This is a genomic window from Streptomyces sp. NPDC048018, from assembly GCF_043202995.1.
Taxonomy (GTDB): Bacteria; Actinomycetota; Actinomycetes; order Streptomycetales; family Streptomycetaceae; genus Streptomyces.
Genome location: NZ_JBIDBK010000004.1, coordinates 600,822 through 656,291, shown reverse-complemented (window position 1 = coordinate 656,291; position 55,470 = coordinate 600,822). Strand labels below are relative to the sequence as shown.

General features: G+C 74.0%; 51 protein-coding genes (2 of these 51 running past the window's edge). 25 read left to right on the top strand and 26 right to left on the bottom strand.

What is annotated here, in order from left to right; all coding sequences use genetic code 11:
• Positions 1 to 1,126, bottom strand: partial view of a helicase-associated domain-containing protein gene (locus tag ACGF1Z_RS18985; RefSeq protein ID WP_393005307.1) — the 5' portion only. 1,538 nt of this gene lie to the left of the window's left edge; only the first 1,126 of its 2,664 coding nucleotides appear in the window; its start codon is at positions 1,124 to 1,126; its stop codon lies beyond the left edge, outside the window.
• Between the two features lie 41 nt (positions 1,127 to 1,167).
• Here ACGF1Z_RS18985 and ACGF1Z_RS18980 point away from each other — a divergent pair, with 41 nt between their 5' ends.
• On the top strand, positions 1,168 to 2,037 hold the full coding sequence (locus ACGF1Z_RS18980; protein ID WP_393005305.1) for a hypothetical protein: 870 nt from the start codon (positions 1,168 to 1,170) through the stop codon (positions 2,035 to 2,037).
• Between the two features lie 693 nt (positions 2,038 to 2,730).
• Here ACGF1Z_RS18980 and ACGF1Z_RS18975 read toward each other — a convergent pair.
• The 3 genes from ACGF1Z_RS18975 to ACGF1Z_RS18965 are packed head-to-tail and all read right to left on the bottom strand — an operon-like array spanning position 2,731 to position 5,626.
• The gene (locus tag ACGF1Z_RS18975; protein WP_393005303.1) at positions 2,731 to 3,570 is read right to left on the bottom strand and encodes an ABC transporter ATP-binding protein; all 840 of its coding nucleotides are present in this window, start codon (positions 3,568 to 3,570) and stop codon (positions 2,731 to 2,733) included.
• Positions 3,567 to 4,616 carry a FecCD family ABC transporter permease gene (locus ACGF1Z_RS18970; RefSeq protein ID WP_393005301.1) on the bottom strand — a complete coding sequence of 350 codons (1,050 nt, stop codon included), beginning with the start codon at positions 4,614 to 4,616 and terminating at the stop codon, positions 3,567 to 3,569. The genes ACGF1Z_RS18975 and ACGF1Z_RS18970 overlap by 4 nt, the downstream gene beginning before the upstream one ends.
• A complete protein-coding gene (locus tag ACGF1Z_RS18965) occupies positions 4,613 to 5,626 on the bottom strand; it encodes a FecCD family ABC transporter permease (RefSeq protein WP_393005299.1) in 1,014 nt (337 codons plus the stop codon). The genes ACGF1Z_RS18970 and ACGF1Z_RS18965 overlap by 4 nt, the downstream gene beginning before the upstream one ends.
• Before the next feature lie 101 nt (positions 5,627 to 5,727).
• Here ACGF1Z_RS18965 and ACGF1Z_RS18960 point away from each other — a divergent pair, with 101 nt between their 5' ends.
• Complete coding sequence (locus ACGF1Z_RS18960; protein ID WP_393005297.1) at positions 5,728 to 6,357, top strand: HAD family hydrolase; 630 nt, start codon at positions 5,728 to 5,730, stop codon at positions 6,355 to 6,357.
• Here the strand turns inward: ACGF1Z_RS18960 and ACGF1Z_RS18955 are convergent.
• Positions 6,345 to 6,623: a hypothetical protein gene (locus tag ACGF1Z_RS18955; protein WP_393005295.1), complete on the bottom strand. Its 279-nt coding sequence runs from the start codon at positions 6,621 to 6,623 to the stop codon at positions 6,345 to 6,347. The genes ACGF1Z_RS18960 and ACGF1Z_RS18955 overlap by 13 nt on opposite strands.
• A 200-nt stretch (positions 6,624 to 6,823) precedes the next feature.
• Here ACGF1Z_RS18955 and ACGF1Z_RS18950 point away from each other — a divergent pair, with 200 nt between their 5' ends.
• The gene (locus ACGF1Z_RS18950; RefSeq protein ID WP_046507938.1) at positions 6,824 to 7,207 is read left to right on the top strand and encodes a cold-shock protein; all 384 of its coding nucleotides are present in this window, start codon (positions 6,824 to 6,826) and stop codon (positions 7,205 to 7,207) included.
• Positions 7,208 to 7,233: 26 nt separating this feature from the next.
• Here ACGF1Z_RS18950 and ACGF1Z_RS18945 read toward each other — a convergent pair whose 3' ends face one another.
• The 4 genes from ACGF1Z_RS18945 to ACGF1Z_RS18930 all read right to left on the bottom strand — a co-directional run bounded on the left by ACGF1Z_RS18945 (position 7,234) and on the right by ACGF1Z_RS18930 (position 10,983).
• Entirely contained in the window at positions 7,234 to 8,082 is an 849-nt protein-coding gene (locus ACGF1Z_RS18945; protein WP_393005292.1) for a 1,4-dihydroxy-6-naphthoate synthase, read from the bottom strand.
• A complete protein-coding gene (locus ACGF1Z_RS18940; protein WP_393005290.1) occupies positions 8,079 to 8,843 on the bottom strand; it encodes a futalosine hydrolase in 765 nt (254 codons plus the stop codon). The genes ACGF1Z_RS18945 and ACGF1Z_RS18940 overlap by 4 nt, the downstream gene beginning before the upstream one ends.
• A gap of 23 nt (positions 8,844 to 8,866) precedes the next feature.
• The gene (locus ACGF1Z_RS18935; protein WP_393005288.1) at positions 8,867 to 9,346 is read right to left on the bottom strand and encodes a DUF2771 domain-containing protein; all 480 of its coding nucleotides are present in this window, start codon (positions 9,344 to 9,346) and stop codon (positions 8,867 to 8,869) included.
• A gap of 257 nt (positions 9,347 to 9,603) precedes the next feature.
• Positions 9,604 to 10,983: an MFS transporter gene (locus tag ACGF1Z_RS18930; RefSeq protein WP_393005286.1), complete on the bottom strand. Its 1,380-nt coding sequence runs from the start codon at positions 10,981 to 10,983 to the stop codon at positions 9,604 to 9,606.
• 355 nt (positions 10,984 to 11,338) lie between these two features.
• On the opposite strand from ACGF1Z_RS18930, the gene ACGF1Z_RS18925 reads away from it, so the two are divergent.
• Positions 11,339 to 12,259 carry a DUF3027 domain-containing protein gene (locus tag ACGF1Z_RS18925; RefSeq protein ID WP_393005284.1) on the top strand — a complete coding sequence of 307 codons (921 nt, stop codon included), beginning with the start codon at positions 11,339 to 11,341 and terminating at the stop codon, positions 12,257 to 12,259.
• Between the two features lie 231 nt (positions 12,260 to 12,490).
• A complete protein-coding gene (locus ACGF1Z_RS18920; protein ID WP_393005282.1) occupies positions 12,491 to 15,703 on the top strand; it encodes a sacsin N-terminal ATP-binding-like domain-containing protein in 3,213 nt (1,070 codons plus the stop codon).
• 223 nt (positions 15,704 to 15,926) lie between these two features.
• Here the strand turns inward: ACGF1Z_RS18920 and ACGF1Z_RS18915 are convergent, their stop codons facing one another.
• From ACGF1Z_RS18915 to ACGF1Z_RS18905, 3 genes are all read right to left on the bottom strand, one after another.
• Positions 15,927 to 18,410 carry a hypothetical protein gene (locus ACGF1Z_RS18915; RefSeq protein ID WP_393005280.1) on the bottom strand — a complete coding sequence of 828 codons (2,484 nt, stop codon included), beginning with the start codon at positions 18,408 to 18,410 and terminating at the stop codon, positions 15,927 to 15,929.
• 144 nt (positions 18,411 to 18,554) lie between these two features.
• The gene (locus ACGF1Z_RS18910; RefSeq protein ID WP_393005278.1) at positions 18,555 to 20,978 is read right to left on the bottom strand and encodes a cation-translocating P-type ATPase; all 2,424 of its coding nucleotides are present in this window, start codon (positions 20,976 to 20,978) and stop codon (positions 18,555 to 18,557) included.
• 170 nt (positions 20,979 to 21,148) lie between these two features.
• Positions 21,149 to 21,421 (bottom strand): DUF2530 domain-containing protein, encoded by a 273-nt coding sequence (locus ACGF1Z_RS18905; protein ID WP_393005276.1) that lies wholly within the window; start codon positions 21,419 to 21,421, stop codon positions 21,149 to 21,151.
• A gap of 152 nt (positions 21,422 to 21,573) precedes the next feature.
• On the opposite strand from ACGF1Z_RS18905, the gene ACGF1Z_RS18900 reads away from it, so the two are divergent.
• A complete protein-coding gene (locus ACGF1Z_RS18900; protein ID WP_393005274.1) occupies positions 21,574 to 23,031 on the top strand; it encodes an NCS2 family permease in 1,458 nt (485 codons plus the stop codon).
• On the opposite strand, the gene ACGF1Z_RS18895 is transcribed toward ACGF1Z_RS18900, so the two are convergent.
• Positions 23,001 to 23,225: a ribbon-helix-helix protein, CopG family gene (locus tag ACGF1Z_RS18895; RefSeq protein WP_393005272.1), complete on the bottom strand. Its 225-nt coding sequence runs from the start codon at positions 23,223 to 23,225 to the stop codon at positions 23,001 to 23,003. The two genes, ACGF1Z_RS18900 and ACGF1Z_RS18895, sit on opposite strands and share 31 nt — an antisense overlap.
• 168 nt (positions 23,226 to 23,393) lie before the next feature.
• Between ACGF1Z_RS18895 and ACGF1Z_RS18890 the strand changes: the two genes are divergently transcribed.
• From ACGF1Z_RS18890 to ACGF1Z_RS18880, 3 genes are all read left to right on the top strand, one after another.
• Positions 23,394 to 23,837 carry a MarR family winged helix-turn-helix transcriptional regulator gene (locus tag ACGF1Z_RS18890; protein ID WP_393005270.1) on the top strand — a complete coding sequence of 148 codons (444 nt, stop codon included), beginning with the start codon at positions 23,394 to 23,396 and terminating at the stop codon, positions 23,835 to 23,837.
• A gap of 26 nt (positions 23,838 to 23,863) precedes the next feature.
• Entirely contained in the window at positions 23,864 to 25,228 is a 1,365-nt protein-coding gene (locus tag ACGF1Z_RS18885; RefSeq protein ID WP_393005268.1) for an MFS transporter, read from the top strand.
• A 143-nt stretch (positions 25,229 to 25,371) separates the two neighbouring features.
• Positions 25,372 to 25,866 carry a lamin tail domain-containing protein gene (locus tag ACGF1Z_RS18880; protein WP_393005266.1) on the top strand — a complete coding sequence of 165 codons (495 nt, stop codon included), beginning with the start codon at positions 25,372 to 25,374 and terminating at the stop codon, positions 25,864 to 25,866.
• A 36-nt stretch (positions 25,867 to 25,902) separates the two neighbouring features.
• On the opposite strand, the gene ACGF1Z_RS18875 is transcribed toward ACGF1Z_RS18880, so the two are convergent.
• On the bottom strand, positions 25,903 to 26,415 hold the full coding sequence (locus ACGF1Z_RS18875) for a GNAT family N-acetyltransferase (RefSeq protein WP_393005264.1): 513 nt from the start codon (positions 26,413 to 26,415) through the stop codon (positions 25,903 to 25,905).
• 32 nt (positions 26,416 to 26,447) lie between these two features.
• Here ACGF1Z_RS18875 and thpR point away from each other — a divergent pair, with 32 nt between their 5' ends.
• The gene (thpR, locus tag ACGF1Z_RS18870) at positions 26,448 to 27,020 is read left to right on the top strand and encodes an RNA 2',3'-cyclic phosphodiesterase (protein WP_393005262.1); all 573 of its coding nucleotides are present in this window, start codon (positions 26,448 to 26,450) and stop codon (positions 27,018 to 27,020) included.
• A 181-nt stretch (positions 27,021 to 27,201) separates the two neighbouring features.
• Positions 27,202 to 28,191, top strand: coding sequence for an aldo/keto reductase (locus ACGF1Z_RS18865; protein WP_393005260.1), 990 nt, complete (start codon positions 27,202 to 27,204; stop codon positions 28,189 to 28,191).
• A gap of 158 nt (positions 28,192 to 28,349) precedes the next feature.
• Here the strand turns inward: ACGF1Z_RS18865 and ACGF1Z_RS18860 are convergent, their stop codons facing one another.
• Positions 28,350 to 29,036, bottom strand: coding sequence for a GDSL-type esterase/lipase family protein (locus tag ACGF1Z_RS18860; protein ID WP_393005258.1), 687 nt, complete (start codon positions 29,034 to 29,036; stop codon positions 28,350 to 28,352).
• 87 nt (positions 29,037 to 29,123) lie between these two features.
• Here ACGF1Z_RS18860 and ACGF1Z_RS18855 point away from each other — a divergent pair, with 87 nt between their 5' ends.
• The gene (locus tag ACGF1Z_RS18855; RefSeq protein ID WP_393005256.1) at positions 29,124 to 30,107 is read left to right on the top strand and encodes a WD40 repeat domain-containing protein; all 984 of its coding nucleotides are present in this window, start codon (positions 29,124 to 29,126) and stop codon (positions 30,105 to 30,107) included.
• Between the two features lie 116 nt (positions 30,108 to 30,223).
• On the opposite strand, the gene serC is transcribed toward ACGF1Z_RS18855, so the two are convergent.
• The gene (gene serC, locus ACGF1Z_RS18850) at positions 30,224 to 31,342 is read right to left on the bottom strand and encodes a phosphoserine transaminase (RefSeq protein WP_393005254.1); all 1,119 of its coding nucleotides are present in this window, start codon (positions 31,340 to 31,342) and stop codon (positions 30,224 to 30,226) included.
• Positions 31,343 to 31,393: 51 nt separating this feature from the next.
• Between serC and ACGF1Z_RS18845 the strand changes: the two genes are divergently transcribed.
• Positions 31,394 to 34,159, top strand: a complete 2,766-nt coding sequence (locus ACGF1Z_RS18845; RefSeq protein WP_393005252.1) for an FAD-binding and (Fe-S)-binding domain-containing protein — start codon at positions 31,394 to 31,396, stop codon at positions 34,157 to 34,159.
• 108 nt (positions 34,160 to 34,267) lie between these two features.
• Here the strand turns inward: ACGF1Z_RS18845 and ACGF1Z_RS18840 are convergent, their stop codons facing one another.
• Entirely contained in the window at positions 34,268 to 35,233 is a 966-nt protein-coding gene (locus ACGF1Z_RS18840) for a LysR family transcriptional regulator (RefSeq protein ID WP_393005250.1), read from the bottom strand.
• 245 nt (positions 35,234 to 35,478) lie between these two features.
• On the opposite strand from ACGF1Z_RS18840, the gene ACGF1Z_RS18835 reads away from it, so the two are divergent.
• The 7 genes from ACGF1Z_RS18835 to ACGF1Z_RS18805 all read left to right on the top strand — a co-directional run bounded on the left by ACGF1Z_RS18835 (position 35,479) and on the right by ACGF1Z_RS18805 (position 44,146).
• The gene (locus tag ACGF1Z_RS18835; protein WP_393005248.1) at positions 35,479 to 36,423 is read left to right on the top strand and encodes a DMT family transporter; all 945 of its coding nucleotides are present in this window, start codon (positions 35,479 to 35,481) and stop codon (positions 36,421 to 36,423) included.
• 86 nt (positions 36,424 to 36,509) lie between these two features.
• A complete protein-coding gene (locus ACGF1Z_RS18830; protein WP_393005246.1) occupies positions 36,510 to 36,689 on the top strand; it encodes a DUF1272 domain-containing protein in 180 nt (59 codons plus the stop codon).
• Between the two features lie 273 nt (positions 36,690 to 36,962).
• The gene (locus tag ACGF1Z_RS18825) at positions 36,963 to 37,769 is read left to right on the top strand and encodes a TIGR03084 family metal-binding protein (protein WP_393005244.1); all 807 of its coding nucleotides are present in this window, start codon (positions 36,963 to 36,965) and stop codon (positions 37,767 to 37,769) included.
• Positions 37,766 to 39,481 carry an acyclic terpene utilization AtuA family protein gene (locus ACGF1Z_RS18820; RefSeq protein ID WP_393005242.1) on the top strand — a complete coding sequence of 572 codons (1,716 nt, stop codon included), beginning with the start codon at positions 37,766 to 37,768 and terminating at the stop codon, positions 39,479 to 39,481. The genes ACGF1Z_RS18825 and ACGF1Z_RS18820 overlap by 4 nt, the downstream gene beginning before the upstream one ends.
• A complete protein-coding gene (locus tag ACGF1Z_RS18815) occupies positions 39,478 to 41,082 on the top strand; it encodes an acyl-CoA carboxylase subunit beta (RefSeq protein ID WP_393005240.1) in 1,605 nt (534 codons plus the stop codon). The genes ACGF1Z_RS18820 and ACGF1Z_RS18815 overlap by 4 nt, the downstream gene beginning before the upstream one ends.
• Positions 41,083 to 41,093: 11 nt before the next feature.
• Positions 41,094 to 43,016 (top strand): biotin carboxylase N-terminal domain-containing protein, encoded by a 1,923-nt coding sequence (locus ACGF1Z_RS18810; RefSeq protein WP_393005238.1) that lies wholly within the window; start codon positions 41,094 to 41,096, stop codon positions 43,014 to 43,016.
• On the top strand, positions 43,013 to 44,146 hold the full coding sequence (locus ACGF1Z_RS18805; protein ID WP_393005236.1) for an acyl-CoA dehydrogenase family protein: 1,134 nt from the start codon (positions 43,013 to 43,015) through the stop codon (positions 44,144 to 44,146). The genes ACGF1Z_RS18810 and ACGF1Z_RS18805 overlap by 4 nt, the downstream gene beginning before the upstream one ends.
• 19 nt (positions 44,147 to 44,165) lie before the next feature.
• On the opposite strand, the gene ACGF1Z_RS18800 is transcribed toward ACGF1Z_RS18805, so the two are convergent.
• Positions 44,166 to 45,110 carry a ScbA/BarX family gamma-butyrolactone biosynthesis protein gene (locus ACGF1Z_RS18800; RefSeq protein WP_393005234.1) on the bottom strand — a complete coding sequence of 315 codons (945 nt, stop codon included), beginning with the start codon at positions 45,108 to 45,110 and terminating at the stop codon, positions 44,166 to 44,168.
• Positions 45,111 to 45,244: 134 nt separating this feature from the next.
• On the opposite strand from ACGF1Z_RS18800, the gene ACGF1Z_RS18795 reads away from it, so the two are divergent.
• The 4 genes from ACGF1Z_RS18795 to ACGF1Z_RS18780 all read left to right on the top strand — a co-directional run bounded on the left by ACGF1Z_RS18795 (position 45,245) and on the right by ACGF1Z_RS18780 (position 49,131).
• Positions 45,245 to 45,841 (top strand): ScbR family autoregulator-binding transcription factor, encoded by a 597-nt coding sequence (locus ACGF1Z_RS18795; protein WP_393005232.1) that lies wholly within the window; start codon positions 45,245 to 45,247, stop codon positions 45,839 to 45,841.
• The gene (locus ACGF1Z_RS18790) at positions 45,838 to 46,797 is read left to right on the top strand and encodes an NAD-dependent epimerase/dehydratase family protein (protein ID WP_393005230.1); all 960 of its coding nucleotides are present in this window, start codon (positions 45,838 to 45,840) and stop codon (positions 46,795 to 46,797) included. Before ACGF1Z_RS18795 ends, ACGF1Z_RS18790 begins: the two co-directional genes overlap by 4 nt.
• Positions 46,798 to 46,995: 198 nt before the next feature.
• Entirely contained in the window at positions 46,996 to 47,577 is a 582-nt protein-coding gene (locus ACGF1Z_RS18785) for a TetR family transcriptional regulator (RefSeq protein ID WP_393005228.1), read from the top strand.
• 372 nt (positions 47,578 to 47,949) lie between these two features.
• Entirely contained in the window at positions 47,950 to 49,131 is a 1,182-nt protein-coding gene (locus ACGF1Z_RS18780) for an IS701 family transposase (protein ID WP_393005226.1), read from the top strand.
• A 68-nt stretch (positions 49,132 to 49,199) separates the two neighbouring features.
• Here ACGF1Z_RS18780 and ACGF1Z_RS18775 read toward each other — a convergent pair whose 3' ends face one another.
• The 8 genes from ACGF1Z_RS18775 to ACGF1Z_RS18740 form a co-directional block, all read right to left on the bottom strand.
• Entirely contained in the window at positions 49,200 to 49,460 is a 261-nt protein-coding gene (locus tag ACGF1Z_RS18775) for a DUF6253 family protein (RefSeq protein ID WP_393005224.1), read from the bottom strand.
• Positions 49,457 to 50,266, bottom strand: a complete 810-nt coding sequence (locus ACGF1Z_RS18770; protein ID WP_393005222.1) for a maleate cis-trans isomerase — start codon at positions 50,264 to 50,266, stop codon at positions 49,457 to 49,459. The genes ACGF1Z_RS18775 and ACGF1Z_RS18770 overlap by 4 nt, the downstream gene beginning before the upstream one ends.
• 11 nt (positions 50,267 to 50,277) lie before the next feature.
• Positions 50,278 to 50,955, bottom strand: coding sequence for a transglutaminase family protein (locus ACGF1Z_RS18765; protein WP_393005220.1), 678 nt, complete (start codon positions 50,953 to 50,955; stop codon positions 50,278 to 50,280).
• A 43-nt stretch (positions 50,956 to 50,998) separates the two neighbouring features.
• Positions 50,999 to 52,117, bottom strand: coding sequence for an acyl-CoA dehydrogenase family protein (locus tag ACGF1Z_RS18760; protein ID WP_393005217.1), 1,119 nt, complete (start codon positions 52,115 to 52,117; stop codon positions 50,999 to 51,001).
• 96 nt (positions 52,118 to 52,213) lie between these two features.
• A complete protein-coding gene (locus tag ACGF1Z_RS18755; protein WP_393005215.1) occupies positions 52,214 to 52,588 on the bottom strand; it encodes an ectoine synthase in 375 nt (124 codons plus the stop codon).
• A gap of 98 nt (positions 52,589 to 52,686) precedes the next feature.
• The gene (locus ACGF1Z_RS18750; RefSeq protein WP_393005213.1) at positions 52,687 to 52,953 is read right to left on the bottom strand and encodes an acyl carrier protein; all 267 of its coding nucleotides are present in this window, start codon (positions 52,951 to 52,953) and stop codon (positions 52,687 to 52,689) included.
• Entirely contained in the window at positions 52,950 to 54,440 is a 1,491-nt protein-coding gene (locus ACGF1Z_RS18745; protein ID WP_393005211.1) for an AMP-binding protein, read from the bottom strand. Before ACGF1Z_RS18745 ends, ACGF1Z_RS18750 begins: the two co-directional genes overlap by 4 nt.
• Before the next feature lie 334 nt (positions 54,441 to 54,774).
• Entirely contained in the window at positions 54,775 to 55,224 is a 450-nt protein-coding gene (locus ACGF1Z_RS18740; protein ID WP_393005209.1) for a MarR family winged helix-turn-helix transcriptional regulator, read from the bottom strand.
• A 142-nt stretch (positions 55,225 to 55,366) separates the two neighbouring features.
• On the opposite strand from ACGF1Z_RS18740, the gene ACGF1Z_RS18735 reads away from it, so the two are divergent.
• Positions 55,367 to 55,470 carry the start of a DMT family transporter gene (locus ACGF1Z_RS18735; protein WP_393005207.1) on the top strand. The gene runs 217 nt beyond the window's last position, so only the first 104 of its 321 coding nucleotides appear in the window; it begins with the start codon at positions 55,367 to 55,369; its stop codon lies off the right edge, out of view.

Genomic DNA, 55,470 nt, shown 5'->3' with positions numbered 1-55,470 from the left:
CGGGCGTCGGCGCGTAGCGCTCGTCCGCCTCGCCGTCGGAGGCCAGCAGGCCGGCTCCGTAGGCCAGCTCCAGCCAGAACGCGGCCGTCTGCTCGGGCACGTCGAGGGCGGCCGCGGTGCGCCGGAGGTCCCGTACGGACAGACCGCCCGCGCGCAGCACCGTCGGGCCGCCCTGGTCCCAGGACTTGAGCAGCTCCTCGACGGTCGCGAGCGCGGTGTACGCCTGGCCGGCCGCCGCGTTGTCCACCACCTGTGGACGGTATTCGCGCTCCACCCCGACCACGGGGGCCGTCGGCTCCGGGGCCCGGTGCGCCCGGCCGCCGCGCAGATGGAGGGCGGCCTCGCGGGGCAGCACCAGGGTGCGCGGGGAGGTGGGCAGCAGCAGGCCGCGGTCGCGCAGCCAGCGCACCGGCGGGGCGGGGTCGGCGGTCACCTCGCCGTACGGCGGGCCCCACACCAGCCGGTCGAGCACCTTGAGCGCCTCGGGCGGTGCCGTGTCGAGCAGCGCCGCCATCCGCGCCGGGTCGGTGAAGAGCTCCGCCAGGGCCGTCACCGCCGACACCGGGTCGTGCGTCGCGGGCAGCCCGGCGGCCGCGATGATCTCCTGGAGCCGGCCCGGCGACATGCCCGCCGTCGCCTCCGCGACGGTCGGGCCGAGACCGGTGGGGGAGGGGTGCTGGGGGGAGGGGGCGAGGAGCTCCCGGGCGGTCCGCACGAGGCGCAGCCGCTCGTCGTCGCCCCAGACGAGGGCCTGCTCGCGCAGCACGGCGACGGCCCGCGGCAGCGCCGCCTCGATCTCGGCGTCGCCGTGGGCACCGGTGAGCAGGCCGAGGAGGACGGGGTACGGGGCGGGGTCCGGGGCCACGGCGAGGGCTTCGGCCGTCTGGAGGACGAAGCGGTCGAGCCGTTCCAGGGCCCGCACCACGGACGCCCGGGTGCCGGCCCGGGTGGCCAGCTGGGTCAGGTCGTTGGGGACGGGCGCCAGCAGGTCCGGGCGGGCCCGCAGCAGCGCGCCGAGCGCCTCGTCGCCGCCGGAGCGCAGCGCCTCCGCGAGGGTGCGCGGCGCCGCGCCGTTGCCTGTTGCCTCGGGCACGTGCGCCTCCCGGTCGAGCTCACCGATCCCCATCCGGACCACGTTAGCCCCTGCGCAGGCGCTAACGTCGTGCCGTGGGGAACGAGGGGAACGACAACGACCGGTTGGTCTTCGACTATCTGAGCCGGATCGGCGACCTGGCCCAGCAGCGGCAGGTGCCGGCCGCCGAGCGCCGCGAGCTCGTCACCGGCCTCCGCGACGAGATCGAACGCCGCCGCACGGTGAAGGGCGAGAGGGTGCCGGGCATCCTCGGCGCCCTGGGTACGCCGGACGAGGTCGTCGGCCGGGTCGCCCCGCAGACCCCGCCGGCGCCGGTCCCGGACGAGGCCCCGGCCGCTGCGGGGACCCGTGCCGCCGACTCCGGCGTCCCCGGCGCGCGGGCGGCGGACTGGTGGCAGGACGGCGCCACGGACACCGGGGCGGTTCCCGGCTTCGTCGGCGGGATCGAGATCCCCGAACTCCTGCGGCCGCCGCGGCCGGAGGACGATGCCGACACGGACGCCGACGCCGACGCCGGGCCCGAGCGGCGGGGTGAGGGCGCGGGCGGGGCCGGGGCCGGGGGACCCGGGGACGCGACCGGGCGGCTCCCGTCCCGTGCGGTCCGCCTGCGCGGACTGCGCCCGGGCAGCCCGCTCCTGCTGATCGCGGCGGGGCTCCTCCTGGTCGGCGCGGCCCTCGGCTCCCTCGTCCCGCTCGCCGCGGGCTGGCTCCTCGCCTACGCCTCCCGCGAGCGTCGCGGCGCCGCCCTCGTGATCCCCGGCCTGACGGCCACGGCCGGTGCGGTCTGGCTCTGGGGCCGCGTCCAGGGCCGCTGGGGCGACCCGGTCGCCCCTGGCGGCGAGGCGATGGGCGCGGCCGTCTCCGCCACCTGGCCCTGGACCCTCCGGGCGGCGGCCGTCGCCTCGGCCCTGTTCCTGCTGTGGCGCTCGCGGCGCCGGGTCTGACGGGCTGTCGCCGCGCCGCCGCACGGCCCGGCGGGCCGTGCTCGCCGCGCCGGGCTCCCGGGCGTGTCCCGCGGGTCGGGCCGCACCGGGGCGCGCTGTCCGACGCGTGCCGGAGGCCGCGAGCCGCCCGGCACCCTGCGCACCCTCGCCGAGCGGACCGTCACGAAGGCCGCCGACGGACGCGGGCGACCCCGCCCGTGACCGCCGGGCTCCCGCCGGAGCCGGCAGCCGCCGGCGGGGTGTCGGCCGGCGGCGCCCCGCCGGGCTCCCGCACCGGCCCGGCACGCTGCGGCCCGGGCCCGCCCGGGCCCGCCCGGGCCCGCCCGAGCCTGCCCGAGGCCTCCCGGGCCCGCCCGAGCGGGTCCGCGGCGGGCGCTCAGGGCAGGAGCGGCGCCCCGCCGGGCTCCCGCACCGGCCCGGCACGCTGCGGCCCGAGCCCGCCCGAGCCCGCCCGAGGCCGCCCGATCCCGCCCCCGCCCGCCCGATCCCGCCCGAGGCCGCCCGAGCCCGCCCGAGCCTGCCCGATCCCGCCCGAGCCTGCCCGATCCCGCCCGAGCCTGCCCGGGCCCGCCCGACCCCGCCCGAGCCCGCCCGCGCCCGCCCGAGCCCGCCGAGCGGGTCCGCGGCCGCCCGACCCCGCCCGACCCCGCCCGCGCCCGCCCGCGCCCGCCCGAGCGGGTCCGCGGTGGGTGCTCAGGGCAGGAGCGGGTCCGGGGCCGGGGCTCCGGTGCTCCCGGGCGTCTCCTCCGCCGCCCACGGCGCCCCCGGCACCACCAGCGGTGATCCCGTCACCGGGTCCGGGACCACCACCGACTCCAGGCCGAAGACCTCCCGGACCAGCTCCGCGGTGACGACCTCGCCCGGTGCGCCCTCCGCGACCACCCGGCCGGCCTTCATCGCGATCAGGTGGTCGGCGTAGCGGGCCGCCTGGTTGAGGTCGTGGAGGACGACGACGACCGTGCGGCCGCGGACCCGGTTGAGGCGCCGGACCAGGTCGAGGACCTCGACCTGGTGGGCGATGTCCAGGTAGGTCGTGGGCTCGTCGAGGAGCAGCAGGTCGGTCTCCTGGGCGAGGGCCATCGCGATCCAGACGCGCTGGCGCTGCCCGCCGGAGAGCTCGTCGACCGAGCGGTCGGCCAGCGTGCTCACGTCGGTGCGCTCCATGGCGTCGACGACCGCGCGCTCGTCCTCCTCCGACCACTGCCGCCACCAGGCCTGGTGCGGCTGGCGCCCGCGCGCCACCAGGTCGGCGACGGTGATGGCCTCCGGGGCGACCGGCGTCTGCGGCAGCAGGCCGATGGACTGCGCGATCCGCTTGGTGGGGATCCTCGCGAGCTCCTCGCCGTCGAGGAGGACGGCGCCGCCCTTCGGCTTGAGGAGCCGGCCGAGCGCGCGCAGCGTCGTCGACTTGCCGCACGCGTTGGGGCCGACGATCACCGTCACCTTCCCGTCGGGTACCGCCAGGTCCAGCTCGTGGACGACGGTCCGCTCCTCGTACGCGAGCGTCAGCTCCCGCGCCGTCAGCCTGCTCACGACCTACCTCCCACTCCACGGCTGCGCACGATCGGCCAGATCAGGTACGGGGCGCCGACCGCCGCCGTCAGTACGCCCACCGGCAGTTCGGTGGGGGCGAGGAGTCGCCGGCCCAGGAGGTCGGCGAGGACCACGATCAGCGCGCCCAGGAGCGCCGAGCAGAGCAGCGGGATCTGGGCCGTACGGGTGGTCCGGCGGGCGATCTGCGGGGCGAGGAGGGCGACGAAGTCGACGGGCCCGGCGACGCCCGTGGCCACGGACGCCAGGATCACGCCGACCGCCACCAGGCCGAGCCGCACCCGGCCGAGCCGTACGCCCAGCGCCGTCGCGGTGTCGTCGTCGAGCGACACCGTGCGCTGGGCCCGGGCCGCCCACAGCACCGCGGGCAGCATGACGAGGAGCGTCCACCGCAGCGGCGCCGACTCGTCCCAGCCGCGTCCGTTCAGGGAGCCGGTCATCCAGATCTGCGCCTGCTGGGCGACCAGGTAGTCGCCCTTGGTCATGAACAGGTGGGTCAGCGAGCGCAGCGCGATCGCGAAGCCGATGCCGATGAGCACGAAGCGCGTGGCGTGCAGCCCGCCGCGCCAGGCGAAGACGTACACGAGCGCGGCGGCGAGGACCCCGCCGGCGATCGACACGTAGGGCACGACGTCGTACGGGACCAGTCCGAAGGTCATCGCCGCGACGGTCACCGCCCCGGCGCCCTGGCTGATGCCGATGACGTCGGGGCTGGCCAGCGGGTTGCGGGCGACGGTCTGGACGAGGGCGCCGGCGATCCCGAAGGCGGCGCCGACCATCAGGCCGGTGCCGAGCCGCGGCAGCCGCAGGTCCTCGACGACGAAGGACCGCCCCGGGCCGAGCAGGACGTCCAGGACCTCGGACGGCGGGACGAAGCGCTCGCCGACGCACAGGTACGCGACGGAGACGGCGGCCAGCAGCAGCACGAGGAGCGCGGCGGCGAGCCCGGAGCGGCGGTGCACCAGGAACGAGGCGCGGCCGGCCCGGACGAGACCGTGGCCGTGGGGGCGGAGCGGGGTGGCGGTCATGCCGGGACCGCCTTCCGGCGCACCAGCGTCACCAGGAACGGCACGCCGATGAGCGCCGTCATCACGCCCGCGGGGACCTCGCCCGGCGGGAAGAGGATCCGGCCCAGGACGTCCGACACCAGCAGCATCACCGGTCCCACGAGCGCCGCCATCGGCAGCACCCAGCGGTGGTCGCTGCCGACCAGGGCGCGGGCGATGTGGGGGACGGCGAGGCCGACGAAGGCGATCGGCCCCGCGGCGGCGACCCCGGCGCCGGTCAGCACGGTCGCGCCGACGCCGCCCACGATCCGCACCGTCGCCACCCGCTGCCCGAGCCCCCTGGCGACGTCCTCGCCGAGCGCGAGGGCGTCCAGGCCGCGGGCGACCGCCAGGACGAGGACGGCGCCGAGCAGCAGGAAGGGCCAGATCTGGGCGACGACCTGGGTGTCGCGGCCGTCGAGCGAACCGATCTGCCAGAACCGGAACTCGTCGAGCGCGGAGGCCCTGGTCGTCAGCACCCCGGTCGTCACGGACAGCAGCAGCGCGTTGATCGCGGCGCCGCCGAGGGCGAGCTTCACGGGCGTGGCCCCGCCCCGGCCGCCGGAGGCGACGGCGTACACCGCCACGGAGGCGACCGCGGCGCCCGCGAAGGCGAACCAGACGTAGCCGGTGAGCGTGTGCACCCCGGCGAAGGCGATGGCGAGGACGACGCCGACCGAGGCGCCCTGGCTGATGCCGAGGATGCCGGGGTCGGCGATCGGGTTGCGGGTGATGCCCTGCAGGGCGGTCCCGGCGAGGGCCAGCGCGGCGCCCACCATGAGGCCGATCAGCGTGCGGGGCACCCGCAGCTGCCGGACCACCTCGGCGTCGGGGCCGGCGGCGCCGTGCACCAGGGCGTCGTACACGGTGGCGGGCGGGACGGCCCGGGCGCCCACCGCGAGGCTGAGCAGGATCGCGAGGAGCAGGGCGACGACGGCCGCCGTGGTCGCGACGACGCGCCGCGAGGCGCGCCGGGAACGTATGGCGGACATGGACACCCATCGGAGGTCGCGTCGGGCGAGGTTCGGTAAGGCTTCGCTAAGTGGAGGCCCCGCTCAGTGTAGACAGCAACGTTCTCGCGCCCACGGGCACAATGGCCCGCATGGAATCCACCAGCGGCATACCCACGGTCGGCTTCGACCTCGACCTGACCCTCCTCGACACCCGTCCGGGGATCAAGGCCGCCTTCGAGGCCTTCTCGGCCGACGTCGGCGTCCCGATCGACGCCGAGCTGGTCGTCTCGCGGCTCGGCCCGCCGCTGCGCCACGAGCTCGCCCACTGGTTCCCCGAGGAGCGGGTGCCGGAGATGGTGACGCGCTACCGCGAGTTCTACGGGCGGTACGCCATCGAGCCGACGGTCCCCATGCCCGGCGCGCGGGATGCGATTCAAGCCGTTCGCGAGGCCGGCGGCCGCACCGTCGTCGTCACCGCCAAGAACGAGCCGCACGCCAAGCGGCACCTCGTCCACCTCGGCATCGAGGCGGACGCCGTCGTCGGCGACCTGTGGGCGGAGGGCAAGGCGGAGGCGCTGCGCGCGCACGGCGCGCGGGTCTACGTCGGCGACCACGTCGGGGACGTGCGCGGGGCCCGCTCCGCCGGCGCGCTGTCGGTCGCCGTGGCGACCGGTCCGTGCCCCGCCGAGGAGCTGCGCGAGGCCGGCGCGGACGTGGTCCTCGCCGACCTGACGGACTTCCGTGCCTGGTGGGAGGGCTACCGGGGCTGAGCGGCCGCGTCCTGCACCGCGCGGGCCCGGCGCCGCTGCACGGCGATCGAGCGGAGCACGCCCGCGCCGGCGACGAGGAAGCCGACGCCCATCAGCATCGACACGAGGTAGGCGACCGTCGGGAAGGGATCGGTCCCGAGGAACAGCGGAGCCACCGTGACCAGCGTCGCGACCGCGCCGACGATGAAGACGATCGCGCCGGCGCGGACGAGGCCGTCACCCGGAGCGCTGTCGTCCGAGGGGGCCGAAGGGGTTTCACTACGCATTCGGCCAGGGTAGTTCCCAGGCCGGGGGAACGGACCGGCGACGTCTTGTCACCGGGCCTGATCCCATTAGCCTTGGTGCCCTGGGATACCACCCTGCTCGTGCGCGGGGGGAGGGTCAGGTCAGTGACCCGCCGTATCTCTTTCACAGACGCAGAGCCGGGATCCCGGCACACCCATCGAGTACGAGGACGAGGACGGACGTGCCTACCGGCAAGGTCAAATGGTTCAACAGCGAGAAGGGCTTCGGCTTTCTCTCCCGCGACGACGGCGGCGACGTCTTCGTGCACTCGTCGGTCCTCCCCGCCGGAGTCGACGCCCTGAAGCCGGGCCAGCGCGTGGAGTTCGGTGTGGTCGCAGGTCAGCGCGGCGACCAGGCGCTCTCGGTGACGGTTCTCGACCCGACCCCGTCCGTCGCCGCGGCGCAGCGCCGTAAGCCCGACGAACTGGCGTCCATCGTCCAGGACCTCACCACGCTCCTGGAGAACATCACGCCGATGCTGGAGCGCGGCCGCTACCCCGACAAGGTCCACGGCGCGAAGATCGCGGGCCTGCTGCGGGCGGTCGCGGACCAGCTCGACGTCTGAGCCCGTCCACCGGGTGGACCTCCCCGTCAGGGGAACCGCAGCGCGTCCGGGCCGAGGGGCGGTACGAGTCCCTCGGCCGCGGCGCGCGTGAGCAGCCCGCGCACCGCCGCGTAGCCGGTCTCGCCCAGGTCGGCGGTGAACTCGTTGACGTAGAGACCGATGTGCTGATCGGCCACCTTCGGGTCCATCTCCTGCGCGTGCTCGAGTACGTACGGACGCGAGACGGTCGGGTCGTCCCAGGCCATCCGGACCGAGCCGCGCGCCGCGTCGGCGAGCAGACGCAGCATGTCCGCGCCGAGCGAGCGCTTCGCGACGATCGCGCCGAGCGGGATCGGCAGTCCGGTCGTGTGCTCCCAGTGCTCGCCCATGTCGGCGAGCGCGTGCAGGCCGTAGTTCCCGTAAGTGAAGCGGGCCTCGTGGATGACGAGTCCGGCGTCGACCTTGCCGTCGCGCACCGCGGGCATGATCTCGTGGAAGGGCAGCACGACGACCTCGCCGACCCCGCCGGGGACGGTGTCGGCCGCCCACAGCCGGAACAGCAGATAGGCGGTCGAACGCTCGCTCGGCACGGCGACCGTCTTCCCGGTCAGGTCCGTGCCCGGCTCGCGGGTCAGCACCAGCGGGCCGCAGCCGCGGCCCAGGGCGCCGCCGCAGGGCAGCAGCGCGTACTCGTCGAGGATCCACGGCAGTACGGCGTACGAGACCTTCAGGACGTCGTAGGGGGCGTCGCCGCGCTCCGCCCACCCGTTGGTGAGGTCGATGTCGGCGAAGGTCACGTCGAGGCGCGGGGCGCCGGGGACGCGGCCGTGGGCCCAGGCGTCGAAGACGAAGGTGTCGTTCGGGCAGGGCGAGTAGGCGATCTTCAGCTTGGTCACGACGAAGACTCCTCCGGGTCCACGTGGACGGTCGGGAAGACGGTGCTGCCGAGCAGCCGGAAGGCGTTCCGCAGGGCGTCCAGGGCCGGTCCGATCCGCCAGGCGGCGCGGTCGCGCGGGCCGACGGCGTTGGACACCGCGCGGATCTCGACGACGGGGACGCCGTACGCGGCGGCGGCCTCGGCGACGCCGAATCCCTCCATCGCCTCGGCGGCGGCACCCGGATGACGCTCCGCCAGCTCGGCGGCGCGGCCCGCGGTGCCGGTCACCGTCGACACGGTGAGGACGGGCCCGACGACGTGCGGCTGCCCGCCGTGGGCGAGTGCGCCGGCGATCCGCTCGGTCAGGCTCCCGGCGACGCGGTGCACGGACCGGCCGAAGCCGAGTTCCTCGACGGCGAGGTAGCCGTCGCCCGTCTCGGCGCCCAGGTCGGCCCCGACGAGGGCGTCGGAGACGACGACGTGTCCGAGGGGCGCGTGCGGCGCGAAGCCGCCGGCGATCCCGGCCGAGACGACGAGGTCGTACGCCCGTACGGGGGGCTCGTGCGCGGGTGCGGGTGCGCCCAGGGTCGCGGCGGCCAGGGCCGTCGCGGTGGCCGTGGCGGCGGCCGCCGGGCCCACGCCGGCGGCGAGGACGTCGACGACGGCGGACGGGCCCGCGAGCCGGCGCAGCGTGAAGCCGCCGGGCAGCGGGACCTCGGGGTCACCGCCCGGGCCGAGGCCGGCGGCGACGGAGTCCGCCTCCGCCGCCACGGCCGTCACGACCAGGATGCGAGGGACCGGGGTCAGGACTTCTTCTTGAGCTCGAAGTGCCAGATGCCGGTCACGGTCTTGCCGGTGTTCTCGACGATCGTCACCTGCGTCCGGTTCGTCGTCTCGCCGGTCTGGCTGGAGAAGAAGGCGCTGGCCGGAATGGACCGGTAGGTCTTCTTGTACGGCTCCGGCTCGGCCGCCTGGCCGCCCAGGAAGATCGTCCAGCCGTTGTCGGCGATCTCCGGGTCGACGCCGAAGCGGACCTTGTCGTCGGTGTCGACGGTGATGCTCTTCTCGGCCTTCTTGTTGAGGCAGGCCGGGATCTGCGACTCCTTGATGGGGTCGCCGTCGTTGTAGCAGGCCGCCTCGGAGCTCACCGACTTGGACCCGACCGTCACGGTCGCGATCGGGGTCGGCTTGTCGCAGGCGGAGAGGACGAGGAGCCCCGCGGAGACGGCCCCGAGGGCCACGGCGGCCCGGCGGCGCTTACGGGTGAGGAACGCAACGGTCATGAGCCGAAGGCTATCGGGCCGTCGCGTCCGCGACACGCGGGGGTACGGCGTGCCGCCCGAGAGACCCCACCGGGGACGCGGCGGCCGGGCCGTGTCCGGCGGATCGTGCCGGGCGGGTGGCGCCCCGCACGCACGTCCGCGGCGTCGCCGTCGCTCGCCGGGGCCCCGCCACGGCCCCGCCAGGGCCCCCTCCGCCGCCCCGCGGCCGTACGCACCGGACACCGCTCCCCGAACCGGCCCCACCCGGTGAGCGCGGCCTACGCCACCCGGGTCTTGCCGGCGCTGTTGCGGCCCCCCGGCCGACGGGCCGCCGTGATCAGGCCACGGACGGCGAGGAGCCAGCCCGTGCCCAGGATCGCGGCCGCGACCACCATCCCGACGGTCCCGTTCAGCGGCAGCGAGATGCCGATCGCACCGCCGACGACCCAGGACATCTGCAGCGCCGTCTCCGAACGGGCGAACGCCGAGGTCCGCACCACCTCCGGCACGTCGCGCTGGATCAGCGCGTCCAGCGACAGCTTGGACAGGGCCTGGGTCAGGCCCGCCACCGCGCCGAGCACGGCCACCATCAGGCCGCCGAAGAAGACCGCCGCGAGCACCGCCGTGGCGAGCACGACCGACAGCATCGCCGCGATGATCACCTCGGGCCCGTGCCCCCGGTCCTTCAGCAGCGAGCCCACCGCCGTCCCGCAGGCGTTCCCGACGCCCGCCGCCACCGCCACCATGCCGAGCGACACCGCCGCGCTCTGCCCGGGCAGCGGGTGCACCCGCAGCAGGAACGCCAGGAAGAAGATCAGGAAACCCGACAGCATGCGCTGGGAGGCGTTCGCCTCCAGACCGTGCAGGACCGACGGGCCGACCGTCCGCAGGCTCGGTTTCTTCTCCCCGTGCGTCAGCAGGTGGGCGCGCCGCTCACCCTTCGCCGAGTCCACCTTGGGCGGCAGCCGCAGCGCCCAGTACGTGCCCAGCAGGAACAGCGCGCAGGCCCCGTACAGCGGCCAGCCGGGCCCGACCTGCTGCAGCCCCGCCCCGATCGGCGCGGCGATGCCGGTGGCGAGCAGGCCCGCGAGCGTGACCCGCGAATTCGCCTTCACGAGCGAGAAGTCCGGCGGCAGCAGGCGCGGCACCACGGCGCTGCGCACCACCCCGTACGCCTTCGACGCCACGAGGACGCCGAGCGCCGCGGGATACAGCTGGATGCCGCCCGTGGCGACCAGCGCGGACATCGCGACGGCCAGCACCGCGCGGGTCAGCATCGCGCCCGCCATCGCCGCGCGGCGGCCGTGCGGGAGGCGGTCGAGCAGCGGGCCGATCACGGGGGCGAGGAGGGTGAACGGCAGCATCGTGATGGCCAGGTACAGGGCCACCCTGCCGCGGGCCTCGTCGGTCGGCACCGAGAAGAACACGGTGGAGGCGAGCGCGACGGTGATCATGACGTCGCCGGCGCCGTTCACGGCGTGCAGCTCGATCAGTCTCCCGAGGCCCGACTCGCCCGCGCCGTGCGCGTGCGTGGCCTTCCGGATGCCCCGCGCCGTACCGGTGAACGGCAGGTGCAGGGCACGTCCGACCTTCCGGCCCGCTCGGCTGAGCGGCCCGGCGTGATCGTGTGATCGTGCCGAAGACCGTGCGGCTGCCACTCCGTCATAGTGCCCCACGAGCAGGCCCGACGAACCGGAGGCAGGGCCCGTCGGAGCACATCCGGGGTCCGGGATGCGAGCCACTTGGGGCGGGCAGGTGGGCGGAGAGCTGCGAACGGGGTAGCGTGCGTAGCGCGCCACCGGCGGATGTTCTCGGCCGCGCGCCTCTTCGGCATCCCGCAGAATGGATGACGATAGGTGTGCCCGAGACACGCGAGAAGACGAGAGACATGTCGGGCGTGGACGTCGATGCGGCCCTCTGGTCCGCTCCGCCCACTGCCCGGGACTTCACTTTCGCTGCTCCCGCTCCTCGGCCGGCGCACCCGTGAGACGGCGTAGGAGAGAAGCGAGACCTGTGAGTGCTGCGACGACGCGAAGCCGTACCCCGCGTACCCCGCGTACCCCGGACCGTCAGTGCGCCGAGGCGGTAGACCTCGCGCGGGAGGCCGCCGAGGAGGCGGCCGCCCCCGGTGTGGTGGGCGCCCACGTGGAGATCGTCGCCGAGGGCGACCGGGTCGTCACGCACTTCTTCGAGTCGAAGGAGCCCGGCTACCGCGGCTGGCGCTGGGCGGTGACCGTCACCCGGGCCTCCCGCGCCAAGAACGTCACCCTTGACGAAACCGTCCTGCTGCCCGGCCCGGACTCCCTCCTCGCCCCCGAGTGGGTGCCGTGGAGCGAGCGGCTGCGGCCCGGCGACATGGGGCCGGGCGACCTGCTGCCCACCGAGCAGGACGACCCCCGCCTGGAGCCCGGCTACACCGGCGAGGACGCGCCGCCGCCGAACTCCGCCGTCTCGGAGGAGATGGAGGACCACCTCGACGAGGAGGACGCGGAGCTCACCTCGCGCGCCACGTCGCGCGGTGCCATCGCCGCCGTCGCCGAGGAGCTCGGCATGCGCCGGGCCCGGGTCCTGTCCCGCTATGGGCTGCACGTCGCGGCGGACCGCTGGGACGAGGCCTTCGGCGCGAAGACCCCGATGGCCCAGGCGGCGCCCGCGACCTGCGAGTCCTGCGCCTTCCTGGTGCCGGTCGCCGGCTCCCTGAAGCAGGCCTTCGGCGTGTGCGCCAACGAGTTCTCCCCGGCGGACGGGCGCGTCGTCTCCCTCGCGTACGGCTGCGGCGGCCACTCCGAGGCCGCGATCATGCCGACGCCCCCGCGCCCGGCCCCGCCGGTGCTGGACTCCATGGCCGCGGACGAGTTCCCGATCCGTCCGGCCAAGGACTCCGGCTCGACGACGGAGCCGGACGGCGCCTCGGAGGACCTCGGCCACTCGTAGGCCGCGCCTTCCCGGCCCGGGTCGCGCCCGCCGCCGGGCGCCGCGGGCCCGGCACGGTCCGAACGGCACGGACCGGGCCCCCGGGGCCACCCGGAAGGCGGTGGCGGGGACGCGTGCGGCGCCGCGCGGGGGTGACCCCGCGCGCCCCCATCCGGGGCACGCGCCCCGGCGTCGGACGTGGTGCGGGGCACGGTACCTTCGGGCACCGGCCGCATTCCCCCGTCCCGCAGAGTGGAGTCAGACGTGAGCGTCAGCGTCAGGACGTCGACCGACGGAACCGACCCCTTCGGTACCGCACGGCTCCGCAGAGGCGTGCTCGACGCATGGGCGGCGGGCCCCGCACGCTTCCGTGAGGACGCCAACGCCGAGGAGGACCTCGTCCTCGGCGGCTACCGGGACCGACTCGTGGTCGAGCTGGCCCAGAACGCCGCGGACGCCGCCCGCCGGGCCGGCGTCGCCGGCCGGCTCCGCCTCACCCTGCACCCCGCCGATGCCGACGGCCCCGCCGTCCTGGCCGCCGCCAACACCGGGGCCGCCCTGGACGCGGCCGGTGTCGAGTCCCTGTCGACCCTCCGTGCCTCCGCCAAGCGCACCGAGCGCGACACCGGCGCCGTCGGCCGCTTCGGCGTCGGCTTCGCCGCCGTGCTGGCCGTGACCGACGAGCCCGCCGTCCTCGGCCGCCACGGCGGTGTCCGCTGGGCCCTCGCCGAGGCCCGCGAGCTGGCCGCGGACGTCGCCCGGCACAGCCCCGGCCTCGGCGACGAGCTGCGCCGCCGCGACGGCCACGTCCCGCTCCTGCGGCTCCCGCTGCCCGCCGAGGGCACCGCGCCCGAGGGCTACGACACCGTCGTCGTGCTCCCGCTGCGCGACTCCGCCGCCGTCGACCTGGCCGAGCGCCTGCTCGGCTCCGTGGACGACGCCCTGCTGCTCACCCTGCCCGGCCTCACCGAGATCGTCGTCGAGACGGAGCAGGGCCTGCGCACCCTCACCCGTACCGACGAGGGCGGGTACGTCCACATCGCCGACCGCGCCGACTCCGGCTCTGCCACCCGCCGCTGGCGGACCGTCAGCCACGGCGGCCCGCTCGACCCGGCCCTGCTCAAGGACCGGCCGGTGGAGGAGCGCCTGCGCCCGCACTGGTCCGTCACGTGGGCCGTGCCCGTGGACGCCGAGGGCGCACCCCGGCACCCCGGCACCACCCCCGTGGTGCACGCCCCCACCCCCACCGACGAGCCGCTCGGCGTCCCCGCCCTGCTCATCGCGTCCTTCCCGCTGGACACCGCCCGCCGCCACCCGGCGCCCGGCCCGCTCACCGACTTCCTGACCGACCGGGCCGGCGAGGCCTACGCGGAGCTGCTCGCCGACTGGCTGCCCGTGACCACCGGCACCCTCGACCTCGTGCCGGGCCCGCTCGGCAAGGGCGTCCTCGACGGGGCGCTGCGCGCCGCGATCCTGGAGCGGCTGCCGCGCATCGCGTTCCTGGCCCCGGCCGCCTCCTCCGAGGAGCTGCCCGCGCTGCGTCCGATCGAGGCCGAGGTCGTGGAGGGCGCCGGCGCCGAGACGGTCGCGGTCCTCGCGGAGGTCTTCCCGACCCTCCTCCCGGCGGGACTGGAGCGGCGGCCCGAACTGCGCACGCTCGGCGTCGGCCGGCTGCCGCTGACCGAGGCGATCGACCGGCTCGCGGGCGTGGACCGGGCCCCGGAGTGGTGGTGGCGGCTGTACGACTCCCTCGCCGGGGTCGACCCGGACCGCCTGACCGGTCTGCCGGTGCCGCTGATGGGCGCGGAGACCGCCGCCGGGCGCCTCGGGGCCGCCGGGGACGAGGACGCGGCCGACGGAGCGCCGCTCGCCGCCCGGGTCCGCACCACCGTCGGCCCCCGCCAGGTCCTGTTGCCGCAGGAGCACACCCCCGTCGACCTGGCCCGCCTCGGCCTGAAGGTCGCCCACCCGGACGCCGCCCACCCGATCCTGGAGAAGCTGGGCGCCGTCCCGGCCACCCCGCGCGCGGTGCTGACCACGCCCCAGGTGCGCGCGGCCGTCGCGGCCTCCCTCGACGCGGGCGAGATCTGGGACGAGGACGCCGACGCGCTGGACGCCGACGAACTGGCCGAGGCCGTTCTCGCTCTCGTCCGGGACGCGGACCTGGCCCCCGGCGACGAGCCGTGGCTGGGCGCGCTGGCCCTGCCCGACGAGGACGGCGAGCCGGCCCCGGCCGGCGAACTGGTCATGCCGGGTTCGGCCTTCGCGTCCGTCATGCGGGAGGGTGAACTCGCGCTGGTGGACGCCGAACTCGCCGAGCGCTGGGGCGAGCAGCCGCTCGCCGCCTGCGGGGTGCTGGCCGGCTTCCAGCTGGTCCGCGCCGCCGACCTGGTCCTCGACCCGGACGAACTGGAGCCGCGGGACGGCGACTTCGCCGAGCCGGACGACGCGGGGCTGCTCGACGCCGTCGACGTGTGGTGCGAGGACGTGCTCGACCGGCTGCCGGAGGCTCCGGTGCCGCCGGTGGCCACCGAGATCGTGGCCGTACGGGACCTGGACCTCGTCGACGACGACGCCTGGCCGCAGGCGCTCGCGCTGCTCGCGCAGCCGCCGCTGCGGGACGCGCTGACGCAGCCTGTGCGGGTGCTGCTCCCGGACGGCACGACCGAGACCGTCCGCTCCTACACCGCCTGGTGGCTGCGCGACCACCCGGTCCTCGACGGGCGCCGCCCCGCCGGACTGCGCGCCGCCGGCACCGACCCGCTCCTGACCGGCCTGTACGACTCCGCCGACGCGACCGGATTCGAGGACGAGCAGGTGCTGCGCGCCCTCGGCGTCCGCACCTCGGTGCCCGCCCTGCTGGACGAGCCGGGCGGGGCCGCGGAGCTGCTCGGCCGGCTCGCCGACCCGTCCCGCGAGGTGTCGGGCGCCCAGCTGCACGCCCTGTACACGGCCCTGGCCGACCTGGACCCGGAGCAGGTCACCCTCCCCGACGAGCTGCGCGCGGTCGTGGACGGTGCCCTCGTCGTCGTGGACGCGGCCGATGCCCTGGTCGCGGACGCCCCCGACCTGCTGCCGCTCGCGGGCGGCCTGCCGCTCCTGCCGGTCGCCCCGGACCGGGCGGCGGACCTGGCGGAGCTGTTCCAGGTCCGGCGGCTGAGCGAGGCGGTCGAGGCCGGGGTGACGACGGTCGGCGAGGAGCACGAGGTCCCCTCCGCGGTGCACGCCCTCCTGGGCCCGGCCACCCCCGCGACGTACGTCGAGCACGAGGAGCTCCGGGCCGCCGGCGTCGAGCTCGACTGGCGGCGCACCCCCGACGGAGTGATCCACGCCGCGACCCTGGAGGGCGTCGCCGCCGGCCTGGCCTGGGCCGCGGGCCAGTGGCCCCGCCGGTTCGAGGTGGCGGCCCTCCTGGAGGACCCGTCCCGGACGGCGGAGCTGGCCCGCGACCGCTGGTTCGACTAGGGCCTGTCGTCAGCTTCCCGCCTGCCCCGTGACGCCTGGCCAGCTCGCCCAGTCCCAGCCCTGGGCACAGGCCTGGGAGCCGTTGCAGACGTGGTGGGAAGGGGATCGTGGTGCGCCGAAGCGGGCGTCCCGTCACGGGACTTCGAGGACCCGCGCGATCCACGACCAGTCTTCCCCGGGGGTCGCGGCCTGTCGTGGGGACGCCCGCGACCCCCGGTCCACGTCAGCGCACGTCGACGTTGTCGGCCCAGGAGTACGAGCCGACCGCGCTCCCCGAGCCCACGTAGTGCAGCCGCCACGCGCCGTCGCTCCAGGCGGTGCGCCTGACCGTCACGACGCCGGTCGAGCCGGTCCAGCCGGTGGCGACGGTCGACCAGGTGGTGCCGGTGCCCGCCTTCCTGAACTGCAGCTCCACCTTCTGCCCCGCGAGGCCGGTGGGGGCGCCGTACTCCCAGGCCGCGCCGGAGAGCCTGCCGGTGACGGTGAGGGTGCCGCCGCGGGTGACGGGCTGGGGGGTGGCGGTGATGGTGAGGGAGGTGGAGCGCTTGAACGTCACCTGGCCGCCGACCGGCCCCTGGTGGAGGTCGCCGTTCGCGGAGTGGGCCCAGGCGTCGACGGACCAGGTGCCGGCGAGCTTGTTCAGGCCGAGGTGTTCGGCGGCGATCTCGAACGTGGCCACGCAGTCGTGGACGGTGCCGGTGGCCCGCTCGGTGCAGGTGGCCTCGCCGGTCTCCAGCAGGCCGTCGGGCGCGGTGTACGTGCCGTGGCGGAAGGCCAGCCCCGCCTTGAAGGCGCTCGTGGGGCCGGAGACGGTGAACCGCGCCTCGTACGGCACCGGGTCGAGGAGCCGCGGGGTGATCGGGCGGGCGTTGTTCACGACGACGGTGCCCACCGTGAGGGCGCCCGCCTTCAGGGTGGTCTGAGCACCCGGGCCGGCGAAGGCGCGGGTGACCGTCCGGACCATCGTGCCGCCCGCGTCGTCCTTGCCGCCGACCCGCAGCGAGACGAAGCCGGCAGCGGCCGGGACGTCGAGCGTGGCCGTGCCGGTGGCGCCGTCGGCGGTCAGCGGGGCGGTCTGCCAGCTCGCGCCGTCGTCGAAGGAGTACTCGACGGAGGTGAGCGTCGGGGCCGCGCCGACCCGGGAGGTCAGCGTGGTCCGGACGGTGGCCGGGCCGGCCGCGGCGCGGTTGCGCGCGTCCAGGCCGGGCACCGAGAACCCGGCGTCCAGGACGGGCAGCGCGCTCGTGCGCGACGTCGGCAGCGTGCTGCGCGGGAAGGTCCACTCGGTCTCGACACGCGGTGAGAGGCGGTTGGTCGTGCCCCGCTGGGTGACGGTGTGCCGGATCGTGTAGCTCTGGTACGAGCCCGCCGGGACCCGCAGGTCCGAGTCCCAGCCGGTGCGCAGCCCGGAGTCGACGAGCAGCGTCCCGTCGGCGCTGACCCGGTAGACGCTGGAGGCGTTCAGGTCCGTACCGCGGCGCCCGGCCGCGTCGGCCAGCGGGCTGGTCTCGTTCAGGTAGAACGTGCCCGAGCGGTACGAGGAGGAGCCCCAGCCCGGCTGCCCGGCGTACGGGGCCTGGCCGAGCGTCTCGTCGGGGTTCGCGCCCTTGGGCAGGGCCACGTCCGGCAGGCTGAACACCAGGGAGCCCTGGTGGAAGTCGCGGCCGAAGGGCTGGCCGGGCGTCAGGTAGTGCCGGAAGGTGGCGGCGGCGGGCACGGTGGTCGGCAGGTACACGGCCGACGAGTCGTTGTTCCGCGGGACCACGGACAGGGTCGCGCTGAGCCCCGCGCCCGGTGCCTTCACCCAGGGTCGGGTCAGCGCCAGGTCGGCGGTGCGCGCCTGGACGACCGGGGTGGCGGGGACGCCGTCGGCGAAGGTGTGCACCAGGTCGTACCGGTAGGGGCTGGGCCGGTTGCCGCTCGAACCCTTCCGCTCCAGGACGTCGTGGATCTTGAGGTTGACGCCGGTGAGCGCGAGCGGCGACACGTAGACCTGGTTGCCCCAGCCGCCGGCGAAGCCGGCGAGGTCGCCGTTCGGCAGGGTGTACCAGACGGAGGACGTGGCGCGGGTCGCGCTCGTGTCGTCGACCGCGATCCGGACCGGCTTGGACTGTCTGGCGTCCAGCGAGACCGTCAGCGCGGAGCTGCCGACGGTGAACGTCTTCGCCAGGAAGTAGGTGTCCCGGCCCCAGGTGCTGAAGTCGCCGATGGTCAGGTAGTCACCGGGCGGCAGGCTGGCCGTGCCGTAGGTGTCCCACTGCTGTTCGGCCACGTCGTGGTACTGCCAGGTGCGGCGGTTCCAGACGTGGATGAGGGGGCCCCAGTTGTCCGCGTTGACCAGCTGGATCCTGACCCGCTGGTTCGTCGTGGCGGTCGGCGAGGCGGTGGCCCGGGGCGTGAGGGCCGAGGGGGTGCCTCCCGCGGTCGCCGGGCCGCCGAGGGCCGTCGTCTCCTGCGGGGCCTCCCGGCCGGCCGGAGTGACCTCGGTGCGGCCGCCGACCTTCACATAGGAGTACGGGCCGGAGGGCGCGCCGCCGGGGCCGGTCACCCGCAGCCCGCCGCGGTCGATCCGCGCGGTCTCGCCGGTGCTCAGCCGGGCGCTGGGCGGTGCGGGGGCGGCGGCGCCCGGGCCGGTGTCCCCTTCCGCTCCCGTCGCTCCTGGCGTTCCCGTCGCGCCGGCCGGTGCCACGAGCGTCGCGGCGGCCACCGCGGCCCCGCACATCACTCCGGCCGCTCTGGCCCACCGGTTCGATCTGCCCGATCTGTTCGTACGACGCATCCGCGCCCCTCACCCCACTCGTCACTGGTGCAGCACAGTCAAGACGCGTGAGCGGGCGAATGGTTGTACGGATCAGGCCGGAAAGCGGCGGCCCACCCAGCGCCACGCGAACTCCAGGACCGCCGAGCCCGCCGCCGCGATGCCGACCGCCGTCCACGGCATCGGCAGGCCGACCAGCTTCAGGGCGAAGAAGTGCTGGAGCCACGGGACGACGAGGACGAGGAGGAAGGCGCCGCCCATCGCGGCGACCAGCGTGACGCGCCACCAGGTGTAGGGGCGGGCGATGATCGCCAGGACCCACAGGGAGACCAGGAAGAGGGTCAGGGTCGCCGCGCTGGTCTCGGCGTCGAGGGCGCCCGGGCCCGTGTAGTGGTGGCGGGCCAGGAGATAGGTCGCGAAGGTCGAGGCACCGGCGATGACGCCGGCCGGGATCGCGTACCGCATCACGCGCCGGACGAAGTGCGGCCTGGCGCGCTCCTTGTTCGGGGCCAGCGCCAGGAAGAACGCCGGGACGCCGATGGTCAGGGTGGACAGGAGCGTCAGATGGCGGGGCAGGAAGGGGTACTCGACCTGGCTGACCACCACGAGGACCGCCAGGAGGACCGAGTAGACCGTCTTCGTCAGGAAGAGGGTCGCCACCCGGGTGATGTTGCCGATGACCCGCCGCCCCTCGCCCACCACCGAGGGGAGGGTGGCGAAGGAGTTGTTCAGGAGGACGATCTGGGCGACCGCCCGGGTGGCCTCCGAGCCCGAGCCCATCGAGACGCCGATGTCGGCGTCCTTCAGGGCGAGGACGTCGTTGACGCCGTCGCCGGTCATGGCGACGGTGTGCCCCCGGGACTGGAGCGCGGCGACCATGTCGCGCTTCTGCTGCGGGGTGACCCGGCCGAAGACCGCGTTCTCGTCCAGGACCTTCGCCATCTGCTCCCGGTCCGTGGGCAGCTCGCGCGCGTCGACCGTGTTCTCGGCGCCCGGCAGGCCGAGCTTGCCGGCGACCGCGCCGACGGACACCGCGTTGTCGCCGGAGATGACCTTGGCGGCGACGTTCTGGTCGGCGAAGTAGGACAGGGTGTCGGCGGCGTCCGGGCGCAGCCGCTGCTCCAGGACGACGAGGGCCGTGGCCCTCGCGCCCGCCGACACCTCGGGGGCGTCGAGGCCGCGTGCCGCCCGCGCGAGGAGCAGGACCCGCAGGCCCTGCTCGTTGAGCCGGTCGATCTCGGCGAGGGTGGGGTCCGTCGCGGGGAGGAGGACGTCGGGCGCCCCGAGCAGCCAGGTGGAGCTCTCGCCGTTGCCCTCGCTGAAGGCCGCTCCGCTGTACTTGCGCGCGGAGGAGAAGGGCAGGGACTCGGTGCAGCGCCATTCCTCGGCGTCGGGGTAGGCGTCGATGATGGCCTGCAGGGAGGCGTTGGGGCGTGGGTCGGACTCGCCGAGGGCGCCGAGCACCTTGCGTACGTAGCCCTCGTCGGCGCCGTCGAGGAGGCGCAGGTCCGTGACGTCCATGCCGCCCTCGGTGAGCGTGCCCGTCTTGTCGAGGCAGACGACGTCGACGCGCGCGAGGCCCTCGATCGCGGGCAGCTCCTGCACGAGGCACTGCCTGCGGCCCAGCCGGATCACGCCGATGGCGAAGGCGACGGAGGTGAGCAGGACCAGGCCCTCGGGGATCATCGGGACGATGCCTCCGACGGCGCGGGCGACCGACTCCCCGAAGTCGTTGTCCTTGACGACGAGCTGGCTGATGACGAGCCCGAGCGCGGTCGGGATCATCATCCACGTCACGTACTTGAGGATGGTGGAGATGCCGGTGCGCAGCTCGGAGTGGACGAGGGTGAAGCGGGAGGCCTCCTCGGCGAGCTGCGCGGCGTAGGCCTCGCGCCCGACCTTGGTGGCGGTGAACGCGCCGCCGCCGGCGACGACGAAGGACCCGGACATCATGCGGTCGCCGGGCTGCTTCACGACGGGGTCGGCCTCGCCGGTGAGCAGGGACTCGTCGATCTCCAGGCTGTCCGCCTCGGCGACCTCGCCGTCGACGACGACCTTGTCGCCGGGGCCGAGCTCGATGAGGTCGCCCAGGACGATCTCGGAGGTGGGGACCGCGGCGGCCACGCCGTCGCGCCGGACGGTCGGTCGGGCCTCGCCGATGACGGCGAGTCCGTCGAGGGTCTTCTTGGCGCGGAGCTCCTGGACGATGCCGATGCCGGTGTTGGCGATGATCACGAAGCCGAAGAGGCTGTCCTGGATCGGCGCGACGACCAGCATGATCACCCACAGCACGCCGATGATCGCGTTGAAGCGGGTGAAGACGTTGGCGCGGACGATGTCGGTGGTGGAGCGGGAGCTGCGCACGGGGACGTCGTTGACCTCGCCGCGGGCGACCCGCTCGGCGACCTCGGCCGCGGTGAGACCCGTGGTCCGGTGCACGACGGGGGCGGTGTCCACCGGCCCCGTCCGCTCCCCGGTTCCGCTGCCGCCCGTGTCGATCCTCGCCCGCTGCGTCATGGTTCCGACGGTACGGCCGGATTCGGCCGCCCACCTGCCGAAGGGCCCGGGGATCAGACCGCGGGGGGACGGGAATCCACCCCCGGTCCTACGCGGCGGGGGCCGCCTGCGGTCCTGGGCGGCCGGGGGGAGGCGCGGCGGGGGAGGCGCGGCGGGGGAGGGGCGCGGTCCTACGCGGCCGGGGGCCGCTCCGCCTGCGCCGCCGCGTGGCGCTTGATCGCCGCGTCGCGCTTGCGGACGTACCAGATGCCGATGAGCCCGAGGCCGGCGCCGGCCAGGCAGGTCCACACCCACCAGGTGAGGTCCCGGTCCCGGAACCAGCCGTAGAAGGGGACCTGGGCGAGGAAGAGGACGAACCAGAGGATCGTGCCGCCGGTGATGGTGGCGACGACGGGCCCCTCCAGGGGCTCGGGTGCCTCGTGCTTCGGTGTCCACTTGTCCATGGCGTCAGTCTAGGTGGCCGGTTTTCGCATCTACGCGCGGAGATGGACTGCCGCTCGCTCATGTGTTCATACTGAAACGGTTTGCCTCTGGCGGGTTCCCCTCGTATGAACCGCCAAAAAGGACTTCTCTGAACCTCCGAAGAGGAACCCCCATGAGCACCACGGCCGCCGCCAAGGCCCTCTCCCCGGAACCGGAGACTCCGTCTCCCGAAGGTCCCGTCTCCGGCTTCGACCGCTACTTCAAGATCTCCGAGCGCGGCTCCACCGTCGCCCGCGAGATCCGTGGCGGATTCGCCACGTTCTTCGCGATGGCCTACATCATCGTGCTGAACCCGATCATCCTCGGCAGCGCCAAGGACATGTACGGGCACCAGCTCGACAGCGGCCAGCTCGTCACCGCCACGGTGCTGACCGCCGCCTTCACGACGCTCCTCATGGGCGTCATCGGCAACGTCCCGATCGCGCTCGCCGCCGGCCTCGGCGTCAACACGGTCGTCGCGCTCCAGCTCGCGCCGAAGATGTCCTGGCCGGACGCCATGGGCATGGTCGTGCTCGCCGGTCTGGTGGTCATGCTGCTCGTCGCGACCGGCCTGCGCGAGCGCGTGATGAACGCCGTGCCCGTCGGCCTGCGCAAGGGCATCGCGATCGGCATCGGTCTCTTCATCATGCTGATCGGCCTCGTCGACTCGGGCTTCGTCTCGCGCATCCCCGACGCCGCGCACACCACCGTCCCGCTGCAGCTCGGCGGCGACGGGCACCTCACCGGCTGGCCGGTGCTCGTCTTCGTCCTGGGCACCCTGCTCACCCTCGCGCTGATCATCCGCAAGGTGCCGGGGGCCATCCTCATCTCGATCGTCGTCATGACGGGCGTCGCGATGGTGATCAACGCGGTCGCCACGGTGCCGTCCTGGGGCCTCACCACCCCCGAGTGGCCCGGCAACCCGGTCGCCTCGCCCGACTTCGGCCTGGTCGGCCAGGTCAGCCTGTTCGGCGGCTTCGGCAAGGTCGGCGTCCTGACCGGCGTGCTCTTCGTCTTCACCGTGCTGCTGTCCTGCTTCTTCGACGCCATGGGCACCATCCTCGGCGTCGGCGACGAGGCCAAGCTGATGGACGAGGACGGCAACTTCCCGGGCATCAACAAGGTCCTGCTGGTCGACGGCCTCGCCGTCGCCTCCGGCGGTGCCACGTCCTCCTCCGCCACCACCTGCTTCGTGGAGTCCACGGCCGGTGTCGGCGAGGGCGCCCGTACGGGTCTCGCCTCGGTGGTGACCGGTGCGCTGTTCTCGGTCGCGCTGTTCCTCACGCCGCTCGCCACGATGGTGCCCTCGCAGGCGGCGACCCCCGCCCTGCTGGCGGTGGGCTTCCTGATCCTCGCCGGGTCGGTCAAGGAGATCGACTGGAGCGACTACACGATCGCCGTGCCGGCCTTCCTGGCCATGGTGATGATGCCGTTCACGTACTCGATCACCAACGGCATCGGCATCGGCTTCATCGCCTTCAGCGTGCTGCGGCTCGCGGCCGGCCGGGGCCGCGAGGTCCCGGTGGCCATGTACGTGGTCTCGGCGGTCTTCGTCTTCTACTACGCGATGCCGGCGCTGGGCCTCACCTGATCGCGGGGCGCGTCCTGCGCCCCGTAGAACTTCTCCGTCTCCTCGACGGCGGTCTTGAACCGTTCGTCGAAATCCTCGCGCATGAGCGTCCGGGCGACATAGTCCTGGACGCTCATTCCGCGTCTGGCGGCGTGTCCGCGGAGCCGTTCGAGCAGCTCTCCGTCGATGCGCAGGCTGAGCACGGTCGATTCCATGCCCGTCAGGTTCGCGCCAGGGAAGACCCCTGCGCGTCACTTTCCGGATCGGTCTCACTCATTTGGGTGATAGATGGAGACCTGGCGTTTTCGTTCCGTGACCGGTCCGTGATCGAGGCCCGTGTGGCGATTGGTCTTTAGCGAGAGTAATGAGTTAAGCTAAAGAACATGCCTGACCTGTCCCACGGCACCGCCGACGACGCCGCGGCCGTGAACGCACTCCGCAGCTCCGTGATGCGGCTGAGCCGGCGCCTGAAGCACCAGCGCGTCGACGAGTCGCTGAGCCCGACCGAGATGTCGGTGCTCGGCACCCTGTCGCTCTGCGGCTCGGCCACCCCCGGTGAGCTGGCCCGCAAGGAGCACGTCCAGCCGCCGTCGATGACCCGCATCGTCGCGCTGCTCGAAGCCAAGGGGCTGGTCCGGCTGGAGCCGCATCCCGACGACCGTCGGCAGAAGGTGGTCAGGCAGACCGAGCAGGCCGAGTCCATGCTCGAAGAGTCCCGTCGCAAGCGGAACGCCTGGCTCGCCACCCTCGCCGAAGGCCTGGACGAGGACGAGTGGGCCAGGCTGCGCGCAGCCGCCCCGGTCCTGGAGAAGCTCGCACACCTCTAGCACCGAGGCCGAGGAGGCGACGCACTTTGAGCACGGGACCCGGAGCAGACTCCGCACCCGTCCATCAATCCGATACCTACTCCCGCGCGGACCCGCGCAATCGCCAGGGCAAGGGGACCTTCTCCTCGCTCGGGATCCGGAACTACCGGCTGTTCTTCACCGGAGCGATCGTCTCCAACACCGGTACGTGGATGGCCCGGATCACACAGGACTGGCTGGTCCTGAGCCTCACCGGCTCCGCCGCCGCCGTCGGCATCACGACGGCGCTCCAGTTCCTGCCGATGCTGCTGTTCGGCCTCTACGGCGGCGTCCTCGCCGACCGCTACCCGAAGCGCGGCATCCTCCTCGTCAGCCAGGCCGCGCTCGGACTGTGCGGGCTGACCCTCGCCGTCCTGACCCTCACCGGGCAGGTGCAGGTCTGGCACGTCTACCTGATCGCCTTCCTGCTCGGCATGGTCACCGTCGTCGACAACCCGGCCCGGCAGTCCTTCGTCTCCGAGATGGTCGGCCCCGGGCAGCTGCGCAACGCGGTCTCGCTGAACTCGGCGAACTTCCAGTCCGCCCGCCTCGTCGGCCCTGCCGTCGCGGGTCTCATGATCGCGTCGATCGGCAGCGGCTGGGCCTTCCTGCTCAACGGCCTGTCCTTCCTCGCCCCGATCGCGGGCCTGCTGCTGATGCGGACGAGCGAGCTCCACAAGGTGGAGCGCGCCCCCCGCGGCAAGGGCCAGCTGCGGGAGGGCCTGCGATACGTGGCCGGGCGGCCGGACCTGGTCTGGCCGATCGTCCTCGTCGGTTTCGTCGGCACCTTCGGCTTCAACTTCCCGATCTGGCTGACCGCCTTCTCGGGGGAGGTCTTCCACGTCGGCGCCGGCACCTACGGCTTCCTCAACACGCTGATGGCGGCCGGGTCCCTGGCGGGCGCGCTGCTCGCGGCACGGCGGGGCTCCACCCGGCTGCGGATGCTGGTGGTCGCGGCGGGCGTGTTCGGCGCCCTGGAGATCGCGGCGGCCCTCTCGCCGGCTTTCTGGATCTTCGCGCTGCTGCTCGTCCCGATCGGCATGATCGGACTGACCGTCAACATCAGCGCCAACTCGGCCGTCCAGATGGCGACGGACCCGGTCATGCGGGGCCGGGTGATGAGCCTCTACATGATGGTCTTCGCCGGCGGCACGCCGATCGGCGCGCCGCTGCTCGGCTGGGTGACCGACACCTACGGAGCCCGCGTCGGCTTCGCGACCGGCGGCCTGGTCTCCCTCGCGGCGGCGGCCGTCATCGGCCTGGTCCTGGCCCGGGTCGGCGGCCTGAAGGTCGCGGTGGGCTGGCGGCACGGCCACCCCAGCGTCCGCTTCGTGCCGCAGGAGCGGCGCGAGAGCCTGGCGACGGCGGCGTAACACCCTCTGCGCACAACGGCGGACCGGGCCTCGACGGCCCGGTCCGCCGCGCGTACGGATCCGTGCGTTCCCGGGATGAACGGTGAAGATCCTGTGTAGGTTGAGCCGCGCTCGACCGCTCAAGAAGCACAGGAGGCTTCGTCTTGCGCAAGCGTTCCGTCATAGCCGCGGCTCTCGCCGCCGGCGCCCTGGTCGCCCTCGCCGCCGTCCCGGCACAGGCGACCGAGTACTCCTCGCCCCTGAAGATCAAGGGGGTGCAGTACGACGCTCCCGGCCCGGACTCCAACCGGTGCTCCGGCGGCAACGCCGCCGCGGAGTTCGTCACGATCAAGAACTACTCCCGGACCGTCACGGTGAACCTCAGGGGCTACACCGTGAAGGACGCGACCGGGAACGCGTACACCTTCCGGATCAACCACTACCTGGAGCCCGGCGACTACGTGCAGCTGCGCGGCAACCGCGGCACGGAGTCCGACGCCCGGAACGTGGCCTACCGCGACAACTGCAACTTCATCTGGAACAACGACCGCGACACCATCAAGCTGATCAAGCCCGGCGGCGCCTACGCCGACACCCACGCCTACACGAAGAGCGGCAACGACCGCGACGGCAACGGCTACATCAGCTTCCACGGCTGACCCGGCCGGGCAAGGCCGGGTGCGGGGCCGGACGGATCAGACCCGCCGTTCCAGCACCTGCCCCGGCCAGTCGCCGACCGTGAAGGCCTCCGTACGGGTGAAGCCCTGGCGCTCGTAGTAGGCCACCAGACGGCCCTCGCCACCCGCGAAGCAGTCCACGCGCAGCAGCGAGACGCCCAGCCGGCGGGTCTCCTCGGCCGCGTGCGCGAGGAGGGCCGCACCGACACCGAGGCCGTGCCGGCGCCCGTCGGTCGCCAGGAAGCGCACGTACCGCTCCGGCTCGTCCGCGCGGGCCACGTGGGCGCCCGGGTACGGGGTGAGGGTCAGCGTCCCGACGGGCACGCCGTCGATCTCGGCGATCCACGGGGTGCCCTCGGCCACGACCCGCTCGACCGACTCCACGGTCTTCGGCCGGGCGCTGAACGGCTCGGTGCCCCACTGGGCGGTGATGCCCCGGCCGTTGAGCCAGGCGACCGCACTGTCGAATATCGCGAGCATCGCGGGAAGGTCCTGCGGCCCACTCTGCCTGATCTTGATCTCGGTATCCATCCGCCGAGGTTAGTCCCTGTCACACTCGGTACATGAGGCTCTTCGCTGCCGTCCTGCCGCCGCCCGGGCAGCTCGACGAGCTGGGCCGCGCGGTCGACCGGCTCGCCCACCTGCCCGGAGCGGACCGGCTGCGCTGGACCGCGCCGCCCGGCCGGCACTTCACCCTCGCGTTCATGGGCGAGGTCGACGAGGCGCTGCTGGCCGACCTCCGGGCCCGGCTCGGCCGGGCCGCGCACCGCACCCGCCCCTTCCCGCTGCGGCTGCACGGCGGCGGGCACTTCGGGCGCGCCGTGCTGTGGACGGGCGCCGCGGGCGGCCTGGACGAGCTGCGGCTGCTCGCCGAACGCGCCGACGCCGCCGCCCGGCGGGCCGGGGTCGCGATGGACGAGCACCGCCGCTACCAGGCCCACCTCACGGTGGCCCGTTCCCGCGCCCAGGACGTGGACCTGCGCCCCTTCGTCGCGGCCCTCGACTCCTTCGAGGGCACCCGCTGGCAGGTCGCGGAGCTCGCCCTCGTCCGCAGCAACCTGCCCGCCGGTGGGACGCCGGGTGCCCGGCCGCGCTACGAGACGGTCGCCGCCTGGCCACTCGGCGGACCGGGTTAACCTCGAAGGGTGGACCCCAAAACCCGTAACCGGATCATGGCCGGTGTGCTCGTCCTGATGTTCGCGATCATCGCGGTGGCCTCCGTGGTGAGCTGACCCCGGACCGCCGGCCCCGGCGGGCGCCCCGCCGGGGCGCCGAAACCTTGCCTGGAGCGCGCTCGAAGGCGTTGGGTGGGTCGTCATGGAGTACACGCAGCTCGGACGCACGGGACTCACGGTCGGCCGGCTCGTCCTCGGCACGATGAACTTCGGACCGCAGACGGACGAGGCCACCAGCCACACGATCATGGACGCCGCGCTCGACGCGGGCCTCAATCTCTTCGACACCGCGAACGTCTACGGCCAGACCGCGGGCAAGGGGCGCACGGAGGAGATCATCGGGTCCTGGTTCGCCAAGGACCCCTCCCACCGCGACAAGGTGGTCCTCGCCACCAAGATGTACGGGAGCATGGCCGAGGACTCGCCGGCCTGGCCCAACCACGACAGGCTGTCCGCCGTGAGCATCCGCCGCGCCGTCGAGGGCAGCCTCCGGCGGCTCGGCACCGACCGCATCGACGTCTACCAGTTCCACCACATCGACCGCCTGACCCCCTTCGAGGAGATCTGGCAGGCCGTTGACGTGCTCATCACGCAGGGCAAGATCCTCTACGCCGGCTCCTCGAACTTCCCCGGCTACAAGATCGCCCAGGCCAACGAGGCCGCCGCGCGGCGCGGGATGGTCGGCCTGGTCAGCGAGCAGTGCCACTACAACCTCCACGAGCGGCGCGCCGAGATGGAGGTCCTTCCCGCCGCCCGCGAGTACGGGCTCGGCGTCATCCCCTGGTCCCCGCTGGCCGGCGGCCTGCTCGGCGGCGTCCTCCGCAGGACGGCCGGGGAGGGGCGCCGTGCCACCGGCCGTACCGCCCACCGGCTCGCCGACCCCGCGGTGCGGGCCCGCGTCCAGGCCTACGAGGACCTGCTCGACGAGCACGGCCTCGATCCCGGCGAGACGGCCCTCGCCTGGCTGCTCGCCCGCCCGGGCGTGACCGGCCCGATCATCGGGCCGCGCACCCCGCAGCAGCTGACGAGCGCCCTGCGCGCCCTGGAGCTGCGGCTGGGCGAGGAACTGCGCACCGCGCTCGACGAGATCTTCCCCGGTCCGGGACCCGCGCCGGAGGCCTTCGCCTGGTGACGGCGGGCCGGGCCGGTCCGGGCCGGACCGCGGCCGGTACCGGGACCGGCTCGGCGCCGGCCGGGTCACCGCCGCCGCGTCGGCGCTTCCCGGCCGGCTCGGCGCGTCCGGGCGGAGGGTGGTGCGCCGGGAGCGGGGCCGCGGGCCCCCGGGCGCCGTCAGGACGGGTACGCGTACGGGCCGCCGACGCCCCAGGCCTGGTGGAGCGCGTTCGCGAAGGCCGCCGCCAGCTTGTGCTCGCCGGTGGGGCCCGGGTGGGTCCCGTCGTAGGTGTCGGCGCGGAGGTCGTACGACTCCGGGACCGTGGCGAGCAGCAGCGGGGACGCGGCCGTGTCCAGGTCCGCGACCGCTTTGGCGAGCAGCTCGTTGAACCGCGCGCACTCGGCCGCGAAGGGGGCGTCGTACGTGGCCCGCACGTTCGGGATGACGGGCAGCAGCACCGTGCGCACGCGCGGGTTGGCCGCGCGCACCCCGGCCAGGAAGGCCCGCACGTTCTCGGCGGTCTGGTCGCTGTTGGTGTAGAAGCCCAGGTCGATCAGGCCCAGCGAGACGAGCAGCACGTCCGCGCCGGTCTCCCGCACCACCTCGCCGGCCACCGGGGCCATGTGCAGCCAGCCCTCGCCCCAGCCGGCCAGATGGCGGCGGGCGTCGCCGGGGAAGCCGGGATCGGCGTACGCGTGGGACGTGGCCGCGTCGTCGGCCGCCTCGTACAGCGCGGTGCGCGGACCGACGATCCCGTAACCGCCGGGCAGCACCCGCTCCAGGTGCCGCCACATCCGGTACCGCCAGGTGAAGTCGCCGGCGCGTCCGATGGTCATGCTGTCGCCGACGAACAGAAAACGCATGGTCGACATCATCACCGACGGCCCGCGCGGCGGCGACGTGATCCCGGACACCAGGGCCGTCCCGCCGCCCCGTGGCAGGCTGGTGGCATGCGATCAGCTCTGCGGTGCGCCCTGGGAACGGCAGCCCTCGTCCTCGTCACGGCCGCCCCCGCGGGCGCGGCCGACGCCGACCGGGACTTCACGATCGAGGACCCGCGGATCACCGAGTCCAGCGGACTCGCCGCCAGCCGGGCCCACCCCGGGATCTACTGGACGCACAACGACCAGGACGCTCCCCTGGTCTACGGCATCGACTCCCGGACGGGTGAGACCGTCGCGACCCTCACCATGAAGGGGGTCGGCACGCCCCGCGACATGGAGGCCATCGCCGTCGGGCCGGACGGCGACATCTACGTCGGCGACATCGGCGACAACCTGAACGGCTCCTGGGACCACGTCTGGATCTACCGGTTCCCGGAGCCCCGACAGCTCCGGGACCAGACGGTCAGGGCCACCCAGTACGACGTGAAGTACGCCGACGGGCCGCGCAACGCCGAGGCGCTGATGGTCCATCCGAAGACCGGCCGGGTCTACATCGCCAGCAAGAACGAGGACGGCGGCGGACTGTACGCCGGGCCCGAGCGCCTCGACGCCTCCCGCACCAACGTCTTCCGGCGGGTCGGCGAGGTGCCGTGGGTGACCGACGGCGCCTTCTCCCCGGACGGCGGCCGGCTCGTGCTCCGCGGCTACCTCATGGCCAGGGAGTACGCGTGGAAGGACGGACGCCTCGGTGACGACGGCACCTCCGTGGGCGCGCCCTTCCAGGGACAGGCGGAGTCCGTGACGTACACGCCCGACGGCTCGGCCTTCCTGTTCGGCTCGGAGGGGCGCAACAGCCGGGTCGTCCGGGTCGAGCGCGAGGGCGGCTCCCCCTCGCCCGGGCGGAGCACCGGCCCGGGGAGGCCGAGCACGCCCGGCGCGCATCACGCCGCCGGCGGAGGCGACCAGGGCGACTTCGCCCTCGGTGTCGTGGTCCTCGGCCTGGCCACCGTCGTCGTGGTCGGCTTCAGACGCATGGTCAAGCGGCGCTAGGACGCGGCCCGCCGGTCCGGCACGACGGCCGTCCGGCCCGGGAAGACCGAGGGGCCCGGCACCGGACGACGTCCGGTGCCGGGCCCCTGCCGCGACCTGAGGTCCGCGACGTCAGGTCAGAGCTTCTCGATCACGTAGTCGATGCAGGCCGTCAGCGCCCGCACGTCCGCCGGGTCGACCGCCGGGAACATCGCGATGCGCAGCTGGTTGCGGCCCAGCTTGCGGTACGGCTCGGTGTCGATGATCCCGTTGGCGCGCAGCGCCTTGGCCACGGCCGCGGCGTCGATGTCGTCCGAGAAGTCGATCGTGCCGATGACCTGCGAGCGCTTCGCCGGGTCGGTGACGAACGGGGTCGCGTACTTCGACTCCTCCGCCCAGCCGTACAGCGCCTGCGAGGACTCCTTCGTCCGGGCCACGGCCCAGTCCAGACCGCCCTGGCCGTTGATCCACTTCAGCTGCTCGTTGAGCAGGAAGAGGGTCGCGAGCGCCGGGGTGTTGTACGTCTGGTTCTTCAGCGAGTTGTCGATCGCCGTCGGCAGCGAGAAGAACTCGGGGATGTGCCGGCCGGACTCGTGGATCTTCTTCGCGCGCTCCAGCGCCGCGGGCGAGAACGCCGCCAGCCACAGGCCGCCGTCGGCGGCGAAGGACTTCTGCGGGGCGAAGTAGTAGACGTCCGTCTCGGTGATGTCGACCGGCAGACCGCCGGCGCCCGAGGTCGCGTCGACCAGGACGAGCGCGCCCTCGTCGGCGCCCGCGACCCGCTGGAGCGGGGCGGCGACACCGGTGGAGGTCTCGTTGTGGGTGTAGGCGTAGACGTCGACGCCCGCCTCGGCCACCGGCTCCGGGTGGGTGCCCGGGTCGGAGGAGATCACGGTCGGCTCGGCCAGCCAGGGGGCCAGCTTCGCGGCCTTCGCGAACTTGGAGGAGAACTCGCCGAAGGTGAGGTGCTGCGACTTGTTCTCGATGAGGCCGTGGGTCGCGATGTCCCAGAAGGCGGTCGACCCGCCGTTGCCCAGGATCACCTCGTAGCCCTCGGGCAGCGAGAAGAGGTCACTGATGCCGGCACGCACCTCGCCGACCAGGTTCTTCACCCTGGCCTGGCGGTGGGAGGTGCCGAGGTACGAGGCGCCGGTGGCGGCCAGGGCGTCCAGCGCCTCCGTACGCACCTTGGAGGGGCCCGCGCCGAAACGGCCATCGGCGGGCTTGATGTCAGCGGGAATCTGGATATCGGCCACGAGGCGGAGCGTATCGGGTCGGGGAAGGCGACGAGGGGGGATGTCCGCCCGATGAGACGAGGACTGAGACATCCTGGAGTCGTGGGATCACACGAGAACGCGACCGGCGAACTGGCGCACGCCCTGCGCGCCGCCGTGTCCGGAGACGTCGACTTCTCCGCCACCGCGCGCGCCCTGACCTCGATGGACGCCTCCAACTACCGGCGGGTGCCGCTCGGCGTCGTCGCCCCGCGCGACGCCGACGACGTGGCGGCCGCGCTGGCGGTCTGCCGGGAGTACGAGGTGCCCGTCGTCGCGCGCGGTGGCGGCACGTCCATCGCGGGCCAGGCCACCGGCACCGGCGTCGTGCTCGACTTCACACGCCACCTGCGCGCCCTGGTGTCCCTCGACCCGGAGGCGCGGACGGCGGTCGTCCGGCCGGGCCTCGTCCTGGACCGGCTGCGGGACGCGGCCCGCCCGCACGGCCTGACCTTCGGCCCCGATCCCTCCACGCACAGCCGCTGCACCCTCGGCGGCATGATCGGCAACAACGCCTGCGGCTCCCACTCGGTGGCCTGGGGGACGACCGCCGACAACGTCCGGGCCCTGGACGTGCTCACGTACGGCGGGGAGCGGCTGCGTCCCGGGCGGCAGTGGGCGGGCGCGCCGGCCGGACTGCGGGAGCTGGTCGAGCGGCACCTGGCCCCGATCCGCACGGGCTGTCCGGAGGGGCTGCCGCGCCGCATCTCGGGATACGCGCTGGACGCGCTGCTGCCGGAGCGCGGCGCCGACGTGGCCCGCTTCCTGTGCGGCAGCGAGGGGACCCTGGGAGTGGTCACGGAGGCGGTCGTGGACCTGGTCCCGCTGCCCGCCGAACCGGTCCTGGTGGTCCTCGGCTACGCCGACGAGAGCGCGGCGGCGGACGCGGCGGCCGGGCTGCTGCGGCACCGGCCGCTGACCGTCGAGGGCATGGCCGCCGACCTCGTCCGGGGCGCGCGGGGGCTGCCCCGGGGCGGGGCCTGGCTGTTCGTGGAGGTGGACGGCGCCGCCGCGGCCGCGGAGCTGGCGCGGGCGGCGGACGCGCTCGACTCCCTGCTCGTCACCGATCCGGCCGGGCAGCGGGCGCTGTGGCGGATCAGGGAGGACGCGGCGGGGACGGCGACACGGATGCCGGCGGGCCCCTCCGGGGAGGGCGGGGAGGCCTGGCCGGGCTGGGAGGACTGCGCGGTGCCGCCCGCGCGGCTCGGGGCGTATCTGCGCGACTTCCGGGGCCTGCTGGCGGAGTTCGGGCTGCGGGGGACCCCGTACGGGCACTTCGGCGACGGCTGCATCCACGTCCGCATCGACTTCGACCTGTGGACGCGGGCCGGTGTGGGGCGCTTCCGGGAGTTCTCGGAGGCGGCCGCCGCCCTCGTGGTCTCCCACGGCGGCTCGCTCTCCGGGGAGCACGGGGACGGCCAGGCCCGCGCCGAGCTGCTGCCGAGGATGTACGGGGACGCGCTCGTCGCCCTGTTCGGCGAGGTCAAGGACCTGTGGGACCCGGCCGGCGGCCTGAACCCGGGCATGCTGGTCCGGCCGAGGCCGCTCGACGCGGGGCTGCGCTTCGAGGGCCTGCCGGTGGTGGGGCTCGGCCGCGAGGTCGCCCGGTGCGTCGGAGTGGCCAAGTGCCGGGTGGACGGGCCGGGTTCCGGGCCGGGCGTGATGTGTCCCTCCTACCGGGCGACGGGGGAGGAGCGGCACTCCACGCGCGGCCGGGCCCGGCTGCTGCACGAGATGGCGCTCGGCGAGGTGATCACGGACGGGCTGCGCTCCGAGGAGGTCCGGGAGGCGCTCGACCTCTGCCTGTCCTGCAAGGGCTGCCGCAGCGACTGCCCGGTCGGCGTCGACATGGCCGCGTACAAGGCCGAGTTCCTGGCCGGCCACTACGCCCGGCGCCCCTTCGCGCGGCCCCGCTCGCACTGGACGATGGGCGGACTGCCGCACTGGCTCGACCTGTTCGGCCGGGGCCTGAACGCGGCCCTCGGTCTGCCCTTCGCGGCCCGGCTGGCGGGCGTCACACCGCAACGGCCCCTGCCGAGGGTGGCGGAGCGGTCCTTCACCTCCTGGTTCGGCGAACGCGCCTCGGACCGGCCGCCCGCCCTCACCCTCTGGCCCGACACCTTCACCGACCACCTCGCCCCCGAGACCGGCCGGGCGGCCGTGCGGGTCCTGGAGGCCGCCGGGCTCGGCGTCACGCTGCCGCCCGGCCGGGTCTGCTGCGGCCTCACCTACGTCTCGACCGGCCGGCTCGGAACGGCCCGGAAGGTGATGCGCCGGACCCTCGACGTCATGGCCGCGGTCACCGGGCCCGTCGTGGTCCTGGAGCCCTCCTGCGCGGCCGCCCTCCGCACCGACCTGCCAGGACTCCTTCCCGACGACCCTCGCGCGGCCCGCCTCGCCGCCTCCGTGCGGACCTTCGCCGAGGCCCTGGAGGAGCTCGCCCCCGACTGGACACCGCCCCGGCCGGCCCGCCCGGTCACCGGGCAGACCCACTGCCACCAGCACGCGGTCCTGGGCGACGCGGCCGACCGGCGGCTGCGCCGGAGCGCGGGCCTGGACGGCGACCTGGTGGGCGGCTGCTGCGGCCTCGCGGGCGACTTCGGCTTCGAGCCCGGCCACTACGAGGTGTCCGTGGCCTGCGCCGAGGACCAGCTCCTGCCCGCCCTGCGGGCCGCACCCCCGGAGTCCGTCGTCCTCGCCGACGGCTTCTCGTGCCGCACCCAGATCGCCCACCTGGCACCGGAGCGACACCCACGGCACATGGCGGAGGTGCTGGCGGAGGCCTTGGACGAGCAGTAGGGCGGCCGCCGGGCAGGCCCTCCCGCACGGGCCCACCGGTGCTCCGCCGGGGGCCGGGCCGCTCGTGCGCGGGCGGCGGGGGCCTTCCTCGGGAGCACCTCCGCCCGCTCACGTACGGGATTCTCCGTGAGGAGGGGGAGGCCCTTCCGGCCCGGTCTCCGTATCGCCTCCGCCCTGCGCGATCTCCCTCGCCAGCGTCACCAGCGCCGCCGTCGCCGGATGTCGGTCGCCGTCCCGCCAGGCCAGGAGCACGGGGATCGGCGGGGCCTCGGGCAGGGGGCGGTAGCTGACGCCCGGGTGGGGGTGGAGGGCGGCGGTCGAGGCGGCCGAGACGCCGATGCCGCGGCCCGCGGCGATCGCGGTGAGCCAGTCGTCGGTGTTCGCGACGGTCAGGGTCGAGCGGGGGCGGGCGCCCGGGGGCCACAGGTCGAGGGTCGTGGTGCCGGAGACCGGGTTCAGGATCGCCGTCTCGGCGGTCAGGTCGGCGAGGGCGAGCGAGGGACGGGCGGCCAGCGGGCTGTCGGACGGGACGGCCACCACGCGCGGCTCGGTGAGGAGTTCCTCCGTCGCCAGGCCCGGGACGTCCAGGCTCTCCACCGGGCCCCGCAGCAGTGCCGCGTCGACCTCGCCGCGCAGGAGTCCGGCCGTGCGGTCGTCGATCCGCAGCAGTTCGAGCGGGGTTCGCGGGTGCTCCTGCTGCCAGCGGCGGAGCAGCGGGGTGGTGTACGGGCCGAAGGCCGCCCAGGCGTGGCCGAGGCGGAGCGGGCGGTGCCGGAGGCGCCCGGGGTCGACGGCCGCGTCGAAGGCGGCGACCGCCGCGGCGGCCCGGTCGTGGAAGGCGCGGCCCTCGGGCGTGAGGGCCAGGTGGTGGGTGGAGCGGTCGACGAGCCGGGCGCCGACGTGCTTCTCGAGGGCGGCGAGGGTGCGGGAGACGGCAGGCTGGGTGAGGTGGAGCCGGGCGGCGGCCCGGGTCAGGTTGCCCTCGTCGGCGATGGCGAGGAAGCAGCGGAGGTGGCGCAGCTCGATGCTCGTGCGGCTCATGCGTTCGGAGCATAACCGCAGCCCAATCGGCATTTCACGCGGCGCACGCGGGTGTCTAGCGTGAAGGGTGGAGCCATGGGAGAGAGTGCATTGCTCTGGACTGGAGAGTTCAGAGTAGTAGACCTTGATCGTTCGTCGGCCCGATGGCCGGCGAGTTCGTCGTCGGCCATCGGGCCTGCGGCGGTCGGCTTCCCTCGCCCGGCGGTCGGCCGCTCGCTGGTCGCCGATCCGGCGGATCGCCGGTCCGTCAGTTCGTCCGTTCTGTAAGGAGCACGCCGGTGGACAGCCCGGTCCAGGACCTACCCGCCGTGGCCTCAGCCACCGTTCCCCCGGCCCCGCGCACGGCCCGGCCCCCGCAGTCCTCCGGGGCCCACCGCCTCGGGCCCGTCGCGCTCGTCGTCGCCGGCGGTCTCTCCGTGCAGTTCGGATCCGCCGTCGCCGTGCTCCTCATGCCCCGGGCCGGCGCCCTCGGCGTCGTCACGCTGCGGCTCGTGCTGGCCGCCGCCGTGCTGCTGATCGTCTGCCGGCCCAGGGTCCGCGGCTACGCCCGCGCCGACTGGGGCACCGTGCTCGCCTTCGGCGCCGCGATGTCCGCCATGAACATCCTCTTCTACCTGTCCGTCGACCGGATCCCGCTCGGCGCCGCCGTCACCCTGGAGGTGCTCGGCCCGCTCGCGCTCTCCGTCATCGCCTCGCGCCGCCTGATGAACCTCCTCTGGGCGGGCCTCGCCCTCGGTGGCGTCGTCCTCCTCAGCGGCGGCGGCTTCGACCGGCTCGACCCGGCCGGCGCGGGCTTCGCGCTCGCCGCGGGCGCCATGTGGGCCACGTACATCGTCTTCAGTGCCCGTACCGGCCGGCGCTTCCCGCAGGCCGACGGCCTCGCGCTCGCGATGGCCTTCGGCGCCGTGCTCAGCCTGCCGTTCGGCATCGTGGAGGCGGGCGACCGGCTGCTCGTCCCGTCGACGATCGGGCTCGGACTGGCGGTGGCGCTGATGTCCTCCGTCCTGCCCTACACCCTCGAACTGCTGGCCCTGCGGCGGCTTCCGGCGCCCACCTTCGCCATCCTGATGAGCCTCGAACCGGCCATCGCCGCCACCGCCGGCTTCCTCGTCCTGCACCAGGCCCTCGGCCTGACGGACGCCCTCGCCATCGCGCTCGTCATCGCCGCGAGCATGGGCGCGGTGCGCACGCAGATGCCGAAGAAGGTCCCTGACCTGGTGTGATGCGGCCGGTCCCGGCTGGCCCGATCCCGTCGGTCTTTGGCCCGCGGCCGGTTTTCCGGCCGCGGGCCTTCGCGCAGGATGGGGTCATGGCCCTGGAGATGCGCGAACGCTGCGAACGCTGTGAGACGACCGCCCTGCCGGTCGACGCCCCCGCCCGGATCTGCTCCTACGAGTGCACCTTCTGCGTGCCGTGCGCCGACGCGATGCGGGACGTCTGCCCCAACTGCGGCGGAGAACTGGTCGCCAGGCCCCGCCGCGCCGCCTGAGGCCGTACGGAAGGCCCGGCGCGGGCGGCGCGGAGTCGCCGGAGCGGGCAGTGGGCGGTGCGCAGGCACCGGTGTGGGGTTGCGGGCGGCACGGAGTCGCCGGAGTGGGGCTGCGGGCGGCGTGGTGACGCCGGAGCGGGTGCGGTGTGGACCTCATCGGGGACCAGGGCACCCTCCTCAGGAACTAAAGCAAGCACGCTTGATTGTTTCTTCCCCGGCTGCCATGCTCCACACGCACGTCCGTGACCCGCCCGTCCCCGAGGGGAGCGCCCCGTGTCCGACCCCGCCGCCGTGCTCGACGACCTGCGTGCCGAGAGCGAGGAGGTCGACGCTCTCGTCAGGGACCTGGCGGCCGGCCAGTGGGCGGCGCCGACCCCGGCGCCGCGCTGGACGGTCGCCCACCAGATCGCCCACCTCGCCTGGACCGACGCGGCCGCGCTGCTCGCCGCGACCGACCCCGGGGCCTTCGCCGCCGAGGCGCGGAAGGCCCTCGCCGCGCCCGACCGCTTCGTCGACGACGGTGCCGAGGACGGCGCGGCCCTGCCGCCCGCCGAGCTCCTCGCCCGCTGGCGCGCGGGCCGCGAACGGCTCCACCGGGTGCTGCGGGAGGCCCCGCCCGGCACCCGGTTCCCCTGGTACGGGCCCCCCATGAGTGCCGTCTCGCTCGCGACCGCGCGGCTCATGGAGACCTGGGCGCACGGCCAGGACGTCGCCGACGCCCTGGGCGCCGTCCGCCGGCCGACGGCCCGGCTGCGGCACGTGGCCTGGATCGGACTGCGGGCCCGGGACTACGCGTACGCCGTCCGCGGGCTCACCCCGCCCGCCGAGCCCTTCCGGCTCGAACTCACCGTCCCCGACGGGGTGGCGGAGCCGGGCGCGGTGTGGACGTTCGGCCCCGAGGACGCGCCGCAGACGATCACCGGACCCGCCCTCGACCTCTGCCTCCTCGTCACCCAGCGGGCGCACCGCGCCGACACCGCCCTCGTCGCGCACGGCGCCGACGCCGAGGAGTGGCTGGGCATCGCCCAGGCGTTCGCGGGTCCGGCCGGGCAGGGACGGAAGCCGCGGGGGGACCGGTGACCACGCTCCGCATCGGCAACGCGTCCGGCTTCTACGGCGACCGCGCCGACGCCGTACGGGAGATGCTGACCGGCGGTGAACTCGACGTCCTCACCGGGGACTACCTGGCCGAGCTGACCATGCTCATCCTCGGCCGCGACCTCCTGAAGGACCCCGCGACCGGCTACGCGAAGACCTTCCTGCGCCAGATGGAGGAGGGCCTCGGCCTCGCCCACGAGCGCGGGGTGCGGATCGTCGCCAACGCGGGCGGCCTCAATCCGGCCGGGCTCGCCGCCGCCCTGCGCGAGCTCGCCGGACGGCTCGGCGTCCCGGCCCGGATCGCCCACGTCGAGGGCGACCGGCTTCCGCCGCGGGGTGGGGCGCTCGCCGCCAACGCCTACCTCGGCGGCGCCGGGATCGCCGCCTGCCTGGAGGCCGGCGCCGACGTCGTCGTGACCGGCCGGGTCACCGACGCCGCCCTCGTCACCGGGCCCGCGCAGTGGTTCTTCGGCTGGAGTCCGGAGGACGCCGACTGGCACGACAAGCTGGCCGGCGCCGTCGTCGCCGGGCACGTCCTGGAATGCGGCACCCAGGCCACCGGCGGCAACTACGCCTTCTTCACCGCCCACGGACCGGACACGCTCCGCCGCCCCGGCTTCCCGCTCGCCGAACTCCACGCCGACGGCAGCGCGGTGATCACCAAGCACCCCGGCACCGGCGGCGTCGTCGACACCGGCACCGTCACCGCCCAGCTGCTCTACGAGACCGCCGGCGCCCGCTACGCCGGGCCCGACGCGACCGCCCGCCTCGACACCGTACGGCTCACCCCGGAGGGCCCGGACCGGGTCCGGATCGACGGCGTGCGGGGCGAGGCGCCGCCCCCGACGCTCAAGGCCGGGCTCTGCCGGCTCGGCGGCTTCCGCAACGAGGTCGTGTTCGTGCTCACCGGCCTCGACATCGAGGCCAAGGCGGATCTGGTCCGCGCGCAGATCGCCGACGCACTCGGTGCGTCGGCGCCCGCCGAGGTGCGGTGGGAGCTGTCCCGCACCGACCGCGCGGACGCCGACACCGAGGAGACCGCGAGCGCCCTGCTGCGGCTCGTGGTCCGCGATCCCGGCCCCGAGAAGGTCGGCCGCGCCCTCACGGCGGCCGCGATCGAGCTGGCCCTCGCCAGCTACCCCGGTTTCCACGTCACCGCACCGCCCGGGAAGGGCGCCCCGTACGGGGTCTTCGAGACCGTGCACGTGCCCGCCGCCGAGGTCGAGCACCTCGCCGTCCTGCCCGACGGGACCCGGCTGGCCCTCCCCGCGCCGAAGGAGACCCGGGTACCGGAACCCGTACCGGAGCCGGCGCTCCCCGCGCCGCCGCCCGGGGGACGCACGCGCCGGGCCCCGCTGGGGCGCGTCGCCGGTGCCCGCAGCGGCGACAAGGGCGGCGACGCGAACGTCGGCGTCTGGGTGCGGACGGAGGCCGAGTGGCGCTGGCTCGTGCACACCCTCACCGTCGACCGCTTCCGCGCGCTGCTCCCGGAGACCCGCGACCTCCCCGTGGAGCGGCACGTGCTGCCGAACCTGCGGGCGGTCAACTTCACCGTCACCGGGATCCTCGGCGAGGGCGTCGCCTCGCAGGCCCGTTTCGACCCCCAGGCCAAGGCCCTCGGCGAGTGGCTCCGCTCCCGCCACGTGGACGTGCCGGAGGAATTCCTGGTGGACCGACTGGAGGAACAGCAATGACCGTCCTGGCCTCCGCCCTCGACACCGGCGGACCCGAGTACGCGGCGCACCGCGCCGCCATGCTGGAGAAGCTCGCCGCCCTCGACGCCGAGCACGCCAAGGCGCTGGCCGGCGGCGGCGAGAAGTACACCGCCCGGCACCGGGCGCGCGGCAAGCTCCTCGCACGCGAGCGCATCGAGCTGCTCGTCGACCCCGACACCCCGTTCCTGGAGCTGTCGCCGCTCGCCGCCTGGGGCGGCGACCACCCCGTGGGGGCCTCGCTCGTCACCGGCATCGGCGTCGTCGAGGGCGTCGAGTGCCTGATCACCGCCAACGACCCCACCGTGCGCGGCGGCGCCTCAAACCCGTGGACGCTGAAGAAGGCGCTGCGGGCCAACGAGATCGCGTTCGCCAACCGGCTCCCCGTCATCTCGCTCGTCGAGTCCGGCGGCGCCGACCTGCCCTCCCAGAAGGAGATCTTCATCCCCGGCGGGGCGCTCTTCCGCGACCTGACGCGGCTGTCCGCCGCCGGCATCCCGACGATCGCCGTCGTCTTCGGCAACTCGACGGCCGGCGGCGCGTACGTCCCCGGCATGTCCGACCACACCGTGATGATCAAGGAGCGCTCGAAGGTCTTCCTGGGCGGCCCGCCCCTGGTGAAGATGGCGACCGGCGAGGAGAGCGACGACGAGTCCCTCGGCGGCGCCGAGATGCACGCGCGCACCAGCGGGCTCGCCGACCACTACGCCGTCGACGAGCCGGACGCCCTGCGCCAGGCCCGCCGGATCGTGGCCCGGCTCCACCACCGCAAGCACCACGCGGACCCGGATCCGGTCGCCGTCGAGCCGCCGAAGTACGCCGAGGAGGAGCTCCTCGGGATCGTGCCCGGCGACCTCAAGACGCCGTTCGACCCGCGCGAGGTGATCGCCCGCATCGTCGACGGCTCGGACTTCGACGAGTTCAAGCCGCTGTACGGACCGAGCCTGGTGACCGGCTGGGCCGCGCTGCACGGCTACCCGGTCGGCATCCTCGCCAACGCCCAGGGCGTCCTCTTCTCCGCCGAGTCGCAGAAGGCCGCCCAGTTCATCCAGCTCGCCAACCAGCGCGACATCCCGCTGCTCTTCCTGCACAACACCACCGGCTACATGGTCGGCAGGGAGTACGAGCAGGGCGGCATCATCAAGCACGGCGCGATGATGATCAACGCGGTGTCCAACTCCAAGGTCCCGCACCTCTCCGTCCTCATGGGCGCCTCCTACGGCGCCGGGCACTACGGCATGTGCGGCCGGGCCTACGACCCGCGCTTCCTCTTCGCCTGGCCGAGCGCCAAGTCGGCCGTCATGGGACCGCAGCAGCTCGCCGGCGTGCTCTCCCTGGTGGCCCGCGCGTCGGCGGCCGCGAAGGGGCAGCCGTACGACGACGAGGCCGACGCGGGCCTGCGCGCCCTGGTGGAGGCGCAGATCGAGTCGGAGTCGCTGCCGATGTTCCTCTCCGGGCGGCTCTACGACGACGGGGTCATCGACCCGCGCGACACCCGCACGGTCCTCGGGCTCTGCCTGTCCGCGATCCACACGGCACCGGTCGAGGGCGCGCGCGGCGGCTTCGGCGTCTTCCGAATGTGAGGCCCCCTCTCATGACCGAACTCATCACGTCCGTCCTCGTGGCGAACCGGGGCGAGATCGCCTGCCGGATCTTCCGTACCTGCCGCGACCTCGGCATCGCGACGGTCGCCGTCCACTCCGACGCGGACGCCGACGCCCTGCACGTGCGGGAGGCGGACGCGGCCGTGCGGCTGCCCGGCGCGACGCCCGCGGAGACGTATCTGCGCGGCGACCTGGTGGTGCGGGCCGCGCTCGCCGCGGGCGCGGACGCCGTGCACCCCGGCTACGGGTTCCTGTCCGAGAACGAGGAGTTCGCGCGGGCCGTGACCGAGGCCGGCCTGGTGTGGATCGGGCCGCCGCCGGCCGCGATCGCGGCGATGGCGTCGAAGACCCGCGCCAAGGAACTCCTCGGCGTGGCCCCGCTCGCCGCCGCCGACGTCACCGGGGACGACCTGCCCGTCCTCGTGAAGGCGGCGGCCGGCGGCGGTGGACGCGGCATGCGCGTCGTCCGCGAACTGAGCGCACTGGAGACGGAGTTGGCGGCCGCCTCGGCCGAGGCCCTGAGCGCCTTCGGCGACGGCGAGGTGTTCGTCGAGCCGTACGTCGAGAACGGCCGGCACGTCGAGGTGCAGATCCTCGCCGACACGCACGGCACCGTGTGGACCCTCGGCACCCGCGACTGCTCCCTCCAGCGCCGCCACCAGAAGGTGATCGAGGAGGCCCCGGCACCGGGACTGCCCGCCGCGCTCGTCGAGGAGCTCTACGAGCGCTCGGCGGCGGCCGCGAAGGCCGTCGGCTACGTCGGCGCGGGCACGGTCGAGTTCCTGGTCGCCGGCGGCCGGGCGCACTTCCTGGAGATGAACACCCGCCTCCAGGTCGAGCACCCGGTCACCGAGGAGGTCCACGGCGTCGACCTCGTCGCCCTCCAGATCGCCGTCGCCGAGGGCGCCCCGCTGCCCGGCGAGCCTCCCGCGCCCCGCGGCCACGCCATCGAGGCGCGGCTCTACGCGGAGGACCCGGCGAGCGGCTGGACCCCGCAGACGGGCCTGCTGCACACGCTCGACATCCCCACCGGACCCGGGCTGCGCGTCGACACCGGCTACGTCTCCGGCGACACCGTCGGCGTCCACTACGACGCGATGCTCGCCAAGATCGTCGTCCACGCGCCCAGCCGCGCCGCGGCCGCCCGCACCCTCGCCCGCGCCCTGGAACGAGCCCGCCTGCACGGCCCCGCCACCAACCGCGACCTCCTCGTCGCCTCCCTCCGGCACCCCGACTTCACCGCCCCCGAGCGGCTGGGCACCGGCTTCTACGAGCGGCACCTGGCGGTGCTGACCGAGCCGCCCGCCGACGGGGCACCGGCCGCCGTGGCGGCGGCCCTCGCCGAGGCGGCCCGGGGGGCGAGCCGCTTCGGCGGCGGCTGGCGCAACCTCCGCTCGCAGGACGAGGTGAAGGTCTACGGCCCCCACGAGGTGCGTTACCGCCCCACCCGGGAGGGCGGCTACGAGGTGACGAGCCCGCCCGGCATCCGCGCGGTCGTGGTCACGCCCGACCGCGTACGCCTCGACGTCGGCGGCGTCGTACGGGACTTCGAGGTGGCGCGGCACGGGGACACCGCGTACGTGGGCCGCCACCGCCTCGCCGTGGCCCCCCGCTTCGCCGACCCGCGCGAACAGACCGCCCCCGGCTCCCTGCTCGCCCCCATGCCCGGCACCGTGGTCCGGGTCGCCGAGGGCCTCGCCGTCGGCGACCCGGTCGAGGCCGGGCAGCCGCTGCTCTGGCTGGAGGCCATGAAGATGGAGCACCGCGTCGTCGCCCCCGCCTCCGGCACGCTCACCGCGCTCCACGCCGCCCCCGGCCGCCAGGTCGAGGTCGGCACCCTGCTCGCCGTCGTGCAGACCGCTGTCGAACAGCCCGCCGTACCGACCGAAGCCCAGGAGGAAGACCCCGCATGAGCACTCTCCTCGAGTCCACGGAACACACCGCCCTCCGCGCCGCCGTCTCCGCCCTGGGCCACCGGCACGGCCCCGGCTTCGACCGGGCCGCGCTGTGGGCCGAGGCCGGGAAACTGGGCTACCTCGGCGTGAACCTGCCCGAGGAGTACGGCGGCGGGGGCGGCGGCATGGCCGAGCTGTCCATCGTCCTGGAGGAGGCCGGCGCGGCCGGCGCACCGCTCCTGATGATGGTGGTGTCCCCGGCGATCTGCGGCACGGTCATCGCCCGCTTCGGCACCGAGGAGCAGAAGCGGGCCTGGCTCCCCGGCCTGGCCGACGGCAGCCGCACCATGGCCTTCGGCATCACCGAGCCCGACGCCGGCTCCAACTCCCACCGCATCACCACCACCGCCGCCCGCACCGAGCAGGGCTGGGTCCTGAACGGGCGCAAGGTCTTCGTCTCCGGCGTCGACATCGCCGACGCGACCCTCGTCGTGGGCCGCACCTCCGACGCCCGCACCGGCAACCTCAAGGCGTGTCTGTTCATCGTCCCGCGCGACACCCCCGGCTTCGGACGCCGCCAGATCGACATGGAACTCGCCGCCGACGAGAAGCAGTTCGAACTGACCCTCGACGACGTGCACCTGCCCGCCGACGCCCTCGTCGGCGACGAGGACGCCGGCCTGCTCCAGCTCTTCGCCGGCCTCAACCCCGAGCGCATCATGACCGCCGCCTTCGCCATCGGCATGGGCCGCTACGCCCTCGCCCAGGCGGTGACGTACGCGAAGGAGCGCCAGGTCTGGAAGACCCCCATCGGCGCCCACCAGGCCATCGCGCACCCGCTCGCCCAGGCCCACATCGAACTCGAACTGGCCCGCCTGATGATGCAGAAGGCCGCCGCCCTCTACGACGCGGGGGACGACCTGGCGGCGGGCGAGGCCGCCAACATGGCCAAGTACGCCGCCGCCGAGGCCTGCGTCCGCGCCGTCGACCAGGCCGTCCACACCCTCGGCGGCAACGGCCTCACCCGCGAGTTCGGCCTCGCCCGCCTGATCACGGCGGCCCGCGTGGCCCGCATCGCCCCGGTCAGCCGCGAGATGATCCTGAACTACGTGTCGATCCACACCCTGGGGCTGCCGAAGTCGTACTGAGCCGGGTGGGCGCGCGGGTTCAGCCCAGGGGCGCCCCGGTCAGGGTGACGAGGTTGCGGAAGATCTCGACGTCGTGCTGACGGGCGGTGACCAGCACGCGCCGGCGCCCGGCCGCGTCGACGGCGTGACGGCGGGCGTGGATCCGGCAGGGCGCGTCGAGTTCGGCGTACCGGACGAAGGTGGTGTCCATGCCGACGACCAGGCTGGACAGGGGCGCGGTGACGGTCTGCGCCGCCTGACGGCTGGCCTCCAGCAGCAGCATGCCGGGGGCGTGGTCGACCGGGTGGTCGAAGAGGATGGGGTGGGTGGTGTCCACCCTGAGTAACCACCGGTGCGGCCGGCCGGCGGGGGAGAGGACGACGTCCGCGGCATGGGCGCGTCCGACGGAGGGGGCCGGCACCGGGGGCGCGGGCGGCAGCGCGCGGGCGTTGGCCAGCCCGATGTCGGCGTACCGTCCGCGCAGGCGCTCGTAGACGGCGCGGTCCTGGATGGCGAACCGGGTGCTGCTGGAGGCGAACAGCCGGCCCTCCCGGTACCCGAGCGCCGTCAGCAGCATGGACGCCGCCCTTCCCCGGCGGTACTTCACTTCCGTGCACGTGATGTGCAGCTCCACCTCGGTCTCCCGCTCGGCCGCTAACAGCGCCTCCGGGGCCAGCTCCCAGCGGAAGTCGTGCCACAGCAGCTGGTGGCCGAGCGGTATCCCGTACCCCACGTGCGAGATCAGCGGGAGCGTCTGCCGCACCGTCTCGCCGAGCAGCATCGGATCGTGCATCCCGTGCCGGGTGGCGTAGAAGTCGTGTGATGCGGGCCAGTGGGCCCGTACGACGAAGGCGTGGTCCCCCGTCCGCCGCCAGTCCGTGAGCAGGACCTCGTCCGGATTCGTCTTGTGCGTGTGCCCCTGCGTGACGGGGGTCGCGTCCCCGTGCTTCACGTCGACTCTGTGCTCAAGGTGCAGTTGTGACATGCCAGTTCTCCCCCTACTGACTCAACTGATGTGCCCTGACTGGCCATTGGCCGCCGCCGAATTTAACATAGTGGTGATTCTTTTTTTCATGACGGAAAGGTGAACGGATGAGCCGGGTCATGCAGGAGCGAGCGGTGCGAACGAGGGAGGTGCTCCTGCGTGCGGCGGCGGCGGTCTTCGACGAGGTCGGCTACCCGGGGGCGAGCATCACCAAGATCATCGACCGGGCCGGGGTGACGACCGGCGCGGTCTACTTCCACTTCCGCTCCAAGGAGGGCCTGGCCCGCGCCGTGATCCGGGAGCAGGCCGCCGATCTGGACTTCCCCGAGGGCGAGGCGGGCCTGCAGCGGCTCCTCGACCTGACCCTGTACCTGGCCGAACGGCTGCAGCACGACACCCTGCTGCGGGCCGGCGTCCGCCTCGCGGTGGAGCAGAGCGAGGCGGGGCTGCAGGAGTACTCGATCTACGAGTGGTGGGCCGACCGCTTCGCCCAGGACCTCGCGGCGGCCCGGGACCGGGACGAACTCCTTCCGGAGGCCGACGCCACGGTGTTCGCCACGACGCTGGTGGCCGCCTTCACCGGCTCGCAGATCATGTCGCGGCTCGCCACCGGCCGGGCCGACCTGCCCCAGCGCATCACGAACGTGTGGCGGTGCCTGCTGCCGGGGCTCGCTCCGGCCGACGTCATCGCGGGTCTGGAGTTCGCCGGCGGCGGCGGGGGCGCGCGATGACGACCGTCCTGCTGACCGGGGCCACCGGCTTCATCGGCTCCAAGGTGCTGGGCCGGCTCCTCGAGGCGGGCCGCGCGGGCCGCGAGGTCGAGGTCGTGGTGGCAGGACGCTCGGCGAACGTCCCCGGAGTGGACTGCCGACCTGCCGACCTCGCCGATCCGGCGTCGCTGCGCGGCCTCGCCCGGGACGTGGACGTTCTCGTGCACATGGCCGCCCTGGTCGTGGGCGACGAGGCCGCCTGCTCGGCGGTCAACCACCGCGGCACCGAGGCGCTCGTCGCCGAGGCCGGGCGGGCCGGTGTGCGCCGCATCGTCCAGCTGTCCACGGCGGCCGTCTACGGCGCGGGCCCACACCGCGGCATCACCGAGAACGAGGTCGTGCCCGCGCCGCTGTCCCCGGCCAGCCGGTCCCGCCTGGCGGGGGAGGCGGCGGTGCTGGCCGCGGGCGGCACGGTGCTGCGGCCCGGGCTGGTCACCGGAGCCGGCGACCGGTGGGTGGTGCCCACCCTCGCCGACCTGCTCACCCTGCTGCCCGCCCGCTGGGACGGCGGCCGCGGGCTGCTGTCCATGGTCGACGTGCACGACCTCGCCCGGCTCGTCGTGGCGCTCGTCCTGGCCCCGGACCCGGTGCCCACGGGCGTTCACCACGCCAGCCACCCCACGCCGGTGCGCAACGCGGACCTGATGGCCAGGCTGTCCGAGCTCGACGTCCTGCCGGCCGTGCCGGCGGACTGGTCGTGGCAGGAGTGCCTGGAGCGGCTCCGTGAGGGTCCCGGCGGTGTGAGCGAACGCCAGTTCGCGCTGCTGGCCGGCGACCACTGGTACCGCAGCGACGGGATCTGGATCGCGGCCCGTGCCACCGCGGGCCCGGGACCGCTGGCCCGCCTCGCGGCGGCGGCGCCGTGGTACCGCGCCTACCTGCGGCGACGGGCCGAGGCCGGCCGCGCGGCGGCGTGACGGAACGGACCTGGGGCAACCTGCCAAAGCCGTCACCGTGAACGGAGGATGAAGAAGGGTCCGCCGACCTCCCGGGTACGGTCGAGGCGTTGTGACGGGAGCCGGCCATAGGAGTGCGGGAGGAGCTGTGCAGCTCGTACGAAGTGCCGGGGACGCCCGGCCGGCCGGATCCGCCGCCCCGCCCCGGGACGCGCGGCCGTGGTGAGGCAGGTCCGGGCCCGGCTGACCCGCTCGGCCCTGATCACCGCCGCCGCCGGTGAGTTCGCCCGGCTCGGCTACGCCGGCGCCACCGTGGCGCGCATCAGCACCGCGGCGGGTGTGACCTCGGGCGCGCTGACCTTCCACTTCGTGTCCAAGGAAGACCTGGCCCGGGCGGTGGCCGACGTCGGCGTCGAGGCGGTCCGCTCCGCGGTGGGCGAGGTGGAGCGGCTGGCCGCCCCGGGTCTGGCCGCGGCCGAGCGTCTCACCCAGGTCCTCGCCGTCCTCCTGGAACAGGACGTGCACGTCCGGGCGACCGTACGCCTCCTGGACGAGTGTCCCGACGAGTGCCCCGAGGCGTGCGAGGCCTGGCGGGCGGCCTGGCGTCCGGCCCTCGACCACGCCCTGGACCGGGCCCGGGCGGGCGGAGCGGACGACGCGGTCGTGACCGACGTCCAGCTGCTGATCTCCTACCTGCTGGCCGGTGCCGGGGCACGGATCCGGGCCGGCCGATCGGTGGCGACGGTCCGGCACGACCTGGGCCGCCTGTGGCGGCGGTTCGCGGCCGGCCTCCCCGCCTGACGCCGCGCCGGTCCGACTCTTTCCGGCCCCGATCCGGCCCCGGTCCGGCCTCGGACCCTCACTGATCCGGCACCCGTCCGGCCTCGACCGCGCGGGGGACCAGGCCCCGTTCCGGCCCCGGTCCCGTACGGACCCGGCGCCGCTCCGGACCCGATTCCGTCCTGGTCCGTGCGTCACCGAACCCGCGTCCGGAGGGCGCGTGGGCGCTCGTCCCTGCCCCGGACGCGGCCTCGGCGCACCCGATCGACGGCCTGCCCTGCGAGTTGGCGAAGTCGAGGCCGAAAACGCCTCCCTCAGAAGAAAATAGTGCTCATTCTCTTTATTCTGATGCGCAGCCCACACGGAGCTGCCGCACCGAGAAAGGGAGAAGGCATGAGGGGGACAGCCGGATCCGGAGAATCGGATTCCGTCAGCCGGTTCACTGACCAGCTCTTCGGACACCTGCGCAGGATCGACCAACGCAGATGGGCCCACGCCTATGTGCTGGGTCTGCTCACCACGCCGGGAAAGAAGTCGATGCGCCGCCTGGCCGAGGCCGCGAGCGACTCGCCGACGGCGTCGCAGGCGCTGCACCAGTTCATCAACGAGAGCCCCTGGGACTGGACGCCGGTGTGCGACCGATTACGGCACTGGACCGAGGGCCGGGTGCGGCCCCGCGCCTGGACGGTCGCCCCGGTCGTCGTGCCCAAGCGGGGAGAGAAGTCCTGCGGTGTGCACCGGCGGTTCGTGCCGCACACCGGCCGCACCGTCAACTGCCAGGTGGGCACCGCCCTGTTCCTGTCGACCGACGAGGGCGACTTCCCGGTCGGCTGGAACCTCCTGCTGCCCGAGCCGTGGGTGCGGGGTGACCTGCGGGAGCGGGCCCGCGTCCCCGACGGGGCCGTGGCCCGGCCCGAGACGCACGTCCTGAGGCTGATCGAGCTGCTGACGCGGCCCTCGCGGCACGAGCCGGTCCCCGTCGTCGTCGACGTCGACGGCTACCTGGACGTGCGCCCACTGCTGCAGGGCCTGATCCGGGGTCGTCACGACTTCGTCGTCGCCGTCCCCGACGGCCTGCCGCTCGCCCCCTTCACCGCCGCCCGGCCCGTCCGCGCCCAGCCGAGGCCCGCGGCCCGCTTGCTGGCCGGCCCGGGCGGGCCGGAGCGGGCGGTGCGGGGCCCGGTCCGCCATCAGCTGGTGCAGCTGCCCTTCACACCGGGCGAGCAGCGGCCGCAGCCGTTCCGGCTGTTCGCGGGACCCGGCACCCGTGCCAACGGGCTCGGGCGGCTGTGGCTCACCAACATGGTGGACCGCACGGTCGGGGAACTCACGCGGTACGCGGAACGGACCGCGGGAGTCGGCGAGACCGTCGACCAGCTCGAGCGGCGCTTCGGTCTGAAGGACTTCGAGGGCCGTTCCTTCCCCGGCTGGCACCACCACATGACGCTCGTCTCGGCGGCCTTCGCCTACAGCCGGCTCGCGGCCGGCCCCGAGGCGTACGGCGCCCTCACGGTGCCCGGGGACTGGGCGCGGGAGGACGACTTCGGCCGGAGCGTGCACCTGCTCTCCGCGTAGCGGGCTCAGCAGATGAGGGGCCCGTGACCACCACCCCGGTGTGTCACGGGCCCCTCGTCCTGCTCGGGTCAGCCGAGCACCCCGGTCAGGGCCGTGGCGCGCGACGCGGCGGGGGAGCCGCCGGCGTCGTCGTCCGCCGCGGACGCGGTCCGGGTGCCGTACCGCAGGAAGTGCCGCACCCCGTCCGCGCACCGCAGCTGCCCCTTGACCAGGACCATGCCGTACACCCGGTCCCCGTCCTCGCGCCAGCACACCAGCGGGATGCGGTACGTGTCGCCCTCGGGCGTCGCGAAGACGGCCTCGTAGCCGGCCGCGTCCAGCAGGCTCACGCGTCCTCGCCCTTCGGCTCGGTGGCGAACAGGTGCCCGTAGTCGGTGATGCCGAAGGCGGTGTCGGCGGCGCCGGCCAGGTGCAGGGCGTGCCACATGATCACCTGGTTGGCGGTGACCACGTGGAATCCGAGCTCGGCCTCCAGGGGCTTGATGGTGCCCACGGCCCGGATCCCGTTGCCGGCGACGAGCACGGCGTCCGGACGGTGCGCGGCGACCGTGGTGCGGATCCACGCCGACAGGTTGTCCGGTGTGATGGCCTTCTGGTTCGACGGCAGTCCGCACGGTCCGTGGTGGACGACCTCGAACCCGAACTCGCGGAAGTAGTCGGCGCCCTGGCCCGAGAGCCGGTCGTCGAACCACGGGGGGTTGACCACCGCGATCCGACGCGCGCCCAGCGCATCGAACGCCGCCCGGGCGGCCTTCGTGGTGCCGGTGATCGGCAGGTCACGGGTGACGGGTCGCAGCCGCTCGTACAGCTCCCGCTCGCCCTGCGCCTTCAGCACGTAGCTGGAGGAGGTGAAGCCGAGGGTGAGCGCGTGCAGCGGGGACGCGGCGAGCAGCTCCACGGCCTGGTCGAGGTAGGGCGGCTCGACGAAGGCGCGCACGGGGTCGTGCGGGATCTTCTCGTCCATCTCGCCGCCCGCGCGCATCGCGGCGAAGTGGATGCGCGAGCCGTGGACGGACACGGAGGAGGGGGCGATGGCCTGCAGTTCGGCCTCCGGGCCGACGTCGGCGTGCGGCACGACGACGCCGATCCTGGTCGAGGCGTCCCAACCGTCGGTCGGAGAGGTGGCGTTGGACATGGGTGTGTCTCCTACCGCACGGAGGCGGACTCGTCGGCCAGGCTGCCGCCGCGGACGGTTCCGTTGCCGTCCGCGTCGAGGAACCCGGGGTGCTTGCTGCGCATCGAGGACATGACGAACTCGTAGGGGAGGTCGTCGAAGGCGCCGTGGTCGGTGAGGAACTCCATGGAGCCGCCGCCCTCGGCGTAGGGGTGGTAGAGGCTGTCGCTGACGCCGTCGAACTCCAGGGCCTCCATGCCGTACAGCTTGCACAGCATCTTGTTGAACACCGGGGTGGCCTTGACCCACCGGCCGTTCAGATAGACCTGGGCGAGGCCGTGGAAGAACACGTCGCCGCCGATGTGCTGCAGCAGACGCGGCGAGGCGAGGTGGTTGCGCACGTCGCCGTAGACGAGCCGGGAGGGGATGCCGAGGGCGCGCGCACAGGCCGCGTACAGCGCGGACTTGTGCAGGCAGAAGCCCTCCTTGGTGGTGGCGGTGTGCGAGGCCTTGAAGCCCTCCCGGGAGAGGGGGGCGCCGTAGACCTCGTAGAAGACGTCGTCGCGCACCGCGTAGTACAGCTCGATGGCGTTGGTCGTCCGGTCCGCGCCGCGGTCCTTGACGGCGTGGTCGATGAAGGCCTGCACCGCGTCGGTCTCGTAGTCGAGGAACTCGGTGGGCCGGGTGAGTCGTTCCAGCTGGTCGGTCATGTGGGTGTCCTGTCGGTCGAGGGCTCGGCCGGCGGCCGGTCGGTCAGAGACCGAGGAGCGTGGCGATGCGGTTGCGCTGGATCTCGGAGGTGCCCGAGTAGATCGTTCCGGCGATCGAGTTGCGCAGGTCGCGCTCGATGCCGTGCTCGGTGAGCACGCCGCGGCCGCCGTGGATCTGCACCGCGTCCAGCGCGGTCTGCACGTTGGCCTCGGACACGATCGTCTTCGTGGCCGCCAGGTCGAGTGCGGCGTCCTGACCCGCCTCGACCTTCGCGCCGGTGTCGGCGAGCCACTTGCGGGCCGTCTCGACCCGCATCTTCATGTCGGCGATCTTGTGGGAGACGGCCTGGTAGGAGCCGATGGGCTGCCCGAACTGGTGGCGCTCGCGGGCGAACGCGATGGTCTGCTCCAGACGCCTGGTCATCTCGCCCAGCGTGATGGAGAAGCCGAAGAGCACCTCGCGCTTCATCACGTGGTCGAGGACGAGGAAGCCGGTGCCTTCCTGCCCGACCCGCTGACGGACGGGAACGCGCAGCTCGTCGAAGGAGAGCGTGCCGACCGGGCTGGTGCGCAGCCCGATCTTGTCCATCGCGGGGCCCGCGGTCAGGCCGGGCGTGCCGGCTTCGACGAGCAGGGTGGTGAGGCCGAAGGGCCCCGGCTTGCCGGTGCGTACGTACAGCAGGAACAGGTCGGCGACGGGGGCGTTCGTGATGAACATCTTGCCGCCGCTGACCACGTAGTGGTCGCCGTCGCGGCGGGCGACGGCGGACAGGTTCAGCGCGTCCGATCCGCCGGACTCCTCCGTGATCGCGTGCGCGGTGATCGCCTCGCCGGACATGATCCTCGGCAGGTACCGCTCCTTCAGCTCCTGGCTGCCGAAGCGCTGCAGCGGCACGCCCACGGAGACGATCTGGGTGGAGGCGGAGAAGGACAGGCCGGCGTCGTGGGAGACGTAGCCCAGGCCCTCCAGCGCGCGCATGGTCGCCGTCACGCCGTGACCGGCGCCTCCGAACTCCGGTGCGAAGTGGGTGCGCAGGAGACCGGTCTCCTGCAGGACCTTCCACTTGTCGTGCGGGAAGGCGCCCGTCGCGTCCAGCTCGCGGGTGTCCGCGTTGAGCTGCTGGGCCCACGGGGCGGTGAGGGTGAAGAGGTCGTCGGTCAAGGCGGGTCCTAGGTCGGCAGTGGTCGGGTGACGGGCCCGGGTCCGGGCCGGCCCGCGGCGGGGGGAGGGAAGGCGGGCCGGCCCGGACCGGGCGGCTCAGTACTGCGAGAAGCCGTCCTCGGACAGGGTGTGCCTCTCGTTGCCGACGATCGGCGGGTTGAAGATCGACACCAGGTGCAGGTCCTCGTAGTCGGAGGCGACGAGGTAGTGCGGGTCGTGCTTGTCGAGGACGTAGATGGTGCCCGGCAGGATCTTGTGACGGGTGCCGTCCTTCTCCACGACCTCGCCGGAACCGCCGATGCAGTAGCAGGCCTCCAGGTGGTTGCGGTACTGGAGGGCGCTGGTGGTGCCCTGGCGCACGATCGTGTCGCAGACCGCGAAGCCCATGCCGTCGGACTCGGTCAGCAGCCGGGTGCTCAGGCCGTTGCCCCACTCGACGGGAGCGACGTCATCGAGGCTGCGAGTGAACATGTCCGGTTCTCCTTGGGTTGATGAGGGGTGTTCGGTGCTCGGTGGTGCTCGGTGGTGCTCGGTGGTGCCGGGTGCCTCGGCGCCGGGTGCGGCGGAGGTCAGGCGGCGTGGGCCGGGGCGTGCGCCTCGACGAGGGCCGTGATGGAGTCGAGGGTGCGGAAGTCGTCCGGCGTGAACTCGATGTCCTCGACGGGTATGTCGAAGGCCTGGGTGAGGTGCGAGAGCAGGCGCACCAGGCCGAGGCTGTCGATGACGCCGGAGTCGATCAGGTCGTAGTCCCCGGTCAGGTCCGAGGTGTCCTCCCCGGCGAGGAACTGGGCCACGACGTAGGCGCGGATCTCACCGGCGATGTCCGTGGTGCTCATGCGTCGATCTCCTTCATACGGTTCTGCTTGATGAGGTTTCGGTCGGGCTTGCCGGTCGAAGTGCGGGGCAGCGGCGTGTCGGTGAGGTGCACCGAGGCCGGTATGGCGTGACGGGGCAGGTGCCGGCCCGAGTGGGTGCGCAGGCGCAGGCTGGTGAGTCCGGTGCCCGGACGGCGGGTGACGTGGGCGTGCAGCCGGACACCGGCCTCCGGGTCGGGCAGCGGTACGACGACGGCCTCGGCGACGTCGGGGTGGGCCGCGAGCACGCTCTCGACCTCCTGGAGGTTCGTGCGCACCCCCCTGACCTTCACGTGCCAGTCCGCGCGGCCTTCGAGGACGTACAGGCCGTCGGCGTCGCGCGAGACGATGTCGCCGGTGCGGTAGAAGTCGCGGCCGTCGAGGCGGGTGAACGCGGTCTCGTTCAGCTCCCGGCGCAGGTAGCCGCCGGTCTGGAACGGCGTGGCCACCAGCAGCTCGCCGGTGCCCGGCCCCTCCACCCGCCGCCCGTCCGCGTCCAGGACGAGGGCTTCGGTGCCGCGGACGGGGCGGCCGATGGGCATCGGCCCGGTCGCCGCGGGGTCGACGCGGTGGAGGAAGGAGTCGTTGGTCTCCGTGCAGCCGAACACGTTGTGGAAGGCGGCGCCGGGGAACGCGGACGCGATCGGGGCCAGCAGGTCGGCGGGCAGCCGGTCCCCGGTGAAGACGGCGTGGCGCACGGTGTCGAAGGTGTCGCCGCCGGCCTCGCCGCGGCCCGCACGGCCCTCCAGGAGCAGCCTGTACATCATCGGCACGCCCTGGACGAAGGTGAGCCGGTGTTCGGCGGCGAGCGCGGCCAGGTGCCCGGCGTCGGCGGCCCGCTCCTTGTCCACCAGCACCACGGACGCGCCGAGGCGCAGGAAGGTCCAGATGTCGAGGAGGGCGAGGTCGAAGTTGAGGGGCGCGTACGACAGCGCCGTCTCGCCCGGCGTCAGGGCGAACTCCTCGACGGCCCAGTCGGCGAAGGCGTCGAACCCGGCGGCCTCGATCGGGACGATCTTGGGGGTGCCGGTCGAGCCGGACGTGGTCAGCAGCAGACGCGTCCGCTCCGGATCCGGCGTGGCGAATCCCGCGGCCTCGTCCTCGTCGGGCGCCACGGGCGTCGCGTCGAGGACGCCCTCGGCGTCGACGGCCAGCAGGTGGCGGACCCGGGCCTGGCGGGCGAGCCGATCGAGGGCGGCGCTGCCCAGGTCGGGGGAGGGGGCCAGCGCGATGTGGCCCTCGTGGCAGACGGCGAGCAGCAGGGCGATGGTCTGCGGCGTCTTGTGCGCCGGCACACACACGGTGCTGCCCGCCGGCAGGCCGAGGTGGTGCAGTCGGCCGCGCAGGTCCTGCGTCAGCTCGTGGAGTCGGCCGTAGGTGACGGCCTGATCGTGGAAGTGGAGCGCGATGCTGTGGGGCCGGTGGTGACCGTGGACGGCGACGGTCTCGGCCAAGCGGGGCGATGGCACGGCGGATTCCTTGCGGTCGGCTCAGCCGCGACGAGAAGAGTCGCTCGGCTGTTCGAATCGTGCGGTGTCGAGCACGAAGGTATCCGGACAACTGCATGCTTGGTCAAGCACTTACTTGGCGAAGTCGGCGTGACGCAACCCACTCAGTTTTGCTTGATCAAGCAAGGATCTGTGATGCGGAATCCGCCGCGGCGCCCCCTCTGCGCCGCGACGCGGTGCGGCCGTCCGTAACCGGAATGTCACCGGTGTCGGACGGCCGCACCGCGTCGCGGGGCCGTGCTCTGGGGTCTGTGGGTGTGTCGTGCCGTGCGGTCGGGTCGCGAGAGGGGGGCCGTCAGTCCTGCGGCGTGCGCAGCGCCCGGACCGTGGGGCCGAGCAGGGGATCGGCGGCGAAGGTGTTCAGCGCCGACGACAGCACTTCCGCGTAGGTGGCGCGCGCGGCCTCGTAACGCTGCCGGCCCTCGTCCGTGATGACCGCGTAGACGCCCCGCTTGTCCGAGGGGCAGAGGTCCTTGAAGGCGAAGCCCGCCGACTCCAGCCGGCCCACCAGGCGCGTCACCGACGACTGGGTGAGGCCCACCTTGTCGGCCAGGTCCTGCATGCGCAGCTCGCTCGTGTCGGAGCGGTGCAGGTATTCGAGGGAGCGGAACTCCGACAGGCCGATCGCGTGCCGGCGCTGCAGTGCCACCGTCAGCTCGCGTTCCACGTGCGCATGGAGGGCGAGGACGCGGTTCCACACGGCGTGATCGGAGTTGCGCTGGGCTGCGAGGGGTGGAGTTGCCATAGATGCGTCCTCACGGGAGTGGCTGTTTGACAGCAGAGTACATGCTCATGCAAGCTCCTGCCGTTTCCCCGATTGCACCCCAGGGAGTAATCGGCCACCATGTTTTTGCATGCACAAGCAATGAAGCGAAGGGACCCCCCTCATGCAGTGGCTCTACCTCGCCATCGCCGTCGTCTTCGAGATCGGCGTCGCACTCGCGGCCGGCAAGGCCGAAGGCTTCAAGAACCGGAAGTGGACCGCCGTGAC

What these genes read in the sequence shown, in the direction of transcription:
- ACGF1Z_RS18970 (WP_393005301.1), bottom strand. Translation starts at nt 4,616, where the DNA reads ATGACCGCCACCCCGCTCCGCCCCCACGGCCACGGTCTCGTCCGGGCC.
- ACGF1Z_RS18965 (WP_393005299.1), bottom strand. Translation starts at nt 5,626, where the DNA reads ATGTCCGCCATACGTTCCCGGCGCGCCTCGCGGCGCGTCGTCGCGACC.
- ACGF1Z_RS18960 (WP_393005297.1), top strand. Translation starts at nt 5,728, where the DNA reads ATGGCCCGCATGGAATCCACCAGCGGCATACCCACGGTCGGCTTCGAC.
- ACGF1Z_RS18955 (WP_393005295.1), bottom strand. Translation starts at nt 6,623, where the DNA reads ATGCGTAGTGAAACCCCTTCGGCCCCCTCGGACGACAGCGCTCCGGGT.
- ACGF1Z_RS18935 (WP_393005288.1), bottom strand. Translation starts at nt 9,346, where the DNA reads ATGACCGTTGCGTTCCTCACCCGTAAGCGCCGCCGGGCCGCCGTGGCC.
- ACGF1Z_RS18910 (WP_393005278.1), bottom strand. Translation starts at nt 20,978, where the DNA reads ATGACGCAGCGGGCGAGGATCGACACGGGCGGCAGCGGAACCGGGGAG.
- ACGF1Z_RS18905 (WP_393005276.1), bottom strand. Translation starts at nt 21,421, where the DNA reads ATGGACAAGTGGACACCGAAGCACGAGGCACCCGAGCCCCTGGAGGGG.
- ACGF1Z_RS18900 (WP_393005274.1), top strand. Translation starts at nt 21,574, where the DNA reads ATGAGCACCACGGCCGCCGCCAAGGCCCTCTCCCCGGAACCGGAGACT.
- ACGF1Z_RS18895 (WP_393005272.1), bottom strand. Translation starts at nt 23,225, where the DNA reads ATGGAATCGACCGTGCTCAGCCTGCGCATCGACGGAGAGCTGCTCGAA.
- ACGF1Z_RS18890 (WP_393005270.1), top strand. Translation starts at nt 23,394, where the DNA reads ATGCCTGACCTGTCCCACGGCACCGCCGACGACGCCGCGGCCGTGAAC.
- ACGF1Z_RS18875 (WP_393005264.1), bottom strand. Translation starts at nt 26,415, where the DNA reads ATGGATACCGAGATCAAGATCAGGCAGAGTGGGCCGCAGGACCTTCCC.
- thpR (WP_393005262.1), top strand. Translation starts at nt 26,448, where the DNA reads ATGAGGCTCTTCGCTGCCGTCCTGCCGCCGCCCGGGCAGCTCGACGAG.
- ACGF1Z_RS18865 (WP_393005260.1), top strand. Translation starts at nt 27,202, where the DNA reads ATGGAGTACACGCAGCTCGGACGCACGGGACTCACGGTCGGCCGGCTC.
- ACGF1Z_RS18860 (WP_393005258.1), bottom strand. Translation starts at nt 29,036, where the DNA reads ATGCGTTTTCTGTTCGTCGGCGACAGCATGACCATCGGACGCGCCGGC.
- ACGF1Z_RS18855 (WP_393005256.1), top strand. Translation starts at nt 29,124, where the DNA reads ATGCGATCAGCTCTGCGGTGCGCCCTGGGAACGGCAGCCCTCGTCCTC.
- ACGF1Z_RS18845 (WP_393005252.1), top strand. Translation starts at nt 31,394, where the DNA reads ATGAGACGAGGACTGAGACATCCTGGAGTCGTGGGATCACACGAGAAC.
- ACGF1Z_RS18840 (WP_393005250.1), bottom strand. Translation starts at nt 35,233, where the DNA reads ATGCCGATTGGGCTGCGGTTATGCTCCGAACGCATGAGCCGCACGAGC.
- ACGF1Z_RS18830 (WP_393005246.1), top strand. Translation starts at nt 36,510, where the DNA reads ATGGCCCTGGAGATGCGCGAACGCTGCGAACGCTGTGAGACGACCGCC.
- ACGF1Z_RS18815 (WP_393005240.1), top strand. Translation starts at nt 39,478, where the DNA reads ATGACCGTCCTGGCCTCCGCCCTCGACACCGGCGGACCCGAGTACGCG.
- ACGF1Z_RS18810 (WP_393005238.1), top strand. Translation starts at nt 41,094, where the DNA reads ATGACCGAACTCATCACGTCCGTCCTCGTGGCGAACCGGGGCGAGATC.
- ACGF1Z_RS18805 (WP_393005236.1), top strand. Translation starts at nt 43,013, where the DNA reads ATGAGCACTCTCCTCGAGTCCACGGAACACACCGCCCTCCGCGCCGCC.
- ACGF1Z_RS18800 (WP_393005234.1), bottom strand. Translation starts at nt 45,110, where the DNA reads ATGTCACAACTGCACCTTGAGCACAGAGTCGACGTGAAGCACGGGGAC.
- ACGF1Z_RS18790 (WP_393005230.1), top strand. Translation starts at nt 45,838, where the DNA reads ATGACGACCGTCCTGCTGACCGGGGCCACCGGCTTCATCGGCTCCAAG.
- ACGF1Z_RS18780 (WP_393005226.1), top strand. Translation starts at nt 47,950, where the DNA reads ATGAGGGGGACAGCCGGATCCGGAGAATCGGATTCCGTCAGCCGGTTC.
- ACGF1Z_RS18770 (WP_393005222.1), bottom strand. Translation starts at nt 50,266, where the DNA reads ATGTCCAACGCCACCTCTCCGACCGACGGTTGGGACGCCTCGACCAGG.
- ACGF1Z_RS18765 (WP_393005220.1), bottom strand. Translation starts at nt 50,955, where the DNA reads ATGACCGACCAGCTGGAACGACTCACCCGGCCCACCGAGTTCCTCGAC.
- ACGF1Z_RS18755 (WP_393005215.1), bottom strand. Translation starts at nt 52,588, where the DNA reads ATGTTCACTCGCAGCCTCGATGACGTCGCTCCCGTCGAGTGGGGCAAC.
- ACGF1Z_RS18750 (WP_393005213.1), bottom strand. Translation starts at nt 52,953, where the DNA reads ATGAGCACCACGGACATCGCCGGTGAGATCCGCGCCTACGTCGTGGCC.
- ACGF1Z_RS18740 (WP_393005209.1), bottom strand. Translation starts at nt 55,224, where the DNA reads ATGGCAACTCCACCCCTCGCAGCCCAGCGCAACTCCGATCACGCCGTG.